The following is a 55,771-nucleotide window of genomic DNA, read 5'->3' as shown; positions in this document are numbered from 1 at the left end:
GTGGTCAAACTCTCCCGAAAGGAGTTCTCACCATGAAATTTCCCTATCTGCTCTTTGACGCGGATGACACCCTGTTCGACTTTCCAAAAGCCGCGGCCCGTGCCTTTTCTGCCATGTGCCGGAGCAACGGCGTTCCGGATACGCTGGATACCCGCGCCCTCTACCACCGGATCAACCAGGAGCTGTGGGCAGCCTTTGACCGGGGAGAGGTCTCCAAGGACTATGTGACGTTGGAGCGTTTTGTGCGCTTTTTTCAGGCGTTGAAGCTGCCGCGGGACCCAGACAAGTGCAACCGGGATTACCTCACTGCCCTGGGTGCCGGGGTCTATCCCCTGCCTCACGCGGAGGCGGTCTGCCGGGAACTGGTCCGCCGGGGGCACAAGCTGTACATTGTCACCAACGCTGTGGCCTCCGTCCAGCGCAGCCGCCTGCAGGGCAGTGTGTTCGCAGCTCTCATCACGGACGCCTTTATTTCCGAGGACGCCGGAGCCTCCAAGCCGGACCCGGCTTATTATGCCTATGTCCGCTCCCGCATACCCGGCCTGACGCCGGAGAACGGTCTCGTGATCGGAGACTCCCTCTCCACAGACATCCAGGGCGCCAACAATGCCGGACTTCCCTGCTGCTGGTACAATCCTGCTGGAAAGGCCCGGCCAGAGGACCTGCGGATCGACTATGAGATCCGGGACCTGCGGGAGCTGCTGGATATTGTCTGAGAGTACGCTTTCCTGTTTGAATCTGAAAAATCCCGGTGAGTGCCCTCCAAGATGCCTCACCGGGATCATTTCATCTTCAAAACTGAGAGTCGCGATCAGAAACAATAAGAGACCGGATCCCTCCGGTCTCTTACCCTTTCTCTCTGCGCAGGAACGCGCATGGCCGGGTGCCCCCCTCACAGCCACGCCGTCTCCAGCAGTTCATCCTTCTTGGCCCGGGTCATCAGCTCCGCTACCACGCCCCGGATCTGCTTGCCCTGATAGAGGACTTCGTAGGCACAGCGGCTGATGGGCATTTCCACGCCTACCCGCTCACTGAGCTGGTGAATGCTCTCCGCGGCGAAGTATCCCTCCACCACGGCGCCTACTTCCTCCATGGCCTCCCGGGGCGTTTTGCCTTGGCCAATGAGGATGCCCGCCCGGCGATTCCGGGAGTGCATGGAGGTGCAGGTCACGATCAGATCCCCCATACCGGCCAAGCCGCCGAAGGTCTGCCGGGAGCCCCCCAGCTTCTCCCCCAAGCGGGTAATCTCCGCCATAGCCCGGGTCATCAGCAGGGCTTTGGTATTGTCCTGATAGCCCAGACCGTCGCACACACCGCAGCTGAGGGCAATGACGTTCTTCAGCGCCGCCGCCAGCTCCACGCCCACGACGTCGCCGCTGGTGTACACCCGGAAGTAGTCGTTCATGAAGGCGTCCTGCACAAAACGCGCCGCATCCACATCCAAGCAGGCGGCCACGCAGCCGGTAGGCAGGCGGATCCCCACCTCCTCTGCATGGGAAGGGCCAGAAAGAACTGCTACTTTACAGATATTCTCCGTCTCCTCCTGGATCACTTGGCTGAGACGCAGATTTGTGTCCCGCTCAATCCCCTTGGAAACGGACACCACCACAGTCTTCTCCGTGAGATACGGGGCCATTTTTTTTGCTGTCTCCCGCACGGCGAAGGAGGGCGGTGCGCTGACCACCAGGTCGGCGCCCTTCAAGCAGTCCAAATCCCCGGTGATGTGGAGGGATTCCGGCAGATGGACGCCCTGCAAAAGCGGGTTCTCCCGGGTCCGGGCCATCTCCGCCGCCTTGGCGGGGCTGTGGGACCAGAGATAGGTCTCGTGTCCGTTGTCGCACAGGATCTGGCTGAGGGCCGTGCCCCAGCCGCCGGAGCCCAATACAACTGTTTTCATCTGTATTCCTCCCCCTCAAATTAGGAATCCGGAGTTAGAAATCGAGCTGTTCCGCCTATGGCGAAACAATTCCATTTTGTCCGGCTCTGCCGGACCGCACCATGCCGCATTCCTAATTTTTTTTGCGGTGTACGCTGAATTTATTCTCGTTGCCATGGATAAGGCGGACGATGTTGCTCCGGTGCTTCCACAAAATCAAGGCTCCCAGGAGAAACGCCAGGAGCACGATGACCGGATCCGGATAGAAATACCAAGTGGCAAAAGGGAAGCTGGCCCCAGCCCAGACAGATCCCAGAGATACATACTTCGTCAGCAGGAATAAGAGCAGAAATCCCACCCAGACCACCAGGCCGATCCGCCAGTCGATCATCCAGACGATGGTGCCGCCGGAGAGGATGCCCTTGCCGCCCTTGAAGTGGAACATGCAGGGAAACATGTGACCCAGCAGACAGAACAGGGCAGCCCAGTATTTGAACAAGACCACATAATAGACCGTCATCTCCGTACTCAGCGGCATATCCGGCATCATCCTGGGATCAAACCCGCCGCCGATGTGAGCCGCGATCAGAACCGCTATTACGGCTTTGAGGACATCACATAAGATTACCACAAAAGTCAGCGGTCCACCAAAGGTACGGTAAAAATTGGTTAATCCTGCATTGCCGCTGCCATGCCTGCGAACATCGTCTCGCAGGATGTATTTAGAAATAATGACCGCCCCATTGAAACAGCCGCAGAAGTAGGCGATCGCAGCCACCAGCCACAGTTCCATCCGGGAAATGAGAAACCATACCACTGCGCCCATTCTCACCCCTCCTTCTCGCCCCGCTGGCGGATGGAGAGGGTGATAGGCGTGCCCTCCAGGCCAAAGGTGTTCCGCAGGCAGTTCTCCAGATACCGCTGGTAGGAGAAGTGGAACAGGCGGCTGTCGTTGCAGAACACCACAAAGTGGGGTGGCCGGATGCCCACCTGGGTCATGTAGTAGATCTTCAACCGGCGGCCCTTGTCGGAGGGGGGCTGAACCCGTGTCTGGGCATCCGCCAGGACGCTGTTCAGCATACCGGTGGTGATCCGGGTGCTGGCCTGGTTGGAGACATAGTCGATCAGCTCGAACAGCCGGTCCACCCGCTGGCCGGTCTTGGCTGAGATGAACAGGATGGGGGCATAGGTCATGAAGGCCAGGCCGTTGCGGACCTCTTCCCGCATCTTGTCCATGGTCTTGCCGTCCTTTTCGATCAGATCCCACTTGTTGACCACGATGATGCTGGCCTTCCCGGCTTCGTGGGCCAAGCCCGCCACCTTGGTGTCCTGCTCGGTGACGCCTTCGGTGGCGTCGATCAGGATCAGGCACACGTCGCTGCGCTCAATGGCCAGGGTGGCCCGGAGAACGGAGTACTTCTCGATGTCCTCCTCCACCTTGGACTTGCGGCGGATGCCGGCGGTGTCAATGAAGACGAACCTGCCCTGATCGTTTTCAAAGTAGGAGTCGATGGCGTCTCGGGTGGTGCCGGCCACGTTGGAGACGATGACCCGCTCCTCCCCCAGGATCTTGTTCACCAGGGAGGACTTGCCGGCGTTGGGCTTGCCGATAACAGCCACCTTGATGGCGTCGTCCTCCTCCTCTTCGTCCTCCTCTGGGGGGAAGTACTGGAGACAGGCGTCCAGCAGGTCGCCGGTGCCGTGGCCATGGACAGCCGAGACAGCGATGGGATCCCCCAGTCCCAGGTTGTAGAACTCATAAAAGTCCGGGTCCGGGACACCAGTGGAGTCCATTTTGTTCACTGCCAGCACGATGGGCTTGCCGCTGCGCAGCAGCATGTTGGCCACCTCCTGGTCAGAGGCGGTGAGGCCCGTGCGGACATCCGTCAGAAAGATGATGACAGTGGCGTTCTCGATGGCGATCTGGGCCTGATCCCGCATGAAGGACAGGATCTGGTCGTCGGTCCGGGGCTCGATACCGCCGGTGTCGATAAGGGTGAAGGACCGGCCGTTCCAGTCCGTCTCCCCATAGATGCGGTCCCGGGTGACGCCCGGGGTGTCCTCCACAATGGAGAGGCGCTTTCCAATGAGTTTGTTGAACAGCATGGACTTGCCCACATTGGGCCGGCCCACGATGGCGACGATGGGTTTCACCGGCGCTCACTTCCCTTCTTTATCAAGCAGACATACATGGTCATATTATACCCAGTGACCGGCGAAATGGCAAGACGTCCTCCGATTTTTACACAGTATGGACGCAGAAAAAGGAGGGAAGATGTTGCTCTTCCCTCCCGATCCACAGGGCACGTCTTATTTCGCCACCACGGACTTGACAACCTTGACCTCGCGGCCGTTGTAAGTACCGCACTCCTGGCACATTCTGTGAGGCAGGTGCAGCGCACCGCATTTCGGGCATTTGACGAGGCCGGGAGCCGCCAGCTTCCAGTGGGAGCTGCGGCGCTTGTCGCGTCTAGCTTTGGATACTTTTCCCTTAGGTACTGCCATTGTGACACCTCCTTGATCTTTCAAAGGCAACGGAGTCGCCCCCGGCCTTATTCATTCGTTCTCTCTGTTCTCTAAAAGCTTTGCCAGGACCGCCAGACGGGGATCCGTCTCCTTCCCGCAGGAGCAGGGGCCGAGGTTCAGGTCGGCACCGCACCGGGGGCACAGTCCTTTGCAATCTTCCGAACACAATGTCTTGGTGTCCATTCCAAGGATGAACGCCGTGCGGGCCAGATCGCCCACATCCACTTCCCCATCCTCCAGCAGGACGATCTCGTCGTTGTCCTCGTTCTGGAGCTCTTCCGCCAATAGGCAGCGAAAGGGAACGGTCTTGTCCTGAAGAAACGCCTTGCCGCACCGGTCGCAGACCGCGTCCAGCGTGGTCCGGGCCGTCAGCTCCAGCTCCAGGAGATCCGCGGTGTTGCTCACCGCGCCCTCCACCTCCACAGGGCGGCTGATGGGATGCCGTCCGGCAAATTCCACGTCGGACAAGTCCAGAGAAAACTGGAACGTCAGGCGCTTGCCAGGGGCATGCAGTATGGGTCTTACATCAAAACGCATAAGCTACCTCGTAATGACACGAATAGTATTATAAGGGATGTGTGCCCGGTTGTCAAACAATTTTTTCATGTTTTTGCCGTTTCCGGGCAAATTTTTTCGTTTCCGGGCAGGCGCTCTGTTCAGCTCTCCTCTTCCCGACGCTTCTGCCAGCCGGTGATGTCGATGCCCAGGATCACATTGCGGAAGCCCTCCTGCAGCCGGGCATAGGTGGTGATGTTGTAGATGTCCTTGGGCCGGCGGGTGTTCCAGCCGTCCCGCAGCCGCTCCGCCAGCTCTTGGCACAGGGGCTCCTCCAGTCCCAGCAGCATGGGGGAAAGATACGTCACCAGCATCTGCTTTTCCCGGGCCTGGACCATGGTCCGGTTCCAGGGGCGCTGGCGTTTCCACCCTGCCTCCAGCAGGTCCAGCAGCTGCTCCGCCAGTACCCGGCGGCCGTCAGGGTCCTCCGCCGTCTCCCGGACGGCCTCCATGTACAGTGGTCCGAATCGCTCCGTGTAGGTCCGGAAGGCGCTGGTGTACTCCCGGCGGGTGAACCGCTCGTTGTAATAGCGCGCCTCCTGCACGGCGGCGCAGAGCTCTTCCAGCTTCATTCCTCGTCCCGTCCCTTCTGGTCCGCTTCGGGTCCGACCTGTTCTGCAGGTGTCGCCGGACGCTTCTGCTCCGGCAGGGCGTCGTCCTGGCTCCAGCTATCCGGGTCGTCCTTGTGAGCCTTGGCGTACTGGTACGCCTTCCACTCCCGCCAAAGCACCATCGCCCCTGCCGCGGCGAACACTGCGCCCGCCGCCGCGTTCAGAGCCACGGTTTCGGCGGTCCCGTCCCAGATGCCCTTCATCAGCTGGTAGGCCAGATACAGCAGGTAGCCCCCTGCCAAGACCCGGAAATAGTTCACCCAGCCCCGCTGTTTGTTTCCGTCATGCTGCGCCATACGTCCAGTTTCTCCTAACCGATTCAAAAAATTCTCTCCCCGCTTTACAAGCGCCCGGCAAACAGGTATGATGGTAGCATCAAATACTTGCCCATCGGAGGATGCCATGCGGGAACTCACCATTGGAAAAAACGACGCCGGACAGCGGCTGGACCGCTTTGTGGCCAAAAGCCTGCCCCTGCTGCCCCCCACCCTGCTGCAGAAATACATCCGCCTCAAGCGGATCAAAGTCAACGGCAGGGGTGCCAAGCGGGACACACGGCTGGAGTCCGGCGATATTTTACAATTATATATCAACGACGAGTTCTTTGACAAGCCCTCTGAGGAAAACATCTTTCTCACCGTGTTCCGTCCCCAGCTGGACATCGTGTACGAAGACGAGAATCTGCTGCTGGTGAACAAGCGGCCGGGGCTGGTGGTCCACGCCGATGAGACGGAGAAGGTCAACACCCTCATCAACCACATTCAGGCCTACCTGTACCAGAAAAAAGAGTGGAATCCCAAATGGGAGAACGCCTTTGCGCCCGCCCTGTGCAACCGGATCGACCGGAACACCGGCGGCATTGTCATTGCCGCCAAGAACGCGGAGACCCTGCGGATCATAAATGAGAAGATCAAAAACCATGAGGTGGAGAAGTCTTATCTCTGCATCACCGTAGGCCGCCCCAAGCCAGTGGAGGGGAAGATTGCGGGCTTTCTTTTAAAAGATGAGGCGAAAAAGCAGGTGGCTTTCTATCGCCGTCCCATTCCCGGCGGAAAGACTGCCGTGACCCTGTACCGGACTCTGGAGACCCGGGGCCCGCTGTCTTTGGTAGAGTGTCGGCTGCTCACCGGCCGGACCCACCAGATCCGGGTGTCCATGGCGGAGATCGGCTGTCCCCTGCTGGGGGACGGCAAGTACGGCCGGGGGGATGTGAACCGCCGCTACGGCGAGACCCGGCAGGCCCTGTATTCCTACCAGCTGGCCTTCCCTTTCCCCACGGACGCCGGGGCGCTGAATTACCTGCGGGGCAGGGTCTTCACCGTGGCGGATGTGCCCTTCCGGGACAAGTATTTTCCCGCGCCGGAAACTCCTTAAAAAATTCCCGTAAAACCCCGGCGAAATCTTTGATTTTGCTTGACTTTTCGCCACACATCGGATATAGTTTGTTATTGCTGAATTTCGACGAGAAAGGTTCCCCCTCAACAGAGAAAAGAGGCGTTTCATTGTAATCAAAATTATTATGAAATGGGGGAGGATACATGTCCAAAGAGTTGATTCGTCTGCGGAACATCCGTATGGCGTTTGACGACGAAGTGGTTCTCAACGATTTAAACCTCTATATCAACGACAAAGAATTCCTCACACTGCTTGGACCCAGCGGCTGCGGCAAGACCACAACGCTGCGTATTATTGGCGGCTTCACGACCCCTGTGTCGGGAGACGTCCTGTTCGACGGTGTGAGGATTAATGACGTTCCGCCCTATCGGCGGCAGATCAACACGGTGTTCCAGAAATACGCCCTGTTTCCCCACATGAATGTGTTTGAGAACGTGGCCTTCGGCCTGCGGATGCAGAAGCGGCCGGACCCGAAGGATCCCTCCGGCAAGCGCCGGGTAAAGATCCCGGAGACGGAGATCCGTCAGCGTGTGCTGGAAATGCTGGAGGTTGTCAGCCTGAAGGGCTTTGAAAACCGCAAGCCGGACGCCCTGTCCGGCGGCCAGCAGCAGCGGGTGGCCATCGCCCGGGCCCTGGTAAACCGGCCCAAGGTGCTGCTGCTGGACGAGCCCCTGGGCGCTCTGGATCTAAAGCTCCGCAAGGACATGCAGCTGGAGCTGAAGAAAATCCAGCAGCAGGTGGGCATCACCTTCATCTACGTCACCCACGACCAGGAGGAGGCCCTGACCATGTCCGACACCATCGTAGTGATGGACAAGGGCTGCATCCAGCAGATCGGCACGCCGGAGGATATCTATAACGAGCCCAAGAACGCCTTTGTGGCGGACTTCATCGGTGAGTCCAACATCATTGACGGCGTCATGGTCCGGGACAAGCTGGTGAAGATGTACGGCCGGGAGTTTCCCTGCCTGGACGGCGGCTTTGCTGAGAACGAGCCGGTGGACGTGGTCATCCGGCCCGAGGACATCGACATCGTCCCCATGGAGCAGGGACAACTGGTGGGGACTGTCACCTCTGTCACCTTCAAGGGGATGCAGTACGACATCATCGTGGATTTCCGGGGCTTCAAATGGCTTATCCAAACCACAGACCATTCCCCCGTGGGCGCCCGGATCGGCATCAAGATCGATCCCGACGGCATCCACATTATGAAAAAGAGTCCGTATTCCGGGATGTTCGGCGATTACTCCTCCTTCTCGGAAGAATATGAGGAGATGAGCGACGCCAACTGGGAGGCGGATGAGGAGGAGAGCGAGGATGAAAAATAAGCTCTCATTGTTCGCCGTTCCCTATGTGGGATGGATGTCCATCTTCGTGGTGGCGCCCATCATCATTATGGTGGTCTATGCCTTCAGCACCGCCGCCGGGGACTTCACGCTGGAGAACTTCGCCCGCATGGGTACCTATACAGCAGTGTTCACCCGCTCGTTTAAGCTGGCCATCATCGCCACACTGATCGCTCTGCTGATCGGATACCCGGTATCCTATATGCTCTCCAAGGAGGGGCCGCAGGTGCAGCGCATCGCTATGGTGCTCATCATGCTGCCCATGTGGATGAATTTTCTGCTGCGGACCTATTCCTGGATGTCCATTCTGGAGAACAACGGACTTTTGAACCAGCTGTTTCAGCAGATCGGCCTGATCGACCTTTACAACCAGATCGCTATGCACTTTGCATCTGATCCCGCCGCGTATGTCCCCATCGATCACTTCCAGATGATCGGTACCCAGGGCGCCGTAGTGCTGGGTATGGTGTACAACTACCTGCCCTTCATGATCCTGCCCATCTACTCCGTGCTGGTAAAGCTGGACCATTCCCTCATTGAAGCGGCCCGGGACCTAGGCGCCAGCAGCGTGCAGGTGTTCCGCAAGGTCATCCTGCCCCTGTCTTTGCCGGGGGTGCTCTCCGGCATCACCATGGTGTTCGTGCCCTCCGTGTCCACCTTCGCCATCTCCCGTCTGCTGGGCGGCGGCACCCAGATGATGCTGGGCGACCTGATCGAACAGCAGTTCCTGGGCGGGGCCTATAATCCCCAGCTCGGGGCGGCTATCGCGCTTGTGATGATGGCCATTGTGGTGGTGTGTATGCTGGTGATGAACCGTTTCGGCGACGGTGAGGAACAGGCGGTGATGCTGTGAAACGGAAGCATCTGCTGGGAAACCGCATCTTCATGGCGTTGGTATTCGTATTCCTGTATGCGCCGATTTTCATTCTCATCATCTTCTCCTTCAATGCCGGCAACAGCAGCGCGGTGTGGAAGGGCTTCTCCCTGCACTGGTATGCGGAGCTGTTCCAGAACCGCCTCATTATGCAGAGTGTCTATACCACGCTGCTGGTATCCGTGCTTTCCACGCTGATTGCCACTGTGGCGGGCACCTTTGCAGCCATTGGCCTGGCCAGTATGCGGCGGCGGTGGCGCACGCCCCTGATGACGGTGAACAACATTCCCGTCATGAATGCGGAGATCGTCACCGGCGTCTCCATGTGTCTGTTGTTCGTGGCCTTTTTCGGCCTGTGGAAGGCCTTTGCCGTCTGGTTCAACCAGGCGCAGGATACCTTCTGGATGGAGGAGAACATCTATCTTGGCTTCGGTACACTGCTGCTGGCCCATGTGACCTTCAACATCCCCCACGTTATCCTGACAGTGATGCCCAAGCTGCGCCAGATGGACAAAAACCTAGTGGACGCGGCCCAAGACCTGGGCTGCACCTGGATGCAGGCCTTCTGGAAGGTCATTATCCCGGAGATCAAGCCCGGCATCATCTCCGGCGCACTGATCGCCTTCACCATGAGCATCGACGATTTCATCATCAGTTACTTCACCGCCGGTTCCGGCGTGTCCACTTTGGCCATGACCATCTATTCCATGACGAAAAAGCGGGTCAGCCCGGAGATCAATGCCATTTCCACGCTGCTCTTCGGCGCTGTGCTGCTGCTGCTCATCATCATCAATGTCCGGGAATCCCGGCAGGAGCGCCTGCGGGAGCGAGCCCGCGCATGACTATCGGTCCCACGGCCTGCGGGTCTTGAGATACGCATTCAAATCAACACTGGAGGAATGATCAATTGAAAAAAATGGTAGCCTTGACTCTCGCCTTACTGATGGCGGCGAGCCTGTTCCTGTCCGGATGCTCCGTGCGCAAGGACACCTCTGACTCGGAAAATTCCGGCAGCAGTAACGGCAGCGGCAGCGGGGACCGTGTGGTCAACGTGTGCAGCTGGGGTGAATATATCGACGAGTCCCTGATCGACCAATTTGAAGAAGAGACCGGCATCAAAGTCAACTACCAGACCGCAGAGAGCAACGAGGTCCTCTATTCCCAGCTGAGCATGGGCGGCGTGGACTATGACGTCATCGTCCCCTCCGACTACATGATCTCCCAGCTGATCGAAGAGGATATGCTGGCCGAGCTCAATTATGATAACATCCCCAATTTTGAGAAGATCGACGACCGCTTCAAGAATCTGTCCTACGATCCGGAGAACAAGTACACCGTGCCCTACACCTGGGGCACTCTGGGCATCATCTCCAACACCGCCAAGGTGCAGGAGCCCATTACCAGCTGGAGCGCCATGTTCGATCCCCAGTACGCCGGGAACGTGCTGCTTATCAACAACTCCCGGGATGCTCTGGGCATCGCCCTGTTGTACCTGGGGTACTCTGTGAATACCACTGACGAAGCGGAGATTCAGGAGGCTTACCAGCTCATCGCCGACGCCGTAAAGAACGGGGTGTATCAGGGAAAGGTCATGGACGAGGTGTTTCAGAAGATGGAGGGCGGCAACGCCGCCATTGCCACCTACTATGCCGGTGACTATCTGAGCATGCTGGAAAACAACGAAGATCTCGCCTATGTAGTGCCCGAGGAGGGCAGCAACTGGTTCGTGGACGCCATGTGCGTTCTCAAAACCTCCCAGCACAAGGAGGAGGCGGAGGCCTGGATCAACTTTATGGCCTCCACTGAGGCAAACCTGCGGAATATGGACTATATCTGGTACGCCTCTCCCAACGCTGAGGCGCTGGAGACCTATCCTGCCTACTATGAGGAGACCTACGGAGAGCCCCTGGATCCCGCTCTCTATGAGATCATGGCCCCCTCCCAGGAGGTGCTGGACCGGTGTGAGGCCTACTTGGTCCTCCCTGCTGAGACGCGCACCCTCTATAACGACCTCTGGACGCAACTCGGTATCTGAGCTGTAAAATGCGGCACCGGAACACTACCCGGTGCCGCTTCTTTTTCCCTTGCGCATTCCACTGCTTTCCTGTACACTGGAAAGGCGGAAGATATTTTACCAAGGAGGAATCCTCTCATGATTTTGATTGGAACAAAATGCCGCCTGGAGCAAACTGTTACGGACGCCCTTACCGCCGCTAACGTGGGTTCCGGTGCCCTGCCGGTGTTCGGCACGCCCTATATGTCCGCCCTGATGGAAAATGCCGCCATGACCTGTCTGCAGAGCTTTCTGGAGGAGGGCCAGGGCAGTGTGGGCACCCATCTGGACATCTCCCACGACGCTCCCACTCCCATCGGCATGAAGGTGTGGGCGGAGGCAGAGATCACCGCCGTTTCGGAAAACGGCAAAATGGTGGACTTCGCTGTGAAAGCCTGGGATGAGAGCGGCCCCATCGGCAGCGGCACCCACACCCGGGCCATCGTCAAGAACGAAAAATTTCTGGCAAAATGCAATGCCAAGCTGGAGAAGAAGTAATTCTTTCCACATGGACAAAACAAGGGAGGACCCGGAATGGGTCCTCCCTTTTCTTCTGCTATCGCGGTGCCGTGGGGAAATCGCTCCCACGGGGATCAAAACAGCGTCAGCTGGCTGGTCTCCGCCATCCCGGCGAAGGCTCCCAGCGCCTTCAGCTGCTCAATATGGGTCTTGGACAGCTTGTTGCAGCACATGGCGAACTCCTCAACGGAGACGAACTCCTTCCCATTCCGCTTCTCCACTGTGTCGATGGCCGCCGCCTCTCCCAGGCCGTGGACCGTTGTGAAGGGCGGCAGCAGACCGTTCTCCGTCACTTTGAACTTGGTGGCATCGGACTCATAAATGTTGATCGTGTCGAAGTGGAAGCCCCGCAGGTAGAACTCATAGCACACCTCCAGGGTGGTCAGCAGGTTCTGCTCCACCGCCGTGGCGTCCTTGTTGTTCTCGATCTCCCGGATCTTCCGCTTCACCGCATCCTTTCCGGCACAGCAGTACTCCGCATCAAAGGCCTTGGCCCGGACGGAGAAAAAGGTTGCATAGAATGCCAGGGGCTCATGGACCTTGAACCAGGCGATGCGGAAGGCCATCATCACGTAGGCCACCGCGTGGGCCTTGGGGAACAGGTAGCCGATCTTGGCCAGGGAGTCGATGTACCACTCCGGCACGTCGTGGTCCCGCATGGCCTCCACCCAGCCCTCGTCAAAGCCGCCCTTCTTCACCTTGCCCTTGCGGACCTTCTCCATGATCTTGAAGCTCATCTTGGGGTCCAGGCCCTTGGAGATCAGGTACAGCATGATATCGTCCCGGCAGCCCACCGTCTCCAGAACGGAGGCGGTGCCGCTGACGATCAGCTCCCGGGCGTTGCCCAGCCACACGTCTGTCCCGTGGGAGAAGCCGGAGAGCCGTACCAACGTGTTGAAGTCCTTGGGCTGGGTATCCACCAGCATCTGCCGGGTGAATCGGGTGTTGAACTCCGGGATCGCCACGGCGCCGGTGGGGCCCAGAATCTCGTCGTTCTCGTATCCCAGCACTTTGCTGGAGGTGAAGATGGACATGGTGTCCGGGTCATCCAGGGGAATCTGGCGGGCGTTGACACCGGTCAGATCCTCCATCATGCGGACCATGGTGGGGTCATCGTGTCCCAGCATGTCCAGCTTCAGGAGGTTTGCCTCCATAGAGTGGTATTCAAAATGAGTGGTGATGGTGTCGGAGTCGTCGGCGTCCGCCGGGTGCTGGACCGGGCAGAAGTCCTCCATGTCCATATCGTCGGGAACGACCACCAGGCCGCCGGGGTGCTGACCGGTGGTCCGGCGGGTGCCCACGCAGCCCAGGGTCAGGCGATTCTCCTCTGCCCGGCCCACAGTCATGCCGTTCTCCTCCAGGTATTTTTTCACGAAGCCGTAAGCGGTCTTCTCCGCCAGTGTACCGATGGTACCGGCCCGGAACACCTGGGTCTCTCCGAACATCTCGATGGCGTGGCGGTGGGCCCGGGCCTGATACTCACCGGAGAAGTTCAGGTCGATATCCGGCACCTTGCCGCCGCCGAAGCCCAGGAAGGTTTCAAAGGGGATGTCGAAGCCGTCTTTGATGTATTCTGTGCCGCACACCGGGCAGATCTTGTCCGGCATGTCCGCGCCGCAGCCGTAGGAGCCGTCCTGAATGAACTCCGCATGCTTGCAATTCGGGCAGCGGTAGTGGGGCGGAAGGCTGTTCACCTCTGTGATCCCGGACATATAGGCCACCAGGGACGAGCCTACGGAGCCTCGGGAGCCCACCAGGTAGCCGTTTTCCAGGGACCGCTGCACCAGCTTCTGGGCGGACATGTACACCACGTCGTACTTGCCCAGAATGCCGCCCAGCTCCACGTTCAGCCGGTCCACAATCAGCTTGGGCGGGTCCTCGCCGTACAGCTCATGGACCTTGTTCCACACCAGGGAATTCAGCTCCTCCTCGGAGTTCTCCAGCCGGGGCGGGAACAGCTCCTCCGGCAGCAAGGGGAAAGTCTCCACCTGGTCGGCGATGGCCTGGGTATTGGTCACCACCACCTCATAGGCCTTCTCCTTCCCCAGGTAAGCGAACTCCTCCAGCATCTCATCGGTGGTCTTGAAGTAGATGGGCAGCGGGGCGTTGGCGTCCGGGAACTTCTTGGAGGCCAGCAGGATGTGGCGGTACACCTCGTCCTCCGGCTCCCGGAAGTGGACGTCGCCGGTGGCGCAGACAGGCTTGCCCAACTCCTCTCCCAGCCGGACGATGGTGCGGTTGAACTCCCGCAGCTCCTCCTCCGACTGGACGTCGCCGTTTCGCAACATGAAGGCGTTGTTGCACAGGGGCTGGATCTCCAGATAGTCGTAGAAAGAGGCGATGCGTTTCAGCTCTTCCCAGTCCTTGTGGTCCGCCACGGCCCGGAACAGCTCGCCCGCCTCACAGGCGGAACCCACAATGATGCCCTCCCGGTGCTCCAGCAGCAGACTCTTGGGGATGGTGGGCACCCGCTTGAAATACTTCAGATTGGAGGCGGAGATCATCTGGTACAGGTTTTTCAGCCCCACCTTGTTCCGGGCGATCAGAATGATGTGCTTGGGGAAGCGGTTGGTCTTGCTGCCCAGGGGCCGCAGCTTCTCCATCTCGCGGTTTACCGCCTGGAGGGTGTGGATGCCCCGCTCGTGGAGCATCTTCCAGAAGGGGATCAGCATATAGCCCACGGTGGCGGCGTCGTCGCTGGCCCGGTGGTGGTTGAAGTTGGGCAGCTCCAGCCGGTCCGCCACGATGTCCAGCTTGTACTTTCCCAGATCCGGCAGCAGGTTCTGTGCCAGAATCAGGGAGTCCACATAGGTGGGCTGGAAGTCCAGCCCCACCTTCCGGCAGCCCGCCCGGATGAAGCCGATGTCAAACTCTGCGTTGTGGGCCGCCAGGGGGCGGCCGTCCACGAACTTCAAAAATTCCGCCAGGGCCTCCTTCAGTTGAGGGGCGTCCTTCAGCATGTCATCGGTGATGCCGGTGAGGCCGATGATCTCCGGCGTCAGCCGCCGGTTGGGGTTGACGAAGGTCTGGAACCGATCCGTAATCTCACCGTTTTTCAGCACCACGGCGCCGATCTCCGTAATGGCCTCCCGGTCCACCTTGAGGCCCGTGGTCTCGATGTCGAAGCACACGAACTCCCCGTCCAGGGAGCAGTCCTGAGGGCCGTGGACCACCACCCGGTCATCGATGTTGTTGACAAAGTAGCCCTCCACGCCATAGAGGATCTTGATCTTGTCCCCAGCGGCGTGCCAAGCGTCCGGGAAGGACTGGGCCACGCCGTGGTCCGTGATGGCGATGGCGGGATGTCCCCACCGGATAGCCTGTTGGACCACCTCTTTCGTGTCCGTCAGGGCATCCATATTGCTCATCTTCGTGTGGAGGTGCAGCTCCACACGCTTCTCCGGGGCGGTATCCTGCCGCTCAGTGTGCTCCGCCAGCTGGATGTGGTAGGGGTTCAGCTGGATGTCCTTCCCGTCCCAGGTGGGCTCCATCTTGCCCTGGACGCACAGCCACATGCCGGGCTTGATGGCGCTCTCCAGTCCCTGAGCCTCCTTCTCCGTCAGGTTCTTCTGAACGGTGACGGAGTTGGTATAGTCCGTCATGTCGAAGCTCAGCCGCCACATACCGGGCCGCCGGGTCTCCCGGCACTCGAAGGCGAACACCTTCCCCGCCACGGTGGCATTCCCCATCTTCAGGTCCAGGATCTTCATGGGCACCGGCTGGATGCGAATGGGCTTGCCCATCAGGACCTTGCCTGCGGCCTGCTTCTCGCCCTTACTGCCGGAGGGGGCCGCCGGGACCGAAGCAGCCGGGCGGCTCCCTGCGGCTGCGGCCTGGGAAGAAGGAGCCTTGCAGGTGACTTCCGTCGTCACCTGTCGGAAGCCGTATACGCCCATCAGCAGATGCTTCAGCTCCTCCAGCTCCGCATCTCCCAGCTCCGCCCTGGTGGTGAGGCGCAGCGCCAGCGACATGCCGGCCTGGTCGATGCAAGCGCCGTTCACCACTGCGCCGGCCAAACGAAGCCGCAGCTCTCCGGAGAGCTGCAGCTCAGTAAACATTTCAAAAAAGGGTATATCTCTTGACATAGACGCCACCTTGTTAAACAGGAATCAAATGCTGAGAAATCAGAAATTAGGAATGAGGAATTCCGGCGTCCGGCAACGCCGGACGTATGAGCATTGTCCCACCAGAGGCGGAACACAACAATTCCGAATTCCTAACTTCTCATTCCTCATGGGAGTTTTTCAATTTCCTCCATCAGCTTGTCCACCAGCTGCTCCTGCGGTACTTTGTAAAGGATTTCTCCTTTGCGGAAAATCAGTCCCTCACCCTTGCCGCCAGCGATGCCGATATCTGCCGCCGCTGCCTCGCCGGGGCCGTTGACGGCACAGCCCATCACCGCTACGGTGATGTTCTTCGTGCAGTTCATGAGGCCCCGCTCCACCTCTTCCGCCATGGGGATCAGGTCGATGCGGGTGCGACCACAGGTGGGGCAGGCGATCAGATTCACGCCCTCCTTACGGAGTCCGGCGGCCTTCAGAATCTTCTTGGCAGCGAAAATCTCCTCGATCGGGTCGGCGGTCAGCGTCACCCGGATGGTATCTCCGATCCCCAGGCACAGCAGGCCCCCAATTCCCATGGCGGATTTCACAAGCCCCATGGAAGGGGTGCCCGCCTCTGTCACGCCCAGATGCAAAGGGTAGTCTGTCCGCTCGCTGAGCAGCCGGTAGGCCGCCATGGTCAGGGGCACATCGGAACACTTGACGGAGATGCAGATGTCATCAAAATCGAACTTGTTCAAAAGGGCCACGTGGCCCATGGCGCTCTCCACCAATGCCTCTGCCGTGACGCCGCCGTATTTGGCCCGCAGGTCCTTTTCCAGAGATCCGCCGTTGACCCCAATGCGGATGGGGATGGATTTTTGGCGGCAGATGTCCGCCACCGCCTTCACCTTCTCCTCCCCGCCAATGTTGCCGGGATTGATGCGGATGGCGTCGATGCCCCGCTCTGCGCACGCCAAGGCATACTTGTAGTTGAAGTGGATATCCGCGATCAGGGGGATAGAAATCTGTTCCTTGATCCGGTCCACCGCCTCTGCCGCGGCCTGATCCGGAATGGCAATGCGGATGATCTCGCATCCGGCGGCCTCCAGCGCGTGGATCTGCTCCACAGTGGCGCGGACATCGTCGGTCTTGGTATTGCACATGGATTGAATAGACACTGGGGCACCGCCGCCCACGGCCACATCCCCCACCATCAAACGCTTTGTCATGGCGCTTCCTCCCTCACCAGGGCGTAAATGCAGGAATCCAGCATCTCCCCGTTTTTGTACACGCTCCGCCGCAGAGTGCCCTCCAGGGCGAACCCCGCCTTCTCCAACACCCGGCGGGAGGCCGCATTCCTGGCAAATGCCTCAGCGTGGATGCGGACGATGTCCCAGGCTGCAAAGCCCTCCCGGCACATGGTTTCCACAGCGGCGGTCATGATCCCGCGGCCCCAGAAGGGCTCTCCCAGCCAGTAGCCCAGCTCTGCGCTCCTCCGGTATACATCGCTGCCCAGGAACAGGCCGATGCTGCCCGCAGCTTCGCCGTCCACCTCAATGGCCCGGCACATCTGACCCCGGCCCTCCTGCCGGATGCAGCTCTCCACAAACGTGGCCGCATCCTGTGGGGCATAGGGGCAGGGAAACACGTCCCGCAGGTTGGCGGCGATCTTTGCATTGTCCGCGTACCGGGCGATGGAGGCAGCATCTGCCTCCCGCCAGGGCCGCAGGGTAAAGTCCGTCATGACTCGCTCCTATCCGAACAGTTTGAACACATCATTGAATGTCACCACCAGCATGAAGCCCATCAGGGCCACAAAGCCCACGGTGTTCACCGCCATCTCATACTTCTCCGGGATCTTCTTTCGGAACAGCTTCATGGCGATCTCATCAATGATGAGGAAGAAGATCTTGCCGCCGTCCAGAGCCGGGATGGGCAGCATGTTCATCACTGCCAGGTTCACCGCCAGCATGGCGCCGAAGTAGAGGATGTTCTCCACCGCGGCGGCAATGGTCTCTGACGCGGTGCCCACCTGGGTGATAGTGGAGACGATGCCCACCGGGCCGCTGAGATCGTCCATGCCCGCCTGACCGGTCACCAGCATCTGCAGGCTCAGCCGCACGATCCGCACAAAGTCGATGGTGTTCAGCCAGCTGGTCTTCAGGATCGTCCAGAGATTGGCCTCCTCAATCTGGTCTCTTGCGATATAGACGCCGTAGCCCTGATAGGTCTCCCCCTCTGTGCCGGTGTAGGTGCCCCATGTGACGTCGTTCAGCTCCACCTTCTCGCCGTCCCGCAGGACCACCAAATCCATGGGCTGGCCCTGGTGCAGGCTCATCAGCAGGGACACGTCACTGTACAGGTACACCCGCTCCCCATTGACGGAATAAAAAATATCTCCGGCCTGGATAGTCTGGCCGTTCCGCTCCTCAAACTCCGGCGCGGTCCCGGCGGCCGCCGGGATCAGAAATCCCTGGGCACCGCTATACACCGCCAGAATGATGAGGAACCCCGCCAGGAAATTCATAAAGGAGCCGGCGGCAAAAATCACCACCTTTTTCCAGAAGCCCTGACGGCCCAGAGACCGCTCGTCGCCAGAGTCCTCATCCTCCCCCTCCATAGCGCAGAAGCCGCCGATGGGCAGCAACCGGAGGGAATACTGGGTCTCCTCCGTCTCCTTGTGCCAGATCAGAGGCCCCATGCCGATGGAAAACTCGTTGACCCGCACGCCGCAGAGCTTGGCGGCCAGGAAGTGGCCCAGCTCGTGGACGGCGATCAGTACGCCGAAAATCAGAATGGCCGCCAGGATATACACAATGGTCATGCAAAAACTCCCGTCAAAAAACTTGCTTCAAGCCCGGTCCAGCACCGCCTGCCGCGCCGCCTGGTCCGCCGCCAGAATGTCCTCCAGCGCCGGTTCCTGCTCCGCCGGCACAGCTGCCCGGGCCTCCGCCACCAGGCGGGGAATGTCGTGGAAGCCGATCCTGCCCGCCAGGAACAGGCCCACCGCCTCCTCATTGGCGCCGTTCAAAACAGCGCAGGCGGTGCCGCCCTGAGCCGCCGCCGCCTCTGCCAGCTGCAGACATGGAAATGCATCCCGGTCCGGCTGGGCGAAGGTCAGGGGCGGGCAGGACAGCAGGTCCAGCGGCTCCGCCGGACTTTCCACCCGTTCGGGGTATGTCATGGCATATCGAATGGGCAGGCGCATATCCGGTGTGCCCAGCTGGGCCAGGACCGCCCCGTCCCGGTACTCCACCAGGGAGTGGACGATGCTCTGCCGGTGGATCACCACCGACACCTGGTCCAGCGGCAGACGGTAGAGGCGCATGGCCTCGATGACCTCCAGCCCCTTGTTCATCAGCGTGGCGCAGTCTACGGTGATCTTGGGTCCCATGGTCCAGTTGGGGTGGCGGAGGGCATCCGCTTTGGTCATTTTGCCCACTTCTTCATAGGTCATGCCGTAAAAAGGCCCGCCGGAACAGGTCAGGATCAGCCGCCGGATCTCCCGGCGGTCGGCGCAGCCCTGAAGGCACTGGAAGATGGCCGAGTGCTCCGAGTCCACAGGCACGATCTCGGCGCCGTGCGTATCCGCCGCATCCATCACCAGCTGTCCGGCGCAGACCAACGTCTCCTTGTTGGCCAGGGCGATGCGCTTTCTCTCCCGGATGGCGGCCAGGGTGGGACGCAGTCCCACCATACCCACCACGGCGGTGACGACCGTATCCGCCTCCGGGCAGACAGCGGCCTCCAGCAGGGCCTCCGGGCCTCCCAAAACCTTGGTGTCCATGTCGGCCAGGCGTACCGCCAGGTCACGGGCCGCCGCCTCATCGGTGAGGACCGCCAGCCGGGGCCGGAATTTTCGGACCTGCGCCTCCAGCCGCTCCACATCCATGTGGGCGGTAAGGGCGGCCACACGCAGTCCCAGCTGCTCCGCCACGTCCAATGTCTGGCGGCCGATAGAACCGGTGGCACCTAAAATTGAAATCGTCTTGCTCATAGCATTATCCTATTCTAAACAGCTGAAAACAATCCTAAATCTTCCCAAATCACCCGTTCAGAGCAGCTGTAAGGCCAGCCACACGAAGGGCGCCACGAAGGTAACAGAGTCAAACCGGTCCAGGATGCCGCCATGGCCCGGCAGCAGGTTGCCATAATCCTTGACGCCGAACTCCCGCTTGATGACGGAGAAACTCAGGTCGCCGATCTGGCTGATGGTGCTGCCGATAATACCCAGTGCAAAGACTGCCCCCCAGGAGATCTGCGGACCAGCTGCCATCTCGATTGGCGGATAAACAGTCAGGGTGTGTGCCATGCTGTCCGCGACTAGCTTAAAAACCGTCATGCCGATGACACCACCCAGCAGACCGCCTATGGCTCCTTCCACAGTCTTTTTGGGGCTGACCTTGGGGGCCAGCTTGTGCTTGCCGCACAGCATTCCGGCAAAGAGCGCGAAGGTGTCGCTGCCAAAGGAGATGGCCAAGGGCAGAAACACCTGCAGCATCCCGATGGCGGGCATCATCCGAAGCCGCAGCAGACAGGAGAACATCAAGGGGAACGCCAGCCCGGCGAAGATAGCGCAGGTGACAGCGGCAAAGGGGATGCCCTGCTCCTCGTCATACCGGTGGATAGCCAGGGCAAAGATCGCAAAGATGAACACCGCGCCCAACAGGGCGGCGAAGGGCAGCACCGGCAGGGCAGTCAGCTCCGTGTTCTCAATGGACATTTCCCCGTACACGCACACCGGCACCGCCGCCGCGGCGATCACTGTCAGGGGGGTCAGGGGCTTGCCCCTCTCTCCCGCCGCCGCGCGCATCAGCTCCCAGGCGCCGATGGCGCACATGGCCGCCAGCAATAGCATGGTGGCCCAGGACGGGGCCCAGCCCAGGATCAGTATCAGGAGCGGCAGGCCCACTACGGCCACCATCACACGCTTGAACATAGGATCAGCCCTTTTCTCAATTTCTGTAAAGGTTTATTTCTTTACGCCGCCGAACCGGCGGTCTCTCTGTTGGTAGGCTGCAATGGCCCGGTCTAGCTCCGCTTCGTCGAAGTCCGGCCACAGGGTATCCGTGTAATAGAACTCCGAATAGGCGCACTGCCACAGCAGGAAGTTGCTCAACCGCTGCTCTCCGCTGGGCCGGATGATAAGCTCCGGGTCCGGGATTCCCGCAGAGTCCAGATAGCTGGAGAACAGGGCATCATCCAACTCCTCCGGCCGCCTCTTTCCGGCGGCGCAGTCGGTGGCAAAACGCCGGGCTGCTCGCAGAATCTCGTCTCGCCCGCCGTAATTCAGGCACACATTGGCCTGGAAATCGTCCTTGGACAGGTGCTCCGTGATCTCGTCCGTCTCCCGGGCCAGGGCCCGCAGATCCGGGGCGATAGGGGTCATGTCCCCGAAGAAGTGGAGCCGGATGTGGTCCTTCTCCATGGTGTCCACTGCCTCCAGCAGATACCGCTTCAGCAGGGCCATGATGGCAGAGACCTCCACCTCTGACCGCTTCCAGTTTTCCGTGGAAAAGGCGTACACCGTCAGGTACTTTACGCCGATGTTCTTGCAGTAGGTAGCGATGCGGCGGAACGTCTCCGCTCCTGCCTTGTGGCCAGCGGTGCGGGGCAGGCCCCGCTTCGTGGCCCAGCGGCCGTTGCCGTCCATGATGATCGCAATGTGGCGGGGCGGGACCAAGGGCTGGTCCACCGCACCGTTGATACTCTCTGGCATGATAAATTCTCTCATTTCAAAATGGATTGTTGGGGGGATCTGTCCCATTGGACGGGAAATGCAGCCATGATGATGGCTGGCCCATTCTCTCCCCCATTGTCGTCATCGCAAAGTCCGCTAAACGCAGTTTCCGCCTGCGGCAAAACTGCGCCCCTCCTCTCCCCACTGTGCAAAATACAGCGGAGCCGGTGTGAGACGGTGCCTGTGTATTTACGGGAGACCGATGAAAATCGGGGGTGCAAAACCGCATTTGACCAGCTGCTCTTTCCGCCCGTTCCGCTTTACCCGCAAGCGGTACGCCGCGTCTGTAAGGCGGCAGAACCGCCAAAAACTGCGCAGCTGCTGCGCACTGGCCGAGCGTTGTGGCAAGAAACACAGGTATTTACTGGATAGCCAGAACCGCACACCGGGATGATTAATATCTTGGTACAGCCGCCAAGCGGGAAAGCATCACTGCCACGCAGAGGGCGCTGACAGCCCAGCAGAGGCCGAAAAGGCCTATATTCACAGAGTTGGAAATGGAGGCAATACCCAGAGAGAGCCCCAGCCAGTTGGCAAACAGACTGCGAATCAAGAAGAAAAATCCCAGCAGCATGGCAACCACGTGCCCGGCAAACAGCCCCCGGAGATCCTTCCGATGCCGCAGACTCCGCCAGCCCAGGAAAAACTCTATCGCGCTGACCGCGATCACACCTCCGATGAACAGGGGAATCACTTCTGCTTCAAACGACATTTGTACCTCCTCCTTTTTGTATCGGGAGAAATGTGTCGGCTGCTTAGTTCCCCTTTTCCCACCAGCGGTCGAACTTCCAAGGAAAGTGGAAGCCGCAGGCGCGGCAGTATTGGGTCTCCTCCATGGAAAACCAGGGCAGGATGAAGCGCCCACAGTTGGGACAGCGGAGATGGCGCAGTTCAATCCCCCTAAAGGCGATTGCCGCAGCAACTCCCATGGCCAGGAATACCAACCCCAGTCCGCCCCGGATCCCGCCCGCCAGACACAAAAGCAAAACCGCTGCAAACAGTGTTCCCCTGGCTGCCGAATACCATTTCTGTTCCAGTTTCATAGTCCCCTCTCCTTCAGTCAATAACCCCCAGATTCCACTTCCGCAGCTGCCGGTCCAACAGCAGTGAACAGAGGAGGACGCCAATACGACGACCACCCCGATGAGATCTGCACCATCCGCCACAGGACGGCAGTCGGGGAATCGCAGAAAGCCATGGTGTGCCCAAAGGCCAGCCCAAATCGGCGCTTGCACTGATACACCGGCGCCTGTCAGCGCGGAGAGCCGCTGCACCGGAACGGTTCTGAAGCGTTTTTTCTCTTTTACCGGCCCCCCGTGGAAGCGGCTCCGGCGGGAGCAGAATCCCCCCGGCCGCCGGGCGGCGGCCCCGAGTGACCGCAGGTCACCTCACAGACCCTGAAAGGGTGACAGCACCTTACAAAATGTGCAATGCCCCCGGCGGGCAGCCGTGCTCCCGCCGGAGGCCCCGGCGGCTTTTACACCGCCATCAGTTCCTTTTCCTTTTTGGCCAGCAGCGCATCCAGCTCCTTGCAGCTGTCGTCCGTCAGCTTCTGGAGATCCTTCTCCGCCTGCTTCAGATCGTCCTCCGTGATCTCGGAGGCTTTCTCCTTCTTCTTGAACGCCTCCATGGCGTCCCGGCGGATGTTGCGGATGGCCACCTTGCCGTTCTCCGCGTACTTGTGAATCTGCTTCACCAGTTCCTTGCGGCGCTCCTCCGTCAGCTGGGGGAAGCTCAGCCGGATGCTGGCGCCGTCGTTCTGGGGGTTGATACCCAGATCGGAGTTCTGGATGGCCTTTTCAATGCTCTTCACCGCCGTCTTGTCCCAGGGGGAAATCAGCAGTGTCCGGGCGTCGGGGGAAGAGATGGCCGCAATCTGCTGGATGGGGGTGGGGCTGCCGTAGTAGTCCACCATGATCCGGTCCAGCACGGAGGCATTGGCCCGGCCCGCCCGCACGGAGGCAAAGTCCGCGGCCACGGAGTCGATGCTCTTCTTCATCTTGCCCTCATAAATCTTGTAATCTTCCTTCAGCATAAATAGGTCCTTCCTTTCACAGTTGAGTGTATGGGGAGGCGCTGTCGCGCATGCGTGCTCTCATTCCTTGACGATGGTGCCCACGTTCTCACCGCACAGGGCCCGGATGATGTTCCGCGGGTCCTTCAGGGCAAACAGCAGCACCGGAATGTGGTTGTCCATGGACAGGGACGTGGCGGTGGAGTCCATCACCGCCAGGTGCTGGGCCAGCACATCGTCATAAGTGATGACGTCGTACTTCACCGCAGTGGGGTCCTTTACCGGGTCGGCCGTGTAGACGCCGTCCACGTTCTTGGCCAGCAAAATCACGTCGGCGTCGATCTCCGCCGCCCGCAGCACCGCCGCAGTGTCCGTGGAGAAGTAGGGATTGCCGGTGCCTGCGCCGAAGATCACCACCCGGCCCTTCTCCAGGTGCCGAATGGCCCGGGAACGGATGTAGGGCTCCGCCACAGCCCGCATCTCAATGGCGGTCTGCACCCGGACGGGAATCCCCTTCTGCTCACACACGTCCGCCACAGCCAGGCAGTTCATCACCGTGGCCAGCATTCCCATGTGGTCGGCCCGGGTGCGCTCCATGGCGCCGCCGCTGTTTTTCGCACCGCGCCAGAAGTTGCCGCCGCCCACCACCAGACCTACCTGGACGCCCATGTCCAGACACTCCTTGATGACATCGCAGACCTGACCAATCACCTCAAAATCCAGGCCGGTATGCTTGTCACCGGCCAGGGCCTCGCCGCTGATCTTCAGCAGGACCCGTTTATACACAGGCTTCGCCATGATGAAAACCTCCGTCTGTTCTGCTCACAAAATATCATTGATATTTTAGCGTATTTTTCCGCTTTTGCATAGGGGGTAGACAAAGTTTTTCCAAAAAAGCAGGTCCTGCGGACAGGAAGAAGAGAGGACCGTGGTCCTCTCTTTCCGCATTATCCCCCGCAGGTCTGGACCAGCAGGCGGATCAGGTCCTCTTTCCCCATTCCCTTCTCCGCGGAAAAGGGGAGCAGAATATCCGCCTCCGTCAGCTCCAGCGTCTCCCGGACCAGTTGAAGGGCCGGCTCCACCTGGCTCTTTTTCAGCTTATCCAGCTTGTTGGCCACCACGATCTCCGGACAGCCCGTCTGGCGGAACCAGTCGTGCATCACAAGATCGTTGGCCGTGGGCTTGTGGCGGATGTCCACGATCAGCACGCCGGTGGTGATCCGGTCCGCCTCCTCCTGGAAGTAGCTCTCCATCAGCTTCGCCCACCGCTCCTTCTCCGCCTGGGAGACCCTGGCATAGCCGTACCCCGGCAGATCCACCAGATAGGCCCGGCGGTCAATGAGGAAGTAGTTCACCTGAGTGGTCTTGCCGGGGGAGGCGCCCACATAGGCAAGGTTCTTCCGTCCCACCAGCCGGTTGATGACAGAACTCTTTCCCACATTGGACCGGCCTGCAAATGCGAACTGGGGCAGACCGTCCCGAATGAAATCCTCCCGCCGTCCGGCAGAGCGGACAAACTCCGCCTTGGCAAAATTCAAAGCCATACAAACACTCCTTTACTGCCGCACGGCGGCGTCACGGCCGCTCTCACGCCCCGCCGGGGCAAAGGCCGCCACATGGTCCGCCACCTCTTCCCGGATGGGATCCCGCTCTGGGCACAGAGCGGCGGCGAACACCTGGTCCACCGTTTCCACCGGCACGAACCGCAGGGCAGCCCGGACGGTCTGGTCGATCTCCTCCAGATCCCGGACGTTGTCCTTGGGAATCAGCACCGTGGTGATGCCGCTGCGGAGGGCGGCCATGGTCTTCTCCTTCAATCCGCCGATGGGCAGCACCCGGCCCCGCAGCGTGACTTCGCCGGTCATGGCAATGCCCGCCTTGATCTTCCGGTCCGTCAGGGCCGAGAGCATGGCAGTGGTGACGGCGATGCCGGCGGAGGGGCCGTCCTTGGGCACTGCGCCCTCTGGGAAGTGGACGTGGATGTCCTTCGTCTTGTAAAAGTCCGCTGGAATCCCCAGCACCGCCGCCCGGCTCCGCAGGCAGCTGAGAGCCGCTTGAGCAGACTCCTTCATCACGTCTCCCAGGTTGCCGGTGAGCTCCAGCTTGCCGGAGCCGTCCATGACGTTGACCTCCACCTCCAGGATCTCGCCGCCCGCCTCAGTCCAGGCCAGGCCGTTCACCACGCCGATCTCCTCCCGGTCCGTGTGGAGATCAGGGGGATAGGGCTGGCAGTCCAGGAACTTGGGGAGCTCCTCCTCTGTCACGGTAATCCGCTTGACAGTGCCCTCCAGCAGGCGCATATCCGCCTTCCGGCAGATGGCAGCCAGCCGCCGCTCCAGCAGGCGCACACCGGATTCCCGGGTGTAGTCCCGGATGACGGCCCGGTACACGTCGTCGCTGATGCGGACAGCGCTCTTCTTCAGTCCGTGCTCTGCCAGCTGCTTGGGGAACAAGTGGCGCTTGGCGATCTGCAGCTTCTCCTCATCCGTGTAGCTGGAGAGCTGGATCACCTCCATCCGGTCCAGCAGGGGCCGGGGAATGGTGTCTGTGGTGTTGGCGGTGGTGATGAACATGATCTTGGACAGGTCCACCGGGATCTCCAGGAAATGGTCCCGGAAGGTGCTGTTCTGCTCGCTGTCCAACACCTCCAACAGTGCGGAGGCCGGGTCGCCCCGGTAGTCGTTGCCCAACTTGTCGATCTCGTCCAGCAGCAGAAGGGGATTCATAGACCCGCTGCGGCTGATGGCCTCGATGATCCGGCCGGGCATGGAGCCTATGTAGGTCTTCCGATGTCCCCGGATGTCCGCCTCGTCCCGAACGCCGCCCAGGCTCAGGCGGGCCAGCTTCCGGTTCAGCGCCTTGGCCACGCTGATGGCAATGGAGGTCTTGCCCACGCCGGGCGGGCCCACCAGGCAGAGGATCTGCCCCTTGACGTCCGGATTCATCTGCCGGACGGCGATGGTCTCCAGAATCCGCTCCTTCACCTTTTCCAGGCCGAAGTGGTCCTTTTCCAGCACCCTGCGGGCGGCGTCCACACTGACCCGCTCCTTTGTGGTGGTGTTCCACGGCATCTCCAGACACACGTCCAGATAGTTGCGGATCACCGCACCCTCGGCGGAGCCGAAGGGCTGCTTGGCCAGCTTGTTCACTTCCTTCAGCAGGTGCTGCTCCGTCTCCTCCGGCAGCTCCAGGGCCAGGATCTCCTGGCGGTAGGATTCAATCTCGTCCTCGTCGCCGTCATCGGTCTCCCCCAGCTCGTTCTGGAGGACCCGGATCTGGGTGCGGAGGATCTGGTCCCGCTGGGTGCGGACCAGCTGGTCCCGGACCTTGCTCTCCATTTCGTGCTCAAAGCCCAGCACGTTGTTCTCCCGCACCAGGAAACCGTTGAGCTTCCGCAGCCGGGCGAAGGGGGAGAATTCCTCCAGGATCTCCTGCTTGTCGGTGTAGCGCAGGGCGATGTTCTGGGCAATATAGTCCGCCAGGAAGCCGGGGTCCCGGCTGTCCATCACCGTGGCCACCACCTCCTCCGGCACACCGCTGGCCTGCTCGGCATACTCGCCGAACAGGGCGTAGGTCTGGCGGAGCAGGGCCTCCGTCCGGGGGCTCTTCCGCATGGCCTCAGAGGACGGCTCCTCCGGGATGGCCTCCACATTGGCCTGGAGGAAGGGCTCCGTCTGCCACAGGCGGCGCAGGTGGGCCCGCTGCCGCCCCTCCACCATCACTCGGACAGAGGACTGGCCCAGCCGCAGGATCTGCGTGATGTGGGAGACCGTGCCAATGGTGTACAGGTCCTTTTCCTCCGGCGCGTTCACCCCGATCTCCCGCTGGGTCACCAGGAAGATGTCCTGATCGGCCTCCATGGCCCGCTCCAGGGCCGCGATGGAGATCGGCCGCTCCACGTCAAAGGTCAGTGTCATGTGTGGAAACACCGTCAGGCCCCGGAGGGCCAGAACGGGCAGATTCCAAGTGGTCAGTTCCATGTGCTTGTTCCTTTCTGAGGGGATGGTAAAACAGGAGAGAGGGGCGCGGCAGCGTCCCTCCCTCTCTTCATTAAGACGCCGACGCGGGGGTCGAGGAGCCGGAAGCCGGCCTGCCCTCTCCCTTGCCGGTGTTCAATTTCACAGAATAGTTGATCTTCTTGGGGTCGTGGGTCAGCTCGGGACCGCTCCTGCCCTCCACACAGTCCTTTGTGATGACTGCTTTCACCACAGCGGGGTCGGAAGGGATGTCGTACATCATGGGAGTCAGGATACCCTCCATGACGGCCCGCAGGCCCCGGGCGCCGATGTTCCGCTCGATGGCCTTGTCGGCGATGGCCTCCAGGGCCTCCGGCTGGAACTCCAGCTCCACCTCGTCGTACTCCATCAGCTTCTTGTACTGCTTCACCAGGGCGTTCTTGGGCTCCGTCAGGATGCGGACCAGATCCTCCCGCTTCAACGCATTCAAAGACGCGATCACCGGCAGGCGGCCCACCAACTCCGGGATGATGCCGAATTTCAGCAGGTCGTGGGGCTGGACCTCGTGCAGGATCTTGCTGATGTCCTTGTCCTTCTTTCCCTGGACGTTGGCGCCGAAGCCGATGGACTTCTGGTCCAGCCGCCGCTCGATAATCTTCTCCAGCCCGTCGAAGGCACCGCCGCAGATGAAGAGAATATTCTTCGTGTTCACCTGGATGAACTCCTGGTGGGGATGCTTCCGGCCTCCCTGGGGCGGCACGTTGGCAACGGTCCCCTCCACGATCTTCAGCAGAGCCTGTTGGACACCCTCGCCGGATACGTCCCGGGTGATGGAGGTGTTCTCGCTCTTCCGGGCGATCTTGTCGATCTCATCCACATAGATGATGCCGTGCTCCGCCCGCTCCACGTCGAAGTCCGCGGCCTGGAGCAGCCGCAGCAGGATATTCTCCACATCGTCGCCCACATAGCCGGCCTCCGTCAAGGTGGTGGCGTCCGCAATGGCGAAGGGCACCTTCAGAATCCGGGCCAGCGTCTGGGCGAACAGCGTCTTGCCGGAACCGGTGGGCCCCAGCAGCAGGATGTTGCTCTTCTGCAGCTCCACATCCTCGTCCCCGCCGAAGTAGATCCGTTTGTAGTGGTTGTACACCGCCACGGACAGGGCCACCTTGGCCTCGTCCTGGCCGATGACGTACTGGTCCAGCACGTCCTTGATCTCGCGGGGCGTGGGCAGCTGATCAGGCAGGTCCTCCAGCGCGCTGGAAGAGGTGTCCTCAAACCCATCGTTCAAAATGCTCATGCACAGCTGGACGCACTCATCACAGATGCGCACACCGGGTCCCTGGATCATCCGGTGGACCTGGCTCTCATGCTTGCCGCAGAAGGAGCACCGCAGGCCCTTCTTGCTCTCGTCACTCATGGTATTACCTCAGTTTTGGAATTTGGTGCTTATTTCTTGCTGGTGATGATCTTGTCGATGAGGCCGAAGTCCAAAGCCTCCTGGGCTGTCATCCAGTGGTCCCGCTCCGAGGCCGCCTTGATCTCCCCTGCCGTCTTGCCGGTGTTGTTCGCCAGGATCTCATTCAAGTTCTTCTTGATCCGCAGGAAGTGCTCCACGTCGATCTCCATGTCTGTCACCTTGCCCTTGGTACCGGCGGAGGGCTGATGGATCATGATCTCCGCGTTGGGCAGAGCAATGCGCTTGCCCTTGGCGCCGGAGGACAGCAGAAACGCGCCCATGCTGGCGGCCATGCCGATGCAGATGGTGGATACGTCGCACTTCACGTACTGCATGGTGTCGTAGATGGCCATGCCGTCAGTGACGGAGCCGCCGGGGCTGTTGATATACAGCTGGATGTCCTTGTCGGGGTCTTGGGCCTCCAGATACAGCAGCTGGGCAACCACAAGGCTGGCGGTGGTGGCGTTGACCTCTTCCCCCAGAAAGACGATCCGGTCGTTCAGCAGACGGGAGAAGATATCATAGGACCGTTCGCCGCGATTGGTCTGCTCGACTACATAAGGGACTAAGCTCATTGGTAAAACCTCCTTGATTTCCGCACCGGGGACCGGCACAGATGACAGATCTGTTCCTCCCAAACCCGATGCGTCTTCCCCGCCCCGGTGGGGCAGGTAAGGCAAAAGCGCCCGGCCCGCCTGCGGGCCGCCGCGCCTCTGCCAACGCACACGCCTATCTTAATATAGACGCCATGCGGGAATCTGTCAAATCGATGTAGAGCGCCTTCCGCCGGCGGAAAAACACACCGCTCCGCCGGGGCCGTCAATTCCTAGTATACCCGGAATTATTTGGATTCAGCAGGCGTCTCCTCTTCTTTTTTTGCCGCAGCCTTCTTGGTGGCCTTCTTGGCAGGCTTCTTCTCCTCGCCGTCCTCGTCCGCCTTCTTGCGGGTGGTCTTCTTGGCAGGCTTTTCCTCAGCGGCCTCCTCACCCTCGGCGTCCTCTGCCTTCTTGGCAGTCTTCTTGGCGGGCTTCTTCTCCGCCTTCACGGCGGTGGCGCTGTCCACCACCACGGCGATGGCCTTCTGGCTCTTCAGCTGGTCCTTTACCTGCTCAGCCTGGAGATACTTCTTCACGGTCTCCAGATCCATGCCGTACTGGTCGGCCATCCGCTGGAACTCGGCCTCCACCTCTTCATCGGTGGCGTCGATGTTCTCCTCCTTGATGATGGCGGCCATGGCCAGATCCATGCGGACCTGCTTGAGAGCGGGCTCCTTGGCGTCGGCCAGCAGCTGGGCCTCATCCATGCCGGTGGCCTTCATGTACTGGTCGTACTGGAGACCCTGCTGGGCCAGCTGCATCTTGAAGTTGTCCAGGAACTGGCGGGACTGGGCCTCCACCATGGCGTCGGGCACATCGGCGGTGATGTTCTCAGCCACCTGCTCCATCAGGGCGTCCTCGAAGGCGCGCTTCACGGTCTCCTCCCGCTCGGCGGTGATCTTCTTCTTCAGATCAGCCTTCAGGTCCTTCAGAGTGTCGAACTCGCTGACGTCCTTGGCGAACTCATCGTCCAGGGCGGGGATCTCCTTCTCCTTCACCTCATGGACCTTCACCTTGAACACCACTGCCTTGCCGGCCAGGTCCTTGTGATAGTCCTCCGGGAATGTGATGTCCAGGTCCTTCTCATCGCCGGCCTTCACGCCGACAAGCTGCTCCTCAAAGCCGGGCACAAAGGTGTGGGAACCCAGCTCCAGGCTGAAATTCTCGCCCTTGCCGCCCTCAAAAGGCTTGCCCTCCAGGAAGCCCTCGAAGTCGATGACGACCGTGTCGCCCTCCTTGGCCTCCCGGTCCACGCTCACCAGACGGGTGTTGCGGTCGGTCAGAGCCTTCAGGCGCTCGTCCACATCCGCAACGGAGACCTTGACCTCCTCCTTGGGGGCGGACAGTCCCTTGTACTGGCCCAGGGTCACTTCGGGATACACAGGGGCGGTGGCCTTGAAGGTGAAGCCGTCGCGGGTCACCTGGCCCTCGATCTCCACAGAGGGATAGCCCACCACCTGGAGCTCCTGCTCCTTCACGGCAGCCTCATAGGCCTCGGGGAACGCGATATTGATTGCCTCTTCGAAAAACACCTCTGCGCCGTACATCCCCTCGATGATCTTCCGGGGGGCCTTGCCAGGGCGGAAGCCCGGCACGTTGATCTTCTTGCGCATCTTCTGATATGCCTTTTCGATGGCAGCTTCAAACTCCGGTGCACCGACCTCGATGGTCAGAACGACCTGGCTCTTTTCGATCTTTTCGCAGCTTTTCACACTCATCTTGTTTATTCCTCCGTTCATCGCCGGTCATAAGCCGGTGCGAAATGGTATTTTACCATACAAAACCTGAAAATGCTATACTTTTTTCCGTTATTCACAAATTTTTTTTGGAACAAATCCCAGATAGTCGGCGGAGATCAGGGAGAAGTCCGTCCCATTCCACCCGCCCTCCAGCCGCCGTTTGATGGCGTAGCCGTGGAGGTGGCCGTAGCAGCACCGCTCCACGGGGTAGGCCGAGAGCAGCCGCAGGATCTCCGGGCACTCGTAGCCCTGATACAGCGGCGGATAGTGAAGGAAGCAGAAGATGGACCGTCCCTCCGCCGCCTTCAGGGAAGTCTCCAGTCTTCCCACCTCCCGGTTGAGGACCTTGGCGTTGTGGGGCTTCTGGTCCTCCTCAAAGAACCATCCCCGGGTCCCGCACAGGGCGTAGTCTCCATACAGGGCGCAGTTGTTATGGAGAAAGTCCAGGGTGGTAAGGCCCTTCTCCGTGAAGAAGTTCTTCATTTTGGACACCGTGGACCACCAGTAGTCGTGGTTCCCCTTCACCAGATACTTTTTGCAGGGGAACTGGTCCAGAAAGCGGAAGTCCGCCTCCGCCTCATTCAGGTCGATGCCCCAGGAGGTGTCCCCCGCCAGGACCAGCACATCGCCGGCGGTCAGCCGGCTCAAAGCATCGCCGATGCGCTCCGTGTAATTCTCCCAGGCGGGGCCGAACACCTCCATAGGCTTGTCCGCTGTCAGGGAGAGGTGCAGGTCCCCGATGGCGTAGAGGGCCATGCGGCACCCCTCCTTTCTCTGTGTCCCGTGAGGCGGAGTCAGCCGTCCTCTTCGGCGGCTCCAACTCCCCGGAACTCTGTTGATCTATCTTGATCTGTGTCCATCTCGATTTTCACGCTGCTGACCTTTCCCCAAACGCGTCCGCCCACCTTCCGGACGCCTGTCTTGGTCAGCAGAATGCCGGGCAGCTTGCTGCCCTCCGGGAGCCAGAGGGACCCTTTGTAGCCTTCGCCCCGGATCCGCCCGGCGCCAATTCGCCGCCGCAATAGGGACAGCGCCGCTCCTGTGCTATGGTGCTCTACTCCCCTTTGCGTTTTTCGGTTGGGTCCTCCGGGTCATCAAAGACAATTTCCCTGCCGCACCTGTCACAGAAGTGCTTTTCCCCCTTCCGCCACCATGGCATGGCATACCCACGGCCGCAGTATGGGCAGCGGAGGTTTCGGACCCACTGGATGCCTCCGTTGACCAGCAGCACGATTCCTGTGATCCGCAGGGTGTTTTTGATCCAATAGGCCGTGTCCATCACCCGGTACCGGTCTCCCAGGGTCCGGTAGGGAATCAGCTCGTTGACAGCCAGGAAGAAAATTCCCAAAGCAAAGAACAGCAGCACCAATCGGGCAAATGCCCGGCTCAAAGGCTTCACGCAATAGCCTCCCTGCCCTCTTTCGGGTTTCCAAAATCCAAAGGCAACAGATTTACAGTCTGCCGCATTAAGCCGTTTCCCGCGTTGCTTTGTTGCAGCGCGATTTACTTCAAAAACTCCAGCACCACGCTGTCCATACCGGGCTTCTCACAGGTGAGGTCGAACCGCCGGGCCTTGCCCTTCAGGGCCGCCAGGCGCCGGGGAATCGCCGTGCCGGTGGTTTCATGCAGCTGGTCCAGCAGCTCCACGCCGTCGCCCGCCGGGGTCTCCCCGATGGCCCGCAGCACGTGGTCGCAGAACTTGTAGGGGGAGGCGGTGGAGACGAACACCGTCACCGTCTTGTCGCCGGTGGCCTTGCGGTACTGTTCCATGACGCTGGCGGCCACGGCGGTGTGGGTATCGATCAGATACCCGTTCTCCTTGTAATACTTGGCGATGGCAGCGGAGGTGCCCGCCTCGCCGCAGAAGCCGCCCCAGAACTGGTCCGCCAGAGCCGCCTTGATGGCGTCGGACACTTCGTACTTGCCGGTCTTGGCGAGGGCATCCATGTAGCCCTTCACCTCCGCATCGTTTTCGCCGGAGAGGTCGAACAGCAGCCGCTCCAGGTTGCTGGACACCAGAATGTCCATAGAGGGACTCATGGTGGTATGGAACGGACGGTTCTTGTCGTACACGCCGGTGCGGAGGAAGTCCGTCAGCACATCGTTGCAGTTGGAGGCGCAGATCAGCTTCCCAACCGGCAGTCCCATGCGCTTTGCGTAGTAGGCCGCCAGGATGTCGCCGAAGTTGCCGGTGGGCACACAGAAGTTCACCTTGTCGCCCATGCTGAGCTTCCCGTCCCGGACCAGGTCGCAGTAGGCGGAGATATAGTAGACCACCTGGGGCAGGATACGGCCCCAGTTGATGGAGTTGGCGGAGGACAGGAAGTAACCCCGGTCCGCCAGGGTGGCCCGGATGGCCTCATCGGAGAAAATGCGCTTTACACCGGCCTGGGCGTCGTCGAAGTTGCCCTCCACGGCGCAGACGCCCACATTGGCGCCGTCCTGAGTGACCATCTGGGTCTCCTGGACCTTGGACACGCCGTCCTTGGGGTAGAATACTAGGATCTTCGTCTGCGGCACGTCGGCAAAGCCCTCCATCGCAGCCTTGCCGGTGTCGCCGGAAGTAGCCACCAGGATGCATACCGTCTTGGACTCTCCGGTCTTGCGGAGGGCGGCGGAGAGCAGCTGGGGCAGCATCTGCAGGGCCATGTCCTTGAAGGCGCTGGTGGGGCCGTGCCACAGCTCCAGGCAGTGGGTGGTCTCGTCCACCGTGCGGACAGGGGCCACGGCGTCGCAGTCGAACTTCTCAGGGCCGTAGGCGTTCTCCGCAAATCCGGACAGCTCCTCATAGGTGTAGTCGGTCAGGTACAGGCCCATGACCTTGGCAGCCCGCTCCTGGTACCGGACATTCACCAGGCTCTCCAAAAAAGCCCGGTCGATCTGCGGGATCCCGCAGGGGGTCAGCAGGCCGCCGTCCCGGCTCAGGCCCATCTTGATGGCCTCCGCTGCGTCCATGCGGACGGCGGCGTCCCGTGTGCTGTAATACTTCATGTCGCTCTCTCCTTCTGACTGTTTTTCAAAACGCATTTTCCAAATATTCCAGCCGGAGGGGGCGGTGAACCCCATCCGTATAAACCTCCGCCACATCGAACCGGGCGGGAGCGTCCAGGTCGTGCTGACTGAGATAGCAGGCCGCTGCGGCCCGGAGCCGTTCCTGCTTCCGCCGGTCCACCGCCTCCCGCGGCAGGCCCGCGAAGCTGCCGCTGCGGAGCTTTACTTCCACAAAGCAGATGGTGCCGTCTCTGTCCCGGGCCACCAGATCCAGCTCTCCGTACCGGCAGCGCCATTGGCTTGCCAGCAACTGGCAGCCCCTCTTCCGCAGGTACTGTGCCGCTGCGGCCTCGCCCCGGTCCCCCAGGGCCTTGGTGGTATTCATGTGCGCCGGGCCTCCCACTTCTTCAGAAAAGTCCGCCGGTGGGCAGGGCAGGGACCGTACCGATCCAGCATTTCATAGTGGAGCTTCGTCCCATAGCCCTTGTGTTTGGCAAACTGGTACTGGGGATACTCCCGGTCCAGCACGCCGGTCACATACCGGTCCCGGCTGACCTTGGCCAGGATGGAGGCCGCCGCAATGGAGGCACTCTTCCCGTCCCCGCCTACCAGGCACATGTGGGGCGCCGTGATGGAGACGCTGCTGCCATGGTCCCGGTTGCCGTCAATGAGGCACAGGTCCGGCCGAATGGATAACCCCTCAATGGCCCGGTTCATAGCCAGCATCCGGGCGTTGAGGATATCCAAACTGTCGATCTCCTCCGCCGTCACAAAGGCGATGCTGTACGCCTCTGCCGTGGCGGTGATCTGGTCGAACAGGACATCCCGCTTCTTCGTCGTCAGCTTTTTGGAGTCGTTGAGGCCAGGAAAACCGATCTCCCGGGGCAGAATGACGGCAGCGGCGTACACCGGCCCCGCCAGGGGCCCGGCTCCTGCCTCGTCCACTCCGCAGAGGGCCGTGAGACCACTATTCCATTGTTCACGCTCATAGGTCCAGAGGTCCATTTCCATCCTACCAATACTCCATGACGATCTTCTTGCAGGTGCGACAGACCCAGGCGGGAAGCCATGTCCGGTTGTAGCGGAACGTCATCGGTCCGTCCAGCACAATGCCGCCATCTGCCTCGATGTTCCGCCTCGTATAAAACGTGCGGAGGTCTTTCTCTCCCGGCATGAAAAAAAGACCGATGCTGTTCTTGGTGATGACATGGCCCTTTTCCATCTCTTTTCCGCAGACAGGGCAGTTCATGGATATGCCTCCCTCCTCGCAGGGCAGGTTCCTTCGCTTTCCGCGATTCCCGCCAAGTGATGTCAATACTCCAGAAGGATCTTTTTGCAGGCGCGGCAGACATAGCCATGTACAGTTGCGCGGTCGCTCCCCCGTATATGATGCGGGCCATCCAAAACAATCCCGCCGTACTGTTCCACACTGCGCTTCGTATCCCAGAATCCCACTTTTCCGCCGGGCGGCAGGAAGAAAAGGCCCCGCCCCAGCTCCGTATAAAGGCTCCCCCGCTCCATCTCTTTTCCGCAAGACGGGCAATTCATAGGCGCGCTTCCCTCATTCTGACGCTGCAGGCTGTTCCGTCTCCTCCGGCATTTCCAGTGTGAAGCGTCCCAGCTTGCCAGCTCTATACTCGTCCAACAGAATCTTGGCCATCCGCTCCGTGTCCACCTCGCCGCCGGAGATCAGAAAGCCCCGCTTTTTCCCGGCGGCCTCCAGCAGGCGGTAGCCCCAGGCCACGTCCTCCTCGCCGTCCTGACGCTCCGGCAGGGACGGGAGCTTGTAGCCGGTCCTCAGGGCCTCCGGATAGTTGGTGCCCAGGTACGCCATCAGGTGGCAGCCCAGGGTCTCCATGTCCAGGATCTCGTCCTTCACCGCGCCGGTGTAGGCCAGGTTCAGCCCCACGCTCTGGTCCTCAAACTTGGGCCACAGAATGCCGGGGGTATCCAGCAGTTCCAGCCCGCGGTCGATGGGCACCCACTGCTTGGCCCGGGTGACACCGGGCCGGTCCTCGGTTTTGGCAGTCTTGCGGCCGGCGATCCTGTTGATAAAGGTGGACTTGCCCACGTTGGGCACGCCCAAAATCATCACCCGGACCACCCGGTTCTGCCCCTTTTCCGCATAGGCGCGCAGCTTGTCCGCAAGAAGCGTCTTGACAGCAGCGGCAAACTGCTTTGTCCCGGCGCCGCTCTTGGCGTCGGACTCCATCACCGCGTACCCCTTTGCCCGGAACCAGGCCGCCCACCGCTTCGTGGCGTCCGGGTCCGCCTGGTCCACCCGGTTCAGCACCACCAGCCGGGGCTTCCCCGCCGTCAGTTCGTCCACATCCGGGTTCCGGCTGGACACAGGAATCCGGGCGTCCACGATTTCGCACACTGCATCCACATGTTTGATCTGCTCGGCGATCATCCGCCGGGTTTTGGTCATGTGACCGGGATACCATTGAATATTCATAGTCCTACCTCACGCCGCCCCGGCGGGCGGCGCCCAATCAATTCTTCTCAGGAAGCTGTCCCCGTGGCTCAGTCGATCCCCGCAATGGGGCCGATGCGGCCGAAGTCCCGCTGCCCGGTGGCCTCGTCCGCGCCGGGAAACAGCAGGAACACCGCCTTGCCGATGACATACCGGGTGTCCACCGTGCCAAGGTCGCTGCTGCGGCTGTCGCTGGAGTGGTTTCGGTTGTCGCCCATGACGAAAATGGAGCCCTCCGGCACCGTTAGGGGAAATTCCGTCCCCTCCTCCACATAGGTGGGCTCGTTGATATAGTCCTCCTCCAGCAGCTCCCCGTCCACATAGACGGCGCCGGAGACAAAGTCGATGTCCACCGTCTGGCCCTCCGTGGCGATCACCCGCTTCACGATGGGCTCCTCCAGAAAGGTGTCCTTCCGCAGCACCACGATGTCGCCGTACTCATAGTCGTTGTCCAGCATGGCGTTCAGCACCAGCAGCCGGTCTCCGTCCTGCAGGGTGGGCACCATAGAGTGGCCATCCACGCCGATGAGCCGGATGACGAAGGTAAACAGCAGCACCACCGCCAGCACGGAGCACACCAGCGCCTGGGCCCACTCATACAGGTCCCGGCCCTCCTCCTTTTCCGGAGACACCTCCTGCGTCTCCTGCTTCTTCTCTTTCTTCCACATGTCTGCAAAACCTCCGCGGGCGCTTTCGCCCCTGTTGATGGAAAGCCCCCCGCCGGAGGTCTCCTTGCTCTTATGTCAGCGGGCCGATCCTGCCGAAGTCCCGCTTGTCGGTGTCCGCAGTCACGCCTGGGAACAACAGGAACACCGCCCGGCCCAAAATCTGCCGGGTATCCACCGGCCCCAGCTCCGGATCCCGGCTGTCATCGCTGTCGTTGCGGTTGTCGCCCATAACAAAGACGCAGCCCTCCGGCACGGTGACAGGGAACTCCAGCCCCTCCTCCAGATAGGTGGGCTGGCGGATGTAGTCCTCCTCCAGCAGCTGCCCATCCACATAGACGGCACCAGCGGTAAAGTCGATGTCCACCGTCTGGCCCTCTGTGGCGATCACCCGCTTCACGATGGGCTCCCCGTCCTTGAAGCTCTCCTTCCGGATGATGACGATGTCCCCGGCCTCAAATCCACCGCACAGGTGGGCGTTCATCACCAGCAGGCAGTCCTGATGCTGGAGCGTCTCCCGCATGGAGGGGCCGGACACCAGCACCACCCGCGCCGCAAAGGTGAACAGCAGCACCGTTGCTGTCACGGCGCACACCAGCACCTGCACCCACTCGTACAGCCCGCGGAGGGAAAGCGCGTCCCTGTTGAGCCGTTTTCCTCCCCGCACGTGACCGCCTCCTCCAGCACCGCAGTTTTTCACAATAACGTATGCTAGTATATCAAAGAACCGTCAAAATCACAAGATGCCGGGGAAATTTTGTGTGACAAGAAAAAAGAGAGGCTTTCGCCTCTCTTTCGTCTTGGATCACAGCTTTTCCTTGACCTTGGCGCCCTTGCCCACGCGGCCGCGCAGATAGTACAGCTTGGCACGCCGCACAGCACCGTTGCGGACCACCTCGATCTTGTCGATGGAGGGAGAGTGCACGGGGAAGACCTTCTCCACACCGACACCGTAGGAGATGCGGCGCACGGTGATGGTCTCGGTGATGCCGCCGTGCTTCTTGGCGATGACGGTGCCCTCGAAGACCTGGATACGCTCACGGGAGCCTTCCTTGACCTTCACGTGCACCCGGACCGTGTCGCCCACCTTGACGGGGGTCACTTCCGCTTCCAGACGCTCTTTGTTCAGTTCCTTAATCAGATCCATGGATGTTCCTCCTAAATAATAGGTGTTCATGCCGCTTCTCTCAAAGGCACATCAACGCACTCCGGCGTGTGCACGGCAGAGGACCACCCTTTGTAGCCGTAATAGGATACCACGGCCAGGAGGAAAATGCAAGTATTTTTTACAAAAAATCCGCCTTTCTGCCGTGCAGTTCCCGAAGAGCCGCCGCCAGCAGGCCGAATGCAGCCGGCAGCAGCCACAGGCTCCCGCCGGTCCGCCCGATCAGCCACAGTACCAGGCCGCCCAGGGCCAGCGCCGTCGTGCCCCCCGCCCAGCAGGCGATGCGCTCCGCGGCGGAGGGACCCGCCAGCCATGCGGCCGCGAGATACAGCGCCCGGCCGCCGTCCAGGGGCCGCACCGGCAGCAGGTTGAAGAGGCACAGTGACAGATGGGCTCCCGCCGCCACCCAGGCGTGGGCGCCCCCCAGAACCAGCGCGCACAGCAGATTCACTGCTGGCCCCGCCAGCACCGCCGCGATCTCCCCCGGATAGGACAGGCGGGCGGCGGAAGTCATCAGCTCCGCCCCAAAGACGCTGACCCGCAGCTCCCGCACCCGGGCCCCCAGCAGCCGCAGCACCAGCAGGTGTCCCAGCTCGTGGAGCGCCGCGGCGGAGAGGATCACCGCCAGCAGCTGCCAGCCGTTCACCAGTGTGAACCAGGCCGCCAGCAGCCAGAAGCCGCCGGAAATCCGAATCCGGTCACGCCAGCGAGACATAGTAGATGGGATTTAGGTACTGGCTGCCCTCATGGAGCTCGAAGTGCAGATGAGGCCCGGTGGCCACGCCGGTCTCCCCCACCTCTGCGATCACGTCCCCCTCCTTCACAGAGGCGCCTGAGGAGGCGATAATCCGGCTGCAATGGGCATACAGGGTGGAGTAGCCCCCCTCGTGGGCAACGGTGATGTACTTGCCGTAGCTGCTGCTCTCCCCCACGGCGGTGACGGTACCGTCGGCAAAGCAGCCGATCTCCGTCCCAGCGGCGGCGCCGATGTCAATACCATAGTGGAACCGCTCCTCTCCCTCCACCGGGTGCTCCCGGTAGCCGAAATCAGAGGTGAGGGTGCCCATCACCGGGGTGCAGTAATCAAAGCCCAGCAGGGCCTGTTCCAGGCACACGTTGTCCGGCAGGTTCTGGTCGGAGTAGAGGACGTAGGCCAGGGTAGACGCCTCCGCCGCGCCCTGGGATGCGGTTTCCGCAGTCTCCGCTGTCTGATCGGCCTCTGCTGTCTGCGCGGTCTCTGCCGTCTGGGATGCTGCTGCGGGCAGATCCAGCCAGCCGTCGCTGCTGCCGGTCCCGGTCCGGAAGGCCCGCAGGGGCGCGATGGCCGCAGGAAGCTGGAGAGACACCGCCTCTCCCCCTGCCGGGGCTGACACCTCCACGGCGGAATCCTCCTGAGGGTCGAACACCGCCTGATACATATCCTGAAGGGCCACGTCCACATCCGCTTCGCCGCTCACGGCCCGCCCCACAGCGGAGAACACGGCCTGCACATCGATGTTCTGTTCCAGCATTCCGGTGAGCTTGGCATTCACCTGGGCCATGCGTCCCGGCAGCAGGAGCTTCACCGCCACCAGCAGCACAAAGATGCTGCCGCAGGCCACCAGCTGGATCAGATGCCGCCGCTCTCCCGGAGTCAGAGTTTCCCGTTTTCCCCGCTGGACCCTGTGCGGCGCAGCCGGGGTACTCCGCCGCCGCCTTTCCGCCGCCCGATGCTGGGACGAGACGGTGCCGATCCGCCGCCCAACGTGCCGTGCCGCCATGACGCTCCCTCCCCTGTCGGAATCTATTCCAAACTCTATGCGCCGACCGGGCGGGATATGCGTCTTTGGGAATCGTCTGCCCCCGCCGAAAAAGAGACCGGGAAGGGGCTCCCTTCCCAGTCTCTTGCACTTGCCCGCTTTGCGGGGCGTTATCCCAGCAGGCCCAGCATCGCCGCACACAGGGCCGTCCTGTCCCGGATGGAGGGGATGCGCACCCGCTCTTCCGTGGTGTGGATCTGTTCTGCGATGGCGGAGAGGGCGTCCACCGTGGGGACGCCGTAAGTGGAGAGATAGGCCCCGTCGGTGGCGGCGGGGTCCGCGATCTCCTCCGGCTCCCAACCCAGCAGCTCCGCCGCCTCTGCCGCCCGGAGATAGGCGCTGTGATTGGCGGCGTTCCGCTCCATGGCGGGGAACAGCGTCCGGTAGGTGACCTGCACCCGGCAGCCCTCCACCGTCACTTGGTCCGCCATGCTGTCCAGCCTGGCCTGGATCACCGGGAAGTCCGCGTTTTCCGGAATCCCGGCCACGCAGAACTCCCCCCGGGCCTCTCCGGCCACCACGCCGTTGGGCCGTCCGCCGGAGATGGGCGCCACATTGTAGTAGATGCCCTTCTCATAGTCGTTGAAGCTGTATAGCCGGATGATCTGGTGAGCCAGCTCCAGCACGGCGCTGCGGCCCTCCAGATACGCCTTGCCCGCATGGGCCTCCCGCCCCGCCACGTCGACGGTTCCCAGAATCACCCCCCGGCGGGATGTGACGAACCGGGGACGTCCGTCCCGCTCCCGGCCGCCCTCGAACACCAGGGCCAGAGCCGCGTCCTGCGCCTCCCGGGCGTAGACCTTGCGGCCGGACCGGGAGCCGGTCTCCTCGTCACAGGTGAAAAGGTACGTCAGCTCCCAGGGGGGCAGCAGGCCCGCCTTTTTCAAAATCAGCGCCCCGAACAGGGAGATAAGGACGCCGCTCTTGCAGTCCCCGGCCCCCAGGCCGTGGGCCCACTCCCCTTCAATATGAAAGTGGTGCTTTTCCGCAAAGCCGGGGCCGAACACCGTGTCCAGGTGGGCGGCCAGCAGCACCTTTCCCCGGGGCTGTTCCGGCCGCACCCGGGCCACCAGATGGGTCCCCAGACCAGGCTCCGTCACCCGCTCTGTCCGGGCCCCCAGCTCGGAGAGCACCGGCTCCAGCAGCCCGGTCACGGCGGCGTTGCCCGCCTCATTGCCGGTGCCGCTGTCGATGGCGCAGATCTGTTCCAGCAGCGCCAGCTGGCGGGGCAGCATCTCCTCCGCCCCGGCCCGGACGATCCGGGCCAGTGTCTGTCTCTTGGCATCCTCCATCGGCCGTGCCTCACTCCGCCAGCAGGTCCACCATGACCTCCGCCGGATCGAAGGCGGCGTCGATCATGCCCACCTTCTGGAGCCAGTCGATGTTCTCCTGCCACACGGACACGTCCTGGGACAGGAAGGGCGCGTCGGCCGTCTCCATGATGGGCAGCAGCACATCAAAGCTTCGCCGTTCCACGGACTCCGTCAAGGGGAAGTTCTCCTCGTCCTGGTTGGCCAACAGGAGCCCCAACGCCTCCTCCGGGTCCGCCTGCATATCGGCAAAGCCCTTCTGACAGGCCCGCAGGAACCGAGTGTACTTGTCCCGGTTGGCCTCCAGCTGGTCCTCGCCGGTCACCAGCATCAGCGCGTAGTAGTTGGGTACGCCGTAGTCCATGACCTCCATGTAGTCCACGGCGAAGCCCTCCTCCTCCAGCGCAGGAACCTCGTGGTTGATGAAGCAGCCGAAGGTGGCGTCCACATTTCCGGTGGTCATGGCGCTCATCAGGTCAAAGCCCACGTCGATCAACTCCACGTCATCCAGCGTGGCGCCCACAGTCTCCAACATCTGGCCCACCGCCACCTCGCCGAAGCGGGTGCCGGAGTAGCCGATGGTCTTGCCGATCAGGTCCTCCGGGGTCTTGATGTTTTTCTCCGCCAGGGCACAGACGATGCTGATGGGCTGCTGGACCACAGCTCCCAGCACCTTCACCGGCACGTCCTCATTGGCCTTGGCGATGATGGTGTCCTCCTGATAGTAGAAGCCGATATCCGCCCGGCCCGCCGCCGTCATGGTCAGGGGATCGCTGGCGTTAGAGGGGAACAAGATATTCACCTGCAGGCCCTCCTCCGCAAAGTAGCCCTTCTCCTCCGCCTCGTAGAGGAAAGCATGGACGGCGTTGGGATACCAGTCCAGCACCACGTCGATGGTCTCCAGCTCTCCATCGTCCTGCCCGTCCGCCGTGTCCCCGCTTCCGCCGGAGGAGCAGCCGGTGAGCAGCAGAAGCGCCGTCAGCAACAGCGCAAGTTTCTGTTTCATCATCAATCTTCCTTTCTTTATAAACTGGATCCAGGTGATTCCTGCGGGGCCCGCCCCGCAGGTTTCAGGACTCTCCCCTCCAGCGGACGAACCGCTTTTCCAGCAGGTTCACAACGGCCACCGCCAGGATGGCCGCCGCGGACAGCAGCACAATAGGGGCGAACACCCCGGCGCCGTCCAACTGGGTCATCATGCGGCGGGAGAAGTAGCCCAGGCCGCTCTTGGCCCCCAACCACTCGCCGATGGCCGCGCCGATGATGCTCATGGGCACCGCCATCTTGACGGCGGAGAAGAAGTATGGCAGGGCGCAGGGCACCTTGATCTTCAAAAAGATGTCCTTCTTCGTGGCACCGTAAGTCTCCAGCAGCTCCGCCATCTCCGTCTTGGCGGAGCGGAGCCCGTCGTACACTGTGATGGTGATGGGGAAAAAGGTGATGAGCACTGTCACCAGCACCTTGCTCCAGATGCCGTAGCCGAACCACAGCACAAAGAGCGGTGCGATGGCGGTGGTGGGAATGGTCTGGGACACCACCACGATGGGATAGATCATCTTGCGGACCAGGTCGCTCTCGTCCATCACCACCGCCAGGGCCAGGCCCAGCACCAGAGAGATCCCCAGGCCGATGGCCGTCACCAGCATGGTGGCGGGCAGATGAACAGTGAAGAGGACATCCCGCAGCTCCCACAGCTTCGCCAGGATCTGGGTGGGAGACGGCAGGATATAGGCCGCGTCTAATCCCATGGCCCCCGCCTGCCAGAGAATCAACAGGGCGAAGAGAAAAATCATGGCAGGTAGATTTGCTTTACAGGTCTTTTTCATGGGGTCACCTGCTTTCGCAGAAGGTCGATGAGATGCTCCTTCAGCTCCACCATCTCCGGCAGTTTGAGGCAGGAGCGGTCCCGCGGGAAGGACGCGGGGACCGGAATCTCCGCCAGCTCCCGGATGGGGGTGCGCTCCACCACCAGCACGCTGGAGGAGAGGAACAGCGCCTCCTCCACGTCGTGGGTGATGAAGAGGATGGTCCTCTTGTGCCGCTGCCACTGGTCCAGCAGCCACTCCTGCATGGAGATCCGGGTGAGGAAGTCCAGGGCGGAGAAGGGCTCGTCCAGCAGCAGCAGGTCGCAGCCCGTCAGCATGGTGCGGGCAAAGGCCGCCCGCTGCCGCATCCCGCCAGAGAGCTCGTCCGGCATCTTGCTGCCGCAGCCGGCAAGTCCCACGTCGGCCAGCGCCGCCTCCGCCCGGTCCCGGCGCTCCGCACGGGTCAGCTCCCCCTGGATCTCCAAGGGCAGCGCCACATTTTCTCCCACGGTTCGCCAGGGGAACAGCAGGTCCTTCTGGGGCATATAGCCGCAGTAGTGCTTGCGTCCCACAATGGACTTCCCCTCCACCAGAATGGTCCCCGCCTTGGGCTTTAGCAGTCCGTTGGTCATGCGGAAGATGGTGCTCTTTCCGCAGCCGCTGATGCCGATGATGCAGTGGAAGGAGCCGGGTTCCACGGCAAAGCTCAGGTGGTCGATGATATCGAAGTCCTCGCTGGGGTACTGATAGGAGACGTTCTGAAATTCCAGCATGGTCATCGCTCCAGCGTCCAGGCCATCTCCCAGAAGCCCAGCTCATACCGGCTGCAGTTGACGAAGATCTCCTCCAGCCGCTGGTATTCCGCCTCCGTGCAGCTCTCCGCCAGGGTGTCCATCAGCTCCACCAGTGCGTCGTTGGTTTTCTGGTAGTCCTCCCCCGCGTAGCTGCGGATCCACTCGCCGTAGAAGGGGTGGTCCGCCGCGCCGGGGATGGCCGCCAAGCGCGTGCCGATCTCCGCATAGCTCCAGGAGCAGGAGAGGATGGCGGCGATGATCTCCGCCGGCCCGCCCGCGGCGGCACAGGAGAGCATGTAGTGGGTATAGGACAAATTGGAGAGGGCCGGCTGGACAGAAAACACCTGCTCCTCCGTGATGCCCAACCGAGCCATGTAGGCCCGGTGGACCTTCATCTCCCCGCCCAGAATCGCGTCCACATTGGCGGAGAAGGTCCGCATCAGGCCGGGGTCCCGGGCCTTCACTACACCGTAGGCGAACACCCGGGCGTAGTCGAACAGGTACAGATAGTCCTGCAGCAGGAACCACCGGAACTTCTCCAGGTCCAGGCTGCCGTCTCCAATCCCCCGGACAAAGGGATGGTCATGGCACTGCTCCCAGATGGGATGGGCGGCCTCGTACAGCCGCTGTGTCGTTCTCATTCGTATTCCTCCTATCCAATGGCCGGTCCGCCCCCATGCAAAAAGGCGGGGTCCCCTTTGGGACACCCCGCCTTCGCTCCAATCCTATCTCTTCCGTGCGGAAGAGACTCCGCACGAATAGCTTGTGCTGCGTCCCTACGTTGGCATTACCCACATCAGGTCAGGTCGAGGGACCGGCCCCTCATCTCAGCCTCCTCGCGGAAGCTCCCTTGCACGTTTTATTATAAAAGCCCGTCTTCTTTTTGTCAATAAATTTTTCCCGGTTTTCGGTAAAAATCCCGCATTTACACCAGATGCCGCTCGATCTCCTGCCGGGTGGGCAGGGAGGGGATCGCCCCTCTGCCCTGAACACAGAGCCATCCGCTGACGTTGCCGTACTCCAGCGCCTCCTGCACCAGCGGCTCCGTCAGCTGCTCCGCCTGGGTGACACCCCGGAATCGCATCTGAGACAGCATTCCGCCCCAGAAGGCGTCTCCGGCGCCGGTTGCATCCGCGCAGTGGGCCCGCCGACCCGGGACAGCGAGGCGCCGCCCCCGGAAATATCCTCTGGCACCCTGACCGCCCAGGGTCAGCACCACCAGCGTCAATCCGTACCGCTCCATAAGGGCGGGCAGCTCCGCCTCGCCCCCCAGCATATCGGCCTCCTCCTCTGAGATCTTCAGCAGATCCACGTCCGGCAGGATCTCCCGCACCTTTGCGGCGCAGGCCTCCTGACTGCCGTTCCACATCATGTCCCGGTAATTCACATCAAAGCTCACCAGCCTGCCCATCTCCCGACCCAGGTGCAGGGCCTTGGCTGTGGCCTCTGCCGCTGGGGAGGCGGAGAGAGAACACGACCCGGCGTGGACGATCACCGTGTCCCGGATGTCCGCCTCCCGTACGTCCTCCTCCCGAAGGAACATATCCGCTCCAGGCTTGCGGACAAAGGTGAAGCTCCGCTCCCCTTCCTCCGTCAAAGAGACAAACGCCATGGTGGTGACCGCCTCCCGGCAGGGCTCCCGCCGGATACAGCGCACCCTGTTTTCCCGGAGGGTGCCCAGCAGGTACCGCCCGAAGTCGTCATCCCCCACAGAGCAGCACATGGCCGCCTCCAACCCGTTCCGGGCGGCGGCGATGGCCACATTTGCAGGGGCGCCCCCGGCGTTTCGAATATAGCTTCCGGGCTCACTGCCCGGCAAAAAGTCAACTAGCATCTCGCCAACGCTGTAAAGGTCCACCAGTGGTCCTCCTTGTCTGAGGTGGTTTTGCAATCATTCGCATCGATTATTAAACCATTTCCAGCGTTCAATGTCAATCGTTTAGCTGATGTTTTTATAGGAGAAAAATGTACTTTTTGTGGGATTTCCGATATTGCGGCAAGCCGCCCCGGGAAATCACCCGTTTTGAAGAGGTAGCTCCCCCGAGAAGATCCGGGCGATCCCGCCGCAGGCCGCCCCCAGAAGCGCTCCCTCCCCCAGGAAGCGCGGCTTTCTCACCAGGACTCTGCCGCCCCCATCCGCTGGGCGCAGGCGGGCAATGGCGGATTCCAGATCCGCCACGTGCCGGTCGGTCCAGCAGAGTCCGTCGCCGCCCAGCAACACCAGTTCGCTGTTCAGCAGATTCAGGGCGCTGGCGATCCCTGCAGCCAGAAAGTCCACGGTCTCCCGGAACACCCGGTCTACTTCCCCGCTGCCGGTTATCCGGCAGAAATCGGCGTAGGAAGCCTCCAGTCCCGTTCGATGATACAGTTTTTTCAGCACCTCCGGCGAACGAACGTACAGCTCCAGGCAGCCACGGCCGCCGCACCGGCAGGGACGGCCACCGGCGCAGATGGTGACATGGCCCAGCCCCAGGGGCCGTCCTCCCCGGCCCCTGCACAGTTGCCCGCCGCTGAGGACCGCGCTGCCCACCCGGTCCCCCAGGCTGACAAACAGCACGTCCCGGCAGTTCCGGGCCCTGCCGAACAGGCTCTCCACCAGCAGAGCGCTCTGGCAGGTGTCCTCCAGGAATACCGGGAGGCCGTACCGCTCCCGGACTGCCGGACGCACGGATTCCGAGGGACACATCTGCTCCCCGCCGGGCCGCCAGGGCAGGTCCGCCGCCAAGCCGATGGCCCGTACACCAGCCGTCCCGGACAGCATCTTGTCCAACAGCCTGAGAGCGGTCTCCCGCCGCACCGCCTCCGGAGCGTCCTTCGGCAGGTCCGTGCCAGCCCGCCGGAATACCCGGAGGTCCAGCCCGCACAGAACACTCTCACAACGGCCCGGGAGGAACGCCACGCCCGCTGCCTTCGGCGCTTCGGGTGAGAGCCGGAGGCGCACGGGGTTCCGCCCCGGCTCCTCGCTGCACACCACCTCGCTCTCTCGCAGGACATCCCCGTCGATCATCTCACCCACGATATTGGAGATGGTCATTTTGCTCAAGCCCGTTCTCACCACCAGATCCCGCCGGGTCCGGCATGCGCCGGTGGCAACCATGCGCAGGACCAATCCGCGGTTGTCCCGCCTGTTGTCTCCGCTGTTTTTTCCCGCTTTCTCCAGCATGACCTGTCCTTTCCCGCGATGCCTGTCAAACCTCCCGTGCCGGAGTTCGCCTCCGGCATTCTTCATTTGTTTACTATATGACGCTCCCAGAGGCCCGTCAAGAAAAACCGCTCCCCCACCCGGAGGAGCGGTATAGGACATCATCTAAATTCTGTCCCATATCACCGTCCCAGCAGGGCAGCCCCGCCCAGCAGCACCCCATAGACTATCGGCTGGTGGAGCATATATACCGGCAGGGACTGCCTGCCCAAGGCACACAGGGGCGGACACCGGAGCGCGTCCGGATCCAGCCGCTCCATCGGCCCGGCCAGCAGGCGGCGGAGAAAATGCCCCGCCAGGAACAGGAACAGCCAGGGCAGCAGGGAGAAATAATCCGTGGAGAAAAAGTCCGGCGGCGGAAATCCTATGTACGCCGTCAGCAGATTACGGTAAAGTCCCTCCGGTACCGTTCCCAGCGTCCAGTCCTCAAATCCCAGCGTCCCCTGGTTCACGTTCCGCAGCAGGGTGAACAAGGCCGCGCTGGCGGCGAGGCCCACCCCCACAGGTACGTGCCGCAGCAGTTTTTCCAGTGGGACCATCAGCAACATGCAGGAGCCGATCAGCGTCAGCACGCCGAACCAGATCTGCTCCTCCGGCATGAAGAGCACCGTCACCAGCGTCACCACCCAGCCGCAGCCGAACACCGTCAGTCCCCTCCGGAGGGGCCGCCGCCCCAGGCTGAAGCAAAATCCGGAGAGGAGGATAAAGGTCCAGCAGATGCTCTGCTGCCAGATGTACGCGCCGGTGCCCCGGTACCAATCCCAGTCCGCGTGGAACAGATACACCAAGTCCCAGCAGGCGTGATAGGCGATCATGCTCACCAGCGTCAGGCCCCGCAGGGCATCCAGGGAGGCGATCCGCCTTCTGGGCCGGACCAGTGTCCGAGTCCCGCTGTCTGCTGCCATCTTCCGCTCCTCCTCTCCGGCGACCGGCGGAACCGGTCGTCTATCTCACTCCGGGGTCAGCCCCGGTGCTCCCGCCGGTACTCCGTGGGGAGCTGTCCCGTCACATCCTTGAATGCCCGGGTGAATTTCCCCTGGCTCTCGTAGCCCACGGCGGCCGCGATGGCGGCGATGCTCCCGCCGCTCTCCCGCAGCAGCTCCATGGCCCTGCGCACCCGGTACTCTTTCATATAGGTGGCGATGGGCAGGCCGTACACCGCCTTGAACACCTCCTTCAAGGTGGAGGTGTTCAGCAGATACCTGTGGGAGAGCTCCTCAATGGTGTACCGCCGGTCCAGGTGCTCGGTCAGCAATGCGTGGATCTCCTGGATACGCGCCGTCTGCTGGGAGCCGTACCGGGTCAGCTCCCGCCCGCCGGACTCCAGCCCCTCCAAATACAGCAGCAGCTCCTGGAGCTTCAGCCGGAGATAGGGCAGCCGCCGCATCTCCGGCTGCCGGTACAGGGGCCGGAAGATCTCCTCCAGCTCCGGTCCCGCCGGAAGGGCGAAGGTCCCGCCTCCGCAGAATTTTTCCGCCAGCCTCTCGGCCTGGAAGTCCGCCTCCGCCAAGATGGGGGGCGGCGACTCCGCCAGATGGGTCAAATCTACGCAGATCATCAGCCCCGCGTACATCTCCGCCGGGAAGTGCATCACAGAATCCGCGCAGCAGTCCGCACTGTGGAGGGACAGATCGCCCTCCCCCAGATAGACCGACATGCCGTCCCGCAGGTCCCAGCCCACCCGGCCCAGGCGGCAGTGGTTGATCTCCAGCGTGGACCGGGCCGCCTCGTGCCGGAAGGCGGCATAGGTGCCCAGGACCGTGTTGAAGGACGCCTCCACCCCCGGAAAGACCGGGTAGACCTCCATCCGTCCCCGTCCATCCGTCTCTCCCTGAAATGTCCCGGTGAACAAAACCCCAGGTTCGGCCGCAGGGCGCCCCACGATCTCCATAGTCCCCTGCGGCAGCTCCGCCAGAGCCATCCGCAGGCAATCCGCTTGCTTCATTCCGCCGCTCCTTCCCACCTCACGCCGAGGGGCAGGCAATCTCCACCATCGCCTCAATCATGTGGTGCAGCAGCTGGGCCCGCTCCGTCTCGGCAGCCTTATAGTAGACCTCTTTCCCGTCCCGCCGGCTGACGATCAGGCCGCCGGCCTTCAGCTGCTTCAGGTGGTGGGACACCGCCGGGGAGCTCATCTCCACCATGGAGGAGAGGTTGATGACGCACTCTTCACAGTGGCACAGCAGCCAAAAAATCCGGATGCGGCTGCCGTCCCCCAGCTGTTTGAAGATGTCAGCCACTGTCTGGAAATCGTCCACGCTGGGCATCTGTTCCAGCTCCCGCTCCATGGACTGTCCATGGTCGTGGGGCAGCTTCTTTTCTTCCATCGGTCGTCCCTCCTTCTGGTTTTGTATTCTACCACACCCCGCGCCATTCTGGAAGAGCGAAAATATGCCGCCCCGCATTGGCCCAATCGGAAGGAGTTTTTGCCCAATCGGAAGATTCTCTCCCTCCCCCGTTGACTTGGGGGGCCGCCCCGTGTATGATAAGACCATAGATTAAATAATTGCTTAATCGTTTTGCTCAATTGCTGAAGGGAGACTTTTATATGAAAAAAACCTATAAGATCGATGTGGACTGCGCCAATTGCGCCAACAAGATGGAGGAGGCCGCCCGGAAGACCGAAGGCGTCCAGAGCGCCACCGTGAACTTCATGGCGCTGAAGATGATCGTGGAATTCGCGGAGGGGCAGGACCCCAAGGCCGTGATGGAGCAGGTCCGCAGAAATTGCAAAAAGGTGGAGGACGACTGCGAAATCTACCTGTAAGCGCGTTTTTCAGGAAAGCACCCCCTCCGGAGGCGGGGTGTTTTCTTTCCCAAAACAATTAAACGTTTATTGAATTATCAGCCGCACGGAGCGGCTCAGATCGGAAGTGAACCTCATGAATAAAAAGCAGAAAATCATGCTGATCCGCATTCTGACAGCGGCGGCCCTGCTGGCTGTCCTGCATGTTCTCCCCGTCACAGGCTGGATGCGGTTTGGGCTGTACCTGATCCCCTATCTGATCGCAGGTTACGACATCCTGCGAAAGGCCCTGAAGGGCATCCAAAACCGCCAGGTGTTCGACGAGAACTTCCTGATGGCCGTGGCCACTGTGGGCGCCATTGCCCTGGCCCTGTACGAGCGGAGCGGGGATTACACCGAGGCCATCGCCGTCATGCTGTTCTATCAGATCGGCGAGTGGTTCCAGAGCTATGCAGTAGGCCGGAGCCGCCGGAACATCAGTGAGCTGATGGACATCCGCCCGGACTACGCCAACGTGGAACAGGACGGGAAGCTGGAGCAGGTAGACCCGGACGAGGTGTCCATCGGCACCGTTATTGTGGTCCAGCCCGGCGAGAAGGTTCCTATCGACGGCACTGTGGTGGAGGGCGCCTCCACCCTGAATACCGCCGCCCTCACCGGCGAGTCCCTGCCCCGGGAGGTCCGGGAGGGGGACGAGATCATCAGCGGCTGCGTCAACATGACCGGGCTGCTGAAAATCCGTACCACCCGGGAATTCGGCGAGTCCACGGTGTCCAAGATCCTGGACCTGGTGGAGAACGCCTCCTCCCGCAAGTCTCGGTCGGAGGACTTCATCTCTCGGTTCGCCCGGGTGTATACCCCCGCCGTGTGTTTCGCCGCCCTGGCCCTGGCCATCCTGGTCCCTCTGGCCCGGACGCTCCTTCTGGGCCTGCCCGCCGGCTGGAGCGTCTGGGTCTACCGGGCCCTCACCTTCCTGGTGGCCAGCTGTCCCTGCGCTCTGGTCATCAGCATCCCTCTCAGCTTCTTTGCCGGCATCGGCGGGGCCAGCAACGCCGGCGTGCTGGTGAAGGGCTCTAACTATCTGGAGACTCTGTCCCAAACCAAAACGGTGGTCTTTGACAAGACCGGCACTCTGACCCAGGGCGTGTTTGAGGTCAACGGCATCCACCATCATGAAATGGAGAACGAGAAGCTGGTGGAGTACGCCGCTCTGGCGGAGAGCGCTTCCAGCCACCCCATCAGCAAAAGCCTGCAGCGGGCCTATGGCCGGGAGATCGACCGCAGCCGGGTGACGGATGTTCAGGAGATCAGCGGCAGCGGCGTCATCGCCAAAGTGGACGGCGTGGAGGTAGCCGCCGGCAACGACAAGCTGATGGACCGGCTGGGCGTGCCGTACATCCCCTGTCACAGCGTAGGCACCATCATCCACATGGCCGTCGGCGGGAAGTATGCCGGACATATCGTCATCTCCGACGTGGTGAAGCCCCACGCCCGGGAGGCTGTCCAGGCGCTGCGGTCCGCCGGTGTTCATAGGACCGTCATGCTCACCGGCGACGCCAAGCCGGTGGCAGACCAGGTGGCCCAGTCCCTGGGCATCGATCAGGTTTACGCCGAGTTGCTCCCCGCCGGAAAGGTGGAAAAGGTGGAAGAACTGCTGCTGGACAACTCTGAGCGGGGAAAGCTGGCCTTCGTGGGGGACGGCATCAACGACGCCCCGGTCCTCAGCCGGGCGGATATCGGTATTGCCATGGGCGCCATGGGCTCCGATGCCGCCATCGAGGCCGCCGACGTGGTCCTGATGGATGACGATCCCGCCAAAATCGCAAAGGCCATCCGGATCTCCCGCAAGTGCCTGCGGATCGTCTATGAAAACATCGTCTTTGCCATCGGCATCAAGCTGGCGTGTCTGGTGCTTGTGGCCCTGGGGTTCGCCAATATGTGGCTGGCCATCTTCGCCGATGTGGGTGTGATGATCCTGGCAGTGCTCAACGCCATCCGTGCGCTGTTCGTCAAAAAGCTGTGAACGCGGAAAGCGCCCCGTCCAAGGCTGCACGGGCATGTCCCGGAGTCCGGCGGCAGAGCCCCAGGCAAAGGCAGCCCTCCGGTCAAGCGTGAAGGGACCAAATCCGCACAAAAACCCGGCGCCGGGAATTCCCGGCGCCGGGTTCTGTATGTACAGACCAGGTCAAAATGCAAAGAGTAAATGTCATTTCAGTAAAATTGAACACGGCCATGACGTTCCCTGCTTATTGGTGAATAGCCTGGAATTCCGTAGGGAACTGCAGCTTATGTGATCACAAGATTTTCAAATCATGTGTTCTTTTCTTTCCTGGTGTTTTCAAACACCCAGAATATAGCGCCCAGAATCACAATCCCACCAATTATGGAGCTTTTGCTCAGGGTCTCTCCCAAAAAGGCATAGCTGAACACGGCAGTGAACACAACACCGGAATACTGATAGATGCTGACCTCAGAGGCCGGGGCCTGCTGATAAGCGTATGTCAGGAAGAACTGTCCCCCTGCCGCAAAGACGCCGATCAGCAAAAGCATCACGAATACCTTTGGAGACGGAATCACCAGATTCGGCAGCATCATCAGTCCTGCGCAGACCGTACTCAGTGCGGAAAAGTGGAAGATAATCGCAGATGGGTGCGTGAAATTTTTACAGTAGGACAACATGGTGTAAGCCATGCCGGATACCACCGCTGCCAGCAAAGCCGCCAGAAGCGGGAACGGGTTGGAGTCGAAGGACGGCTGCATGGCGATATATGCGCCCACAAGACACAGGATCGTTGAGGCGATCTTGACGGGAGTGATCTTCTCCTTCAGGAAAATACCGGCGAGCAGTGTGACAAATACCGGAGATGCCCGGTTCAGCATAGCTACATCCGCTTGGCGGGCGTGACCGGCCGCATAGAAGAAGAGCACGATCCCCAGAAAGCCGAAGAACGACCTTCCCCAAAGCGCCCAGCCCCCTCGTTTGATCTCCTGAAAAACCTGCAGGTTTTCCCGTCGGACCATAACAGCTGCAATAATCAGGCTGACAAGATTGCGGAAGAAGGTCTGCTCAAATGTCCCCACCTCTTCAGAGCTCAATTTGACAAATACCTGCATGATGGAAAAGGACAGCGATGAGACCAGCATCAAATATATAGCTTTGGTTTTTTTGTTTTTCGTAATCAGTCTCTCCTTTTATATGGCAACATACAGCGTGGCCGTCTGCACGGGAAATCAGCGCAGACGACCGGAATACACTTCCGGTCGTCTGTTCCGATCCCACCCGGGGCCTGCGCAGCAGAAATCAATAGTCGCCGTTGTAACTGGTTCCGTGGGGCGTTGTCCAGCTATAATCTCCCAGCTTTTCCGCCTTTGTCTCCTCGCCGTTGGCCACACGCAGAAGCAGCTCGTAAAGCTCGCGGCCGCTTTCTTGCAGGCTCAGTTCCCCATACAGCATGGGAGCTGCGGAGTAGTCGATCATGTCCTCCAGCGCCGTCGCAGTCTGGGGGTTGCCTGTGATCTTGATGGTCGTCATACATGCGTTGCCGATGGGGTTGCCCCGCCCAGTGGTGAAGAGGCAGATATGGCATCCGCTCATGGCCAGCGTGGTGGACGCATAGGCATCATTGGCGCCCTGTGCCTGGTTGATGCCCCAGGCTCCCGCGCCGGGGACCGGATCACCGCAGTCCAGGATCCCCAGGATCCGGCGATGTCCCTGGGTTTTGAAGCTGCCCAGGTTCTTCTCGGTCATAGTGGTCAGTCCGCCCGCCTTATTGCCGGGAGTGGGATTGACCTGGGAGAGGCCCTTACCGCCTCTGCGGGTGCAGTCCTCATTGAAGAAATCTCCGATATCCATCAGGCGCATGCCGATCTCATAAGAAGCCGCTGTGGTGGGATAGCCGCCGCGGCCACAAACCTCCACCGCTCTTCCGCCGGCGGACAGGTGCATATCGATTGCCTCACCCACCACCGGATTGGCGGACAGGCCGCTGGTCCAGTCAGATCCGCCGTTATAGCCGCCGATAATCAGTCCGCTGAGGGGGCAGGGTTCGCGCTTCTGGGCCTCTGCCTGCCGCTTCAGATCCTCCACAGCTGCAATCCCGTCCTGGATGGCCTTGGTGACACCGCCGTCCGCCTGGATGCTGATATTCACCACCGGCCGGCCAGTCTTACGGATCTCCTCCGCCACATCTTCAGGATCTGTCTGCTGGCACCCCAGGGACAGCAGTACCACGCCAAAAGTGTTCGGGTGCGTGCCGGTTGTGATGAATCCTCTGCGGGTCCGCTCAAAGCGATCCGGAAACTCACCGCAAGCCGCATCGACAAACGTGGCAGGGACATTACAGGCAGCAGAGATCCGCTGCGCCGCATTGTTGGAGCACTGAACCAGAGAGATCACCACCACCTGGTTCCGGATCCCAAAGGAACCGTCTGCCCGCTTATAGCCCATGATCGTCTCCGGCAGGCCCAACTCTTCCTTTTTGTATTTATGGTGGATCGTGTAATCCATGGCATCCGGTGCCATGGAGCGATAGTAAGCACGCTGTTCCCGGTTGATTTCCTCAAAGTCATCGTAAACATTGTGCTCATGTACCCAGTCTCCCTTTTTGATGAACTGGGTGGCCACGCCGATATGTACACCATACTTGATGATCTCGGCTCCTTTTTCGATATCAGTGCGGGCGATTTTGTGCCCCTCTTTGATATATTCGTTGGCCGTGATCTCCTCACCAGCCACTAGTGTGCACTCACCCGCCTGGATAGGCTCTACGGCAACTGCGACGTTGTCGCTCTCCTCAATCAGCATGCTTTTTTTGTAAATTTTCATTCCTGTTTACTCCTCCAGTAATTTAGGATTGGTGTTCTCTTACCGTAATACTGCGGCGATGCGATCCATGATCTCCTCGATCAGATTTCGGGGTGCAGCCAGGTTCAATCGTTCAAATCCATTTCCCTCTGGGCCGAACATACTGCCTTCGTCCATCGCCACATGGGCCTGATACAGCATCTTTTGGCGCAGTTTTTCGGCATCCGGCTCCAGTCTCCGGAAGTCAATCCATTGGAGATAGGTCCCCTCCAGAGGGGAGATCTTGACGTCTCCATTCCAAGTATCTTCCGCAAACTCCCGAACGAACTGGTCATTTTTCTGAATATAAGCCAGGCATGAATCCAGCCAGGCTTCCCCGTGGTCCCAGGCAGCCTTTGCAGCAACGGGGGCAAAAAAGTTCGGATGGGCACGACAATACCGTGCGAACATCTGGTCAAATCGTTTCCGGCGTTCCTCATTGGGGATCATAATGCAGGAAAAAGAAAGCCCCGCCAGATTGAATGTTTTGGATGGAGCATGGCAAACGGCACAGTTTTCCGCATAGTCCTGGCCCAGCGAGGCAAACACGATATGCTGGTGGCCCGGGAAGATCAGATCGCTGTGGATCTCATCTGCGATTACAAACACATGATGCCTGCGGCAGATCTCGCCCACTCTGCGGAGCTCCTCCTCCGTATAAACACGGCCCACCGGA

Annotated in this window: 59 protein-coding genes (1 of these 59 only partly in view); 9 read left to right on the top strand and 50 right to left on the bottom strand. The window is 61.1% G+C overall.

Translation table 11 applies throughout. The features are described from left to right. The first annotated feature begins 32 nt into the window (after positions 1-32). Positions 33-716, top strand: a complete 684-nt coding sequence (locus OCV80_RS10770) for a YjjG family noncanonical pyrimidine nucleotidase (RefSeq protein ID WP_025544000.1) — start codon at positions 33-35, stop codon at positions 714-716. A gap of 176 nt (positions 717-892) precedes the next feature. Here OCV80_RS10770 and OCV80_RS10765 read toward each other — a convergent pair whose 3' ends face one another. From OCV80_RS10765 to OCV80_RS10735, 7 genes are all read right to left on the bottom strand, one after another. Next, positions 893-1,897 (bottom strand): NAD(P)H-dependent glycerol-3-phosphate dehydrogenase, encoded by a 1,005-nt coding sequence (locus OCV80_RS10765; RefSeq protein WP_119311064.1) that lies wholly within the window; start codon positions 1,895-1,897, stop codon positions 893-895. Between the two features lie 112 nt (positions 1,898-2,009). Continuing rightward, positions 2,010-2,669, bottom strand: a complete 660-nt coding sequence (gene plsY, locus OCV80_RS10760) for a glycerol-3-phosphate 1-O-acyltransferase PlsY (RefSeq protein ID WP_249390753.1) — start codon at positions 2,667-2,669, stop codon at positions 2,010-2,012. 35 nt (positions 2,670-2,704) lie between these two features. After that, positions 2,705-4,030, bottom strand: a complete 1,326-nt coding sequence (gene der, locus OCV80_RS10755; protein WP_025543999.1) for a ribosome biogenesis GTPase Der — start codon at positions 4,028-4,030, stop codon at positions 2,705-2,707. A gap of 156 nt (positions 4,031-4,186) precedes the next feature. After that, positions 4,187-4,381 (bottom strand): 50S ribosomal protein L32, encoded by a 195-nt coding sequence (gene rpmF, locus OCV80_RS10750; protein WP_025543998.1) that lies wholly within the window; start codon positions 4,379-4,381, stop codon positions 4,187-4,189. A gap of 51 nt (positions 4,382-4,432) precedes the next feature. Further along, positions 4,433-4,939 (bottom strand): YceD family protein, encoded by a 507-nt coding sequence (locus OCV80_RS10745; protein ID WP_021751217.1) that lies wholly within the window; start codon positions 4,937-4,939, stop codon positions 4,433-4,435. Between the two features lie 119 nt (positions 4,940-5,058). Further along, a complete protein-coding gene (locus OCV80_RS10740; protein WP_021751218.1) occupies positions 5,059-5,529 on the bottom strand; it encodes a hypothetical protein in 471 nt (156 codons plus the stop codon). After that, positions 5,526-5,864 (bottom strand): hypothetical protein, encoded by a 339-nt coding sequence (locus tag OCV80_RS10735; protein WP_119311066.1) that lies wholly within the window; start codon positions 5,862-5,864, stop codon positions 5,526-5,528. Before OCV80_RS10735 ends, OCV80_RS10740 begins: the two co-directional genes overlap by 4 nt. A gap of 106 nt (positions 5,865-5,970) precedes the next feature. On the opposite strand from OCV80_RS10735, the gene OCV80_RS10730 reads away from it, so the two are divergent. The 6 genes from OCV80_RS10730 (at position 5,971) to OCV80_RS10705 (ending at position 11,734) form a co-directional block, all read left to right on the top strand. Next, positions 5,971-6,942 (top strand): RluA family pseudouridine synthase, encoded by a 972-nt coding sequence (locus OCV80_RS10730; RefSeq protein WP_136890691.1) that lies wholly within the window; start codon positions 5,971-5,973, stop codon positions 6,940-6,942. A gap of 164 nt (positions 6,943-7,106) precedes the next feature. Next, positions 7,107-8,291 carry an ABC transporter ATP-binding protein gene (locus OCV80_RS10725; RefSeq protein ID WP_119311068.1) on the top strand — a complete coding sequence of 395 codons (1,185 nt, stop codon included), beginning with the start codon at positions 7,107-7,109 and terminating at the stop codon, positions 8,289-8,291. Then, positions 8,281-9,162 carry an ABC transporter permease gene (locus OCV80_RS10720; protein WP_025543993.1) on the top strand — a complete coding sequence of 294 codons (882 nt, stop codon included), beginning with the start codon at positions 8,281-8,283 and terminating at the stop codon, positions 9,160-9,162. Before OCV80_RS10725 ends, OCV80_RS10720 begins: the two co-directional genes overlap by 11 nt. Positions 9,163-9,194: 32 nt before the next feature. Beyond that, the gene (locus OCV80_RS10715) at positions 9,195-10,025 is read left to right on the top strand and encodes an ABC transporter permease (RefSeq protein ID WP_051320072.1); all 831 of its coding nucleotides are present in this window, start codon (positions 9,195-9,197) and stop codon (positions 10,023-10,025) included. A gap of 74 nt (positions 10,026-10,099) precedes the next feature. Continuing rightward, positions 10,100-11,218: an ABC transporter substrate-binding protein gene (locus OCV80_RS10710; RefSeq protein ID WP_249390886.1), complete on the top strand. Its 1,119-nt coding sequence runs from the start codon at positions 10,100-10,102 to the stop codon at positions 11,216-11,218. Positions 11,219-11,335: 117 nt separating this feature from the next. Then, on the top strand, positions 11,336-11,734 hold the full coding sequence (locus OCV80_RS10705) for a thioesterase family protein (protein ID WP_025543991.1): 399 nt from the start codon (positions 11,336-11,338) through the stop codon (positions 11,732-11,734). Between the two features lie 95 nt (positions 11,735-11,829). Here the strand turns inward: OCV80_RS10705 and OCV80_RS10700 are convergent, their stop codons facing one another. The 40 genes from OCV80_RS10700 to OCV80_RS10510 form a co-directional block, all read right to left on the bottom strand. Continuing rightward, positions 11,830-15,840 (bottom strand): PolC-type DNA polymerase III, encoded by a 4,011-nt coding sequence (locus tag OCV80_RS10700; RefSeq protein WP_119311070.1) that lies wholly within the window; start codon positions 15,838-15,840, stop codon positions 11,830-11,832. Between the two features lie 146 nt (positions 15,841-15,986). Then, positions 15,987-17,027: a flavodoxin-dependent (E)-4-hydroxy-3-methylbut-2-enyl-diphosphate synthase gene (gene ispG, locus OCV80_RS10695; protein WP_119311071.1), complete on the bottom strand. Its 1,041-nt coding sequence runs from the start codon at positions 17,025-17,027 to the stop codon at positions 15,987-15,989. Beyond that, on the bottom strand, positions 17,024-17,542 hold the full coding sequence (locus tag OCV80_RS10690; RefSeq protein WP_021751228.1) for a GNAT family N-acetyltransferase: 519 nt from the start codon (positions 17,540-17,542) through the stop codon (positions 17,024-17,026). The genes ispG and OCV80_RS10690 overlap by 4 nt, the downstream gene beginning before the upstream one ends. Positions 17,543-17,551: 9 nt before the next feature. Next, positions 17,552-18,622, bottom strand: a complete 1,071-nt coding sequence (locus tag OCV80_RS10685; protein WP_021751229.1) for a M50 family metallopeptidase — start codon at positions 18,620-18,622, stop codon at positions 17,552-17,554. A 27-nt stretch (positions 18,623-18,649) separates the two neighbouring features. Then, entirely contained in the window at positions 18,650-19,795 is a 1,146-nt protein-coding gene (locus tag OCV80_RS10680; RefSeq protein ID WP_021751230.1) for a 1-deoxy-D-xylulose-5-phosphate reductoisomerase, read from the bottom strand. A gap of 57 nt (positions 19,796-19,852) precedes the next feature. Further along, the gene (locus OCV80_RS10675) at positions 19,853-20,737 is read right to left on the bottom strand and encodes a phosphatidate cytidylyltransferase (RefSeq protein WP_025543988.1); all 885 of its coding nucleotides are present in this window, start codon (positions 20,735-20,737) and stop codon (positions 19,853-19,855) included. 33 nt (positions 20,738-20,770) lie between these two features. After that, positions 20,771-21,517, bottom strand: a complete 747-nt coding sequence (gene uppS / locus OCV80_RS10670) for a polyprenyl diphosphate synthase (RefSeq protein ID WP_119311072.1) — start codon at positions 21,515-21,517, stop codon at positions 20,771-20,773. Between the two features lie 415 nt (positions 21,518-21,932). Then, positions 21,933-22,250 (bottom strand): hypothetical protein, encoded by a 318-nt coding sequence (locus OCV80_RS10665; protein WP_119311073.1) that lies wholly within the window; start codon positions 22,248-22,250, stop codon positions 21,933-21,935. Positions 22,251-22,293: 43 nt separating this feature from the next. Continuing rightward, entirely contained in the window at positions 22,294-22,581 is a 288-nt protein-coding gene (locus OCV80_RS10660; RefSeq protein WP_119311074.1) for a hypothetical protein, read from the bottom strand. 434 nt (positions 22,582-23,015) lie between these two features. After that, positions 23,016-23,573, bottom strand: a complete 558-nt coding sequence (frr, locus tag OCV80_RS10655; protein WP_021751237.1) for a ribosome recycling factor — start codon at positions 23,571-23,573, stop codon at positions 23,016-23,018. Positions 23,574-23,633: 60 nt separating this feature from the next. Next, complete coding sequence (gene pyrH, locus OCV80_RS10650; RefSeq protein WP_021751238.1) at positions 23,634-24,350, bottom strand: UMP kinase; 717 nt, start codon at positions 24,348-24,350, stop codon at positions 23,634-23,636. A gap of 149 nt (positions 24,351-24,499) precedes the next feature. Next, positions 24,500-25,096, bottom strand: coding sequence for a ribosome biogenesis GTP-binding protein YihA/YsxC (yihA, locus tag OCV80_RS10645; protein WP_021751239.1), 597 nt, complete (start codon positions 25,094-25,096; stop codon positions 24,500-24,502). Between the two features lie 12 nt (positions 25,097-25,108). Then, positions 25,109-27,532, bottom strand: coding sequence for an endopeptidase La (lon, locus tag OCV80_RS10640; RefSeq protein ID WP_119311075.1), 2,424 nt, complete (start codon positions 27,530-27,532; stop codon positions 25,109-25,111). A gap of 70 nt (positions 27,533-27,602) precedes the next feature. Then, on the bottom strand, positions 27,603-28,925 hold the full coding sequence (gene clpX, locus OCV80_RS10635) for an ATP-dependent Clp protease ATP-binding subunit ClpX (RefSeq protein ID WP_119311076.1): 1,323 nt from the start codon (positions 28,923-28,925) through the stop codon (positions 27,603-27,605). Positions 28,926-28,954: 29 nt separating this feature from the next. Beyond that, positions 28,955-29,539: an ATP-dependent Clp protease proteolytic subunit gene (locus OCV80_RS10630; protein WP_119311077.1), complete on the bottom strand. Its 585-nt coding sequence runs from the start codon at positions 29,537-29,539 to the stop codon at positions 28,955-28,957. Positions 29,540-29,805: 266 nt separating this feature from the next. Then, entirely contained in the window at positions 29,806-31,278 is a 1,473-nt protein-coding gene (tig, locus tag OCV80_RS10625) for a trigger factor (protein WP_267288393.1), read from the bottom strand. A gap of 90 nt (positions 31,279-31,368) precedes the next feature. After that, positions 31,369-32,055 (bottom strand): metallophosphoesterase, encoded by a 687-nt coding sequence (locus tag OCV80_RS10620; RefSeq protein WP_136890692.1) that lies wholly within the window; start codon positions 32,053-32,055, stop codon positions 31,369-31,371. A gap of 38 nt (positions 32,056-32,093) precedes the next feature. Next, complete coding sequence (locus tag OCV80_RS10615) at positions 32,094-32,321, bottom strand: hypothetical protein (RefSeq protein WP_021751246.1); 228 nt, start codon at positions 32,319-32,321, stop codon at positions 32,094-32,096. A gap of 32 nt (positions 32,322-32,353) precedes the next feature. After that, positions 32,354-32,698 (bottom strand): hypothetical protein, encoded by a 345-nt coding sequence (locus tag OCV80_RS10610; protein ID WP_021751247.1) that lies wholly within the window; start codon positions 32,696-32,698, stop codon positions 32,354-32,356. Between the two features lie 104 nt (positions 32,699-32,802). Further along, positions 32,803-34,290, bottom strand: coding sequence for a threonine synthase (gene thrC / locus OCV80_RS10605; RefSeq protein ID WP_119311080.1), 1,488 nt, complete (start codon positions 34,288-34,290; stop codon positions 32,803-32,805). A 25-nt stretch (positions 34,291-34,315) separates the two neighbouring features. After that, a complete protein-coding gene (locus OCV80_RS10600; protein WP_021751249.1) occupies positions 34,316-34,675 on the bottom strand; it encodes a YraN family protein in 360 nt (119 codons plus the stop codon). Then, positions 34,672-35,295 carry a ribonuclease HII gene (locus tag OCV80_RS10595; protein ID WP_136891756.1) on the bottom strand — a complete coding sequence of 208 codons (624 nt, stop codon included), beginning with the start codon at positions 35,293-35,295 and terminating at the stop codon, positions 34,672-34,674. The genes OCV80_RS10600 and OCV80_RS10595 overlap by 4 nt, the downstream gene beginning before the upstream one ends. Positions 35,296-35,302: 7 nt before the next feature. Beyond that, on the bottom strand, positions 35,303-35,539 hold the full coding sequence (locus OCV80_RS10590) for a PF20097 family protein (protein ID WP_036631295.1): 237 nt from the start codon (positions 35,537-35,539) through the stop codon (positions 35,303-35,305). A 62-nt stretch (positions 35,540-35,601) separates the two neighbouring features. Then, positions 35,602-35,838, bottom strand: coding sequence for a PF20097 family protein (locus OCV80_RS16600; protein WP_353866955.1), 237 nt, complete (start codon positions 35,836-35,838; stop codon positions 35,602-35,604). 13 nt (positions 35,839-35,851) lie between these two features. After that, positions 35,852-36,748, bottom strand: a complete 897-nt coding sequence (ylqF, locus tag OCV80_RS10585) for a ribosome biogenesis GTPase YlqF (RefSeq protein ID WP_021751253.1) — start codon at positions 36,746-36,748, stop codon at positions 35,852-35,854. Positions 36,749-36,816: 68 nt separating this feature from the next. Then, positions 36,817-37,434, bottom strand: coding sequence for a signal peptidase I (gene lepB / locus OCV80_RS10580; protein ID WP_021751254.1), 618 nt, complete (start codon positions 37,432-37,434; stop codon positions 36,817-36,819). Between the two features lie 70 nt (positions 37,435-37,504). Then, positions 37,505-38,098 carry a signal peptidase I gene (lepB, locus tag OCV80_RS10575; RefSeq protein WP_021751255.1) on the bottom strand — a complete coding sequence of 198 codons (594 nt, stop codon included), beginning with the start codon at positions 38,096-38,098 and terminating at the stop codon, positions 37,505-37,507. A 138-nt stretch (positions 38,099-38,236) separates the two neighbouring features. After that, on the bottom strand, positions 38,237-38,578 hold the full coding sequence (gene rplS / locus OCV80_RS10570; RefSeq protein ID WP_021751256.1) for a 50S ribosomal protein L19: 342 nt from the start codon (positions 38,576-38,578) through the stop codon (positions 38,237-38,239). A 139-nt stretch (positions 38,579-38,717) separates the two neighbouring features. After that, on the bottom strand, positions 38,718-39,311 hold the full coding sequence (locus tag OCV80_RS10565) for a zinc metalloprotease (protein WP_119311082.1): 594 nt from the start codon (positions 39,309-39,311) through the stop codon (positions 38,718-38,720). After that, positions 39,295-40,356 carry a M23 family metallopeptidase gene (locus tag OCV80_RS10560; RefSeq protein ID WP_021751258.1) on the bottom strand — a complete coding sequence of 354 codons (1,062 nt, stop codon included), beginning with the start codon at positions 40,354-40,356 and terminating at the stop codon, positions 39,295-39,297. Before OCV80_RS10560 ends, OCV80_RS10565 begins: the two co-directional genes overlap by 17 nt. A gap of 149 nt (positions 40,357-40,505) precedes the next feature. Continuing rightward, positions 40,506-41,687: a M20/M25/M40 family metallo-hydrolase gene (locus OCV80_RS10555; RefSeq protein WP_136890693.1), complete on the bottom strand. Its 1,182-nt coding sequence runs from the start codon at positions 41,685-41,687 to the stop codon at positions 40,506-40,508. 10 nt (positions 41,688-41,697) lie between these two features. Further along, positions 41,698-42,711: an ABC transporter substrate-binding protein gene (locus tag OCV80_RS10550; RefSeq protein WP_287224121.1), complete on the bottom strand. Its 1,014-nt coding sequence runs from the start codon at positions 42,709-42,711 to the stop codon at positions 41,698-41,700. Between the two features lie 64 nt (positions 42,712-42,775). Continuing rightward, positions 42,776-43,531, bottom strand: a complete 756-nt coding sequence (locus OCV80_RS10545) for an ABC transporter permease (RefSeq protein ID WP_021751261.1) — start codon at positions 43,529-43,531, stop codon at positions 42,776-42,778. Further along, entirely contained in the window at positions 43,528-44,283 is a 756-nt protein-coding gene (locus OCV80_RS10540) for an ABC transporter ATP-binding protein (protein WP_025545093.1), read from the bottom strand. Before OCV80_RS10540 ends, OCV80_RS10545 begins: the two co-directional genes overlap by 4 nt. Before the next feature lie 2 nt (positions 44,284-44,285). Then, a complete protein-coding gene (tenA, locus tag OCV80_RS10535; RefSeq protein WP_021751263.1) occupies positions 44,286-44,945 on the bottom strand; it encodes a thiaminase II in 660 nt (219 codons plus the stop codon). Positions 44,946-45,229: 284 nt separating this feature from the next. Next, entirely contained in the window at positions 45,230-46,162 is a 933-nt protein-coding gene (locus tag OCV80_RS10530) for a carbohydrate kinase family protein (protein ID WP_119311085.1), read from the bottom strand. Between the two features lie 156 nt (positions 46,163-46,318). Continuing rightward, positions 46,319-47,467, bottom strand: coding sequence for an ROK family protein (locus tag OCV80_RS10525; protein WP_036631297.1), 1,149 nt, complete (start codon positions 47,465-47,467; stop codon positions 46,319-46,321). A gap of 161 nt (positions 47,468-47,628) precedes the next feature. Next, complete coding sequence (locus OCV80_RS10520) at positions 47,629-48,411, bottom strand: heparan-alpha-glucosaminide N-acetyltransferase (RefSeq protein WP_021751266.1); 783 nt, start codon at positions 48,409-48,411, stop codon at positions 47,629-47,631. Positions 48,412-48,467: 56 nt separating this feature from the next. Continuing rightward, a complete protein-coding gene (locus OCV80_RS10515) occupies positions 48,468-49,451 on the bottom strand; it encodes a helix-turn-helix domain-containing protein (RefSeq protein WP_119311086.1) in 984 nt (327 codons plus the stop codon). Between the two features lie 19 nt (positions 49,452-49,470). Beyond that, positions 49,471-49,833 carry an ArsR/SmtB family transcription factor gene (locus tag OCV80_RS10510; RefSeq protein ID WP_025544470.1) on the bottom strand — a complete coding sequence of 121 codons (363 nt, stop codon included), beginning with the start codon at positions 49,831-49,833 and terminating at the stop codon, positions 49,471-49,473. A gap of 221 nt (positions 49,834-50,054) precedes the next feature. Here OCV80_RS10510 and OCV80_RS10505 point away from each other — a divergent pair, with 221 nt between their 5' ends. Both OCV80_RS10505 and OCV80_RS10500 read left to right on the top strand, forming a co-directional pair. After that, positions 50,055-50,273 carry a cation transporter gene (locus OCV80_RS10505; RefSeq protein WP_025544472.1) on the top strand — a complete coding sequence of 73 codons (219 nt, stop codon included), beginning with the start codon at positions 50,055-50,057 and terminating at the stop codon, positions 50,271-50,273. A 115-nt stretch (positions 50,274-50,388) separates the two neighbouring features. Further along, on the top strand, positions 50,389-52,275 hold the full coding sequence (locus tag OCV80_RS10500; protein ID WP_021751270.1) for a heavy metal translocating P-type ATPase: 1,887 nt from the start codon (positions 50,389-50,391) through the stop codon (positions 52,273-52,275). A gap of 287 nt (positions 52,276-52,562) precedes the next feature. Here the strand turns inward: OCV80_RS10500 and OCV80_RS10495 are convergent, their stop codons facing one another. The 3 genes from OCV80_RS10495 to OCV80_RS10485 all read right to left on the bottom strand — a co-directional run. Beyond that, positions 52,563-53,399 carry a DMT family transporter gene (locus tag OCV80_RS10495; protein WP_256264618.1) on the bottom strand — a complete coding sequence of 279 codons (837 nt, stop codon included), beginning with the start codon at positions 53,397-53,399 and terminating at the stop codon, positions 52,563-52,565. A gap of 154 nt (positions 53,400-53,553) precedes the next feature. After that, a complete protein-coding gene (locus tag OCV80_RS10490) occupies positions 53,554-55,077 on the bottom strand; it encodes a UxaA family hydrolase (RefSeq protein WP_025544473.1) in 1,524 nt (507 codons plus the stop codon). A 39-nt stretch (positions 55,078-55,116) separates the two neighbouring features. Further along, positions 55,117-55,771, bottom strand: the 3' portion of a protein-coding gene (locus OCV80_RS10485) for a MalY/PatB family protein (RefSeq protein WP_025544474.1). Its footprint extends 530 nt past the window's final position; 655 of the gene's 1,185 nt are visible here — the last part of the coding sequence; its start codon lies beyond the right edge, outside the window; its stop codon occupies positions 55,117-55,119.

This window comes from Oscillibacter acetigenes (genome assembly GCF_025567605.1).
In the GTDB taxonomy this organism is placed as follows: Bacteria; Bacillota; Clostridia; order Oscillospirales; family Oscillospiraceae; genus Oscillibacter; species Oscillibacter welbionis.
The sequence above is the reverse complement of the archived record's forward strand: the minus strand, read 5'-3'. Positions and strand labels throughout refer to the sequence as shown.

Excerpts from the sequence above, each read along its gene's own strand:
- OCV80_RS10715 (WP_051320072.1), top strand. The coding sequence starts at position 9,195 with ATGGCGTTGGTATTCGTATTCCTGTATGCGCCGATTTTCATTCTCATC.
- OCV80_RS10540 (WP_025545093.1), bottom strand. The coding sequence starts at position 44,283 with ATGCTGGAATTTCAGAACGTCTCCTATCAGTACCCCAGCGAGGACTTC.
- OCV80_RS10515 (WP_119311086.1), bottom strand. The coding sequence starts at position 49,451 with ATGAAGCAAGCGGATTGCCTGCGGATGGCTCTGGCGGAGCTGCCGCAG.
- yihA (WP_021751239.1), bottom strand. The coding sequence starts at position 25,096 with ATGGCTTTGAATTTTGCCAAGGCGGAGTTTGTCCGCTCTGCCGGACGG.
- OCV80_RS10555 (WP_136890693.1), bottom strand. The coding sequence starts at position 41,687 with ATGGAGGATGCCAAGAGACAGACACTGGCCCGGATCGTCCGGGCCGGG.
- OCV80_RS10740 (WP_021751218.1), bottom strand. The coding sequence starts at position 5,529 with ATGAAGCTGGAAGAGCTCTGCGCCGCCGTGCAGGAGGCGCGCTATTAC.
- OCV80_RS10505 (WP_025544472.1), top strand. The coding sequence starts at position 50,055 with ATGAAAAAAACCTATAAGATCGATGTGGACTGCGCCAATTGCGCCAAC.
- OCV80_RS10725 (WP_119311068.1), top strand. The coding sequence starts at position 7,107 with ATGTCCAAAGAGTTGATTCGTCTGCGGAACATCCGTATGGCGTTTGAC.
- clpX (WP_119311076.1), bottom strand. The coding sequence starts at position 28,925 with ATGAGTGACGAGAGCAAGAAGGGCCTGCGGTGCTCCTTCTGCGGCAAG.
- OCV80_RS10590 (WP_036631295.1), bottom strand. The coding sequence starts at position 35,539 with ATGAACTGCCCTGTCTGCGGAAAAGAGATGGAAAAGGGCCATGTCATC.
- OCV80_RS10520 (WP_021751266.1), bottom strand. The coding sequence starts at position 48,411 with ATGGCAGCAGACAGCGGGACTCGGACACTGGTCCGGCCCAGAAGGCGG.
- OCV80_RS10630 (WP_119311077.1), bottom strand. The coding sequence starts at position 29,539 with ATGAGCTTAGTCCCTTATGTAGTCGAGCAGACCAATCGCGGCGAACGG.
- OCV80_RS16600 (WP_353866955.1), bottom strand. The coding sequence starts at position 35,838 with ATGAATTGCCCGTCTTGCGGAAAAGAGATGGAGCGGGGGAGCCTTTAT.
- OCV80_RS10710 (WP_249390886.1), top strand. The coding sequence starts at position 10,100 with ATGGTAGCCTTGACTCTCGCCTTACTGATGGCGGCGAGCCTGTTCCTG.
- OCV80_RS10510 (WP_025544470.1), bottom strand. The coding sequence starts at position 49,833 with ATGGAAGAAAAGAAGCTGCCCCACGACCATGGACAGTCCATGGAGCGG.
- OCV80_RS10595 (WP_136891756.1), bottom strand. The coding sequence starts at position 35,295 with ATGGACCTCTGGACCTATGAGCGTGAACAATGGAATAGTGGTCTCACG.
- OCV80_RS10665 (WP_119311073.1), bottom strand. The coding sequence starts at position 22,250 with ATGTCGTTTGAAGCAGAAGTGATTCCCCTGTTCATCGGAGGTGTGATC.
- OCV80_RS10675 (WP_025543988.1), bottom strand. The coding sequence starts at position 20,737 with ATGTTCAAGCGTGTGATGGTGGCCGTAGTGGGCCTGCCGCTCCTGATA.
- pyrH (WP_021751238.1), bottom strand. The coding sequence starts at position 24,350 with ATGGCGAAGCCTGTGTATAAACGGGTCCTGCTGAAGATCAGCGGCGAG.
- rpmF (WP_025543998.1), bottom strand. The coding sequence starts at position 4,381 with ATGGCAGTACCTAAGGGAAAAGTATCCAAAGCTAGACGCGACAAGCGC.
- OCV80_RS10565 (WP_119311082.1), bottom strand. The coding sequence starts at position 39,311 with ATGTCTCGCTGGCGTGACCGGATTCGGATTTCCGGCGGCTTCTGGCTG.
- ylqF (WP_021751253.1), bottom strand. The coding sequence starts at position 36,748 with ATGAATATTCAATGGTATCCCGGTCACATGACCAAAACCCGGCGGATG.
- OCV80_RS10620 (WP_136890692.1), bottom strand. The coding sequence starts at position 32,055 with ATGGCCCTCTACGCCATCGGGGACCTGCACCTCTCCCTGACAGCGGAC.
- tig (WP_267288393.1), bottom strand. The coding sequence starts at position 31,278 with ATGAGTGTGAAAAGCTGCGAAAAGATCGAAAAGAGCCAGGTCGTTCTG.
- OCV80_RS10600 (WP_021751249.1), bottom strand. The coding sequence starts at position 34,675 with ATGAATACCACCAAGGCCCTGGGGGACCGGGGCGAGGCCGCAGCGGCA.
- OCV80_RS10680 (WP_021751230.1), bottom strand. The coding sequence starts at position 19,795 with ATGAGCAAGACGATTTCAATTTTAGGTGCCACCGGTTCTATCGGCCGC.
- frr (WP_021751237.1), bottom strand. The coding sequence starts at position 23,573 with ATGCTGAAGGAAGATTACAAGATTTATGAGGGCAAGATGAAGAAGAGC.
- OCV80_RS10730 (WP_136890691.1), top strand. The coding sequence starts at position 5,971 with ATGCGGGAACTCACCATTGGAAAAAACGACGCCGGACAGCGGCTGGAC.
- OCV80_RS10745 (WP_021751217.1), bottom strand. The coding sequence starts at position 4,939 with ATGCGTTTTGATGTAAGACCCATACTGCATGCCCCTGGCAAGCGCCTG.
- lepB (WP_021751254.1), bottom strand. The coding sequence starts at position 37,434 with ATGTGGAAGAAAGAGAAGAAGCAGGAGACGCAGGAGGTGTCTCCGGAA.
- OCV80_RS10545 (WP_021751261.1), bottom strand. The coding sequence starts at position 43,531 with ATGAAAAAGACCTGTAAAGCAAATCTACCTGCCATGATTTTTCTCTTC.
- OCV80_RS10700 (WP_119311070.1), bottom strand. The coding sequence starts at position 15,840 with ATGTCAAGAGATATACCCTTTTTTGAAATGTTTACTGAGCTGCAGCTC.
- OCV80_RS10685 (WP_021751229.1), bottom strand. The coding sequence starts at position 18,622 with ATGACCATTGTGTATATCCTGGCGGCCATTCTGATTTTCGGCGTACTG.
- lon (WP_119311075.1), bottom strand. The coding sequence starts at position 27,532 with ATGGAACTGACCACTTGGAATCTGCCCGTTCTGGCCCTCCGGGGCCTG.
- OCV80_RS10560 (WP_021751258.1), bottom strand. The coding sequence starts at position 40,356 with ATGGCGGCACGGCACGTTGGGCGGCGGATCGGCACCGTCTCGTCCCAG.
- OCV80_RS10550 (WP_287224121.1), bottom strand. The coding sequence starts at position 42,711 with ATGAAACAGAAACTTGCGCTGTTGCTGACGGCGCTTCTGCTGCTCACC.
- OCV80_RS10525 (WP_036631297.1), bottom strand. The coding sequence starts at position 47,467 with ATGCTGGAGAAAGCGGGAAAAAACAGCGGAGACAACAGGCGGGACAAC.
- ispG (WP_119311071.1), bottom strand. The coding sequence starts at position 17,027 with ATGACAAAGCGTTTGATGGTGGGGGATGTGGCCGTGGGCGGCGGTGCC.
- OCV80_RS10500 (WP_021751270.1), top strand. The coding sequence starts at position 50,389 with ATGAATAAAAAGCAGAAAATCATGCTGATCCGCATTCTGACAGCGGCG.
- OCV80_RS10765 (WP_119311064.1), bottom strand. The coding sequence starts at position 1,897 with ATGAAAACAGTTGTATTGGGCTCCGGCGGCTGGGGCACGGCCCTCAGC.
- OCV80_RS10690 (WP_021751228.1), bottom strand. The coding sequence starts at position 17,542 with ATGACGGACTTTACCCTGCGGCCCTGGCGGGAGGCAGATGCTGCCTCC.
- OCV80_RS10720 (WP_025543993.1), top strand. The coding sequence starts at position 8,281 with ATGAAAAATAAGCTCTCATTGTTCGCCGTTCCCTATGTGGGATGGATG.
- OCV80_RS10705 (WP_025543991.1), top strand. The coding sequence starts at position 11,336 with ATGATTTTGATTGGAACAAAATGCCGCCTGGAGCAAACTGTTACGGAC.
- plsY (WP_249390753.1), bottom strand. The coding sequence starts at position 2,669 with ATGGAACTGTGGCTGGTGGCTGCGATCGCCTACTTCTGCGGCTGTTTC.
- uppS (WP_119311072.1), bottom strand. The coding sequence starts at position 21,517 with ATGCCAGAGAGTATCAACGGTGCGGTGGACCAGCCCTTGGTCCCGCCC.
- tenA (WP_021751263.1), bottom strand. The coding sequence starts at position 44,945 with ATGAGAACGACACAGCGGCTGTACGAGGCCGCCCATCCCATCTGGGAG.
- OCV80_RS10770 (WP_025544000.1), top strand. The coding sequence starts at position 33 with ATGAAATTTCCCTATCTGCTCTTTGACGCGGATGACACCCTGTTCGAC.
- rplS (WP_021751256.1), bottom strand. The coding sequence starts at position 38,578 with ATGGATCTGATTAAGGAACTGAACAAAGAGCGTCTGGAAGCGGAAGTG.
- thrC (WP_119311080.1), bottom strand. The coding sequence starts at position 34,290 with ATGAAGTATTACAGCACACGGGACGCCGCCGTCCGCATGGACGCAGCG.
- OCV80_RS10660 (WP_119311074.1), bottom strand. The coding sequence starts at position 22,581 with ATGAAACTGGAACAGAAATGGTATTCGGCAGCCAGGGGAACACTGTTT.
- OCV80_RS10735 (WP_119311066.1), bottom strand. The coding sequence starts at position 5,864 with ATGGCGCAGCATGACGGAAACAAACAGCGGGGCTGGGTGAACTATTTC.
- OCV80_RS10490 (WP_025544473.1), bottom strand. The coding sequence starts at position 55,077 with ATGAAAATTTACAAAAAAAGCATGCTGATTGAGGAGAGCGACAACGTC.